This is a genomic window from Microbacterium arborescens, from assembly GCF_049707515.1.
Classification (GTDB): Bacteria; Actinomycetota; Actinomycetes; order Actinomycetales; family Microbacteriaceae; genus Microbacterium; species Microbacterium arborescens_B.
In genome coordinates this window covers 1-57671 of record NZ_JBNAFI010000005.1, presented here as the reverse complement: position 1 = coordinate 57671, position 57671 = coordinate 1, and the positions used below count along the sequence as shown (strand labels likewise).

52 protein-coding genes (1 of these 52 running past the window's edge) are annotated in these 57671 nt (G+C 70.9%); 11 read left to right on the top strand and 41 right to left on the bottom strand.

Annotation, left to right across the window (positions count from 1 at the left end):
• Window positions 1–15: the 5' portion of an ABC transporter substrate-binding protein gene (locus tag ACPYN5_RS10915; RefSeq protein ID WP_424449013.1), read on the bottom strand. The gene continues 1269 nt to the left of window position 1, outside the view; 15 of the gene's 1284 nt are visible here — the first part of the coding sequence; the start codon lies at window positions 13–15; the stop codon falls past the left edge of the window.
• On the bottom strand, window positions 12–2030 hold the full coding sequence (locus tag ACPYN5_RS10910) for a DUF2264 domain-containing protein (protein ID WP_424449012.1): 2019 nt from the start codon (window positions 2028–2030) through the stop codon (window positions 12–14). Before ACPYN5_RS10910 ends, ACPYN5_RS10915 begins: the two co-directional genes overlap by 4 nt.
• Before the next feature lie 165 nt (window positions 2031–2195).
• Between ACPYN5_RS10910 and ACPYN5_RS10905 the strand changes: the two genes are divergently transcribed.
• Genes ACPYN5_RS10905 through ACPYN5_RS10895 form a run of 3 tightly spaced genes read left to right on the top strand, consistent with a single transcriptional unit; the run spans window position 2196 to window position 6810 of the window.
• On the top strand, window positions 2196–4085 hold the full coding sequence (locus tag ACPYN5_RS10905) for a heparinase II/III domain-containing protein (RefSeq protein ID WP_424449011.1): 1890 nt from the start codon (window positions 2196–2198) through the stop codon (window positions 4083–4085).
• The gene (locus ACPYN5_RS10900; RefSeq protein WP_424449010.1) at window positions 4082–5197 is read left to right on the top strand and encodes a LacI family DNA-binding transcriptional regulator; all 1116 of its coding nucleotides are present in this window, start codon (window positions 4082–4084) and stop codon (window positions 5195–5197) included. Before ACPYN5_RS10905 ends, ACPYN5_RS10900 begins: the two co-directional genes overlap by 4 nt.
• Window positions 5194–6810 carry an acyltransferase gene (locus ACPYN5_RS10895; protein ID WP_424449009.1) on the top strand — a complete coding sequence of 539 codons (1617 nt, stop codon included), beginning with the start codon at window positions 5194–5196 and terminating at the stop codon, window positions 6808–6810. Before ACPYN5_RS10900 ends, ACPYN5_RS10895 begins: the two co-directional genes overlap by 4 nt.
• 31 nt (window positions 6811–6841) lie before the next feature.
• Here the strand turns inward: ACPYN5_RS10895 and ACPYN5_RS10890 are convergent, their stop codons facing one another.
• The 12 genes from ACPYN5_RS10890 to ACPYN5_RS10835 all read right to left on the bottom strand — a co-directional run bounded on the left by ACPYN5_RS10890 (window position 6842) and on the right by ACPYN5_RS10835 (window position 20380).
• Window positions 6842–7828, bottom strand: coding sequence for a Gfo/Idh/MocA family protein (locus ACPYN5_RS10890; protein ID WP_424449008.1), 987 nt, complete (start codon window positions 7826–7828; stop codon window positions 6842–6844).
• Entirely contained in the window at window positions 7825–8982 is a 1158-nt protein-coding gene (locus ACPYN5_RS10885) for a glycerate kinase (protein ID WP_424449007.1), read from the bottom strand. The genes ACPYN5_RS10890 and ACPYN5_RS10885 overlap by 4 nt, the downstream gene beginning before the upstream one ends.
• 1 nt (window position 8983) lies before the next feature.
• Window positions 8984–10015 (bottom strand): LacI family DNA-binding transcriptional regulator, encoded by a 1032-nt coding sequence (locus ACPYN5_RS10880; protein ID WP_424449006.1) that lies wholly within the window; start codon window positions 10013–10015, stop codon window positions 8984–8986.
• 9 nt (window positions 10016–10024) lie between these two features.
• Complete coding sequence (locus ACPYN5_RS10875) at window positions 10025–10909, bottom strand: sugar phosphate isomerase/epimerase family protein (RefSeq protein ID WP_424449005.1); 885 nt, start codon at window positions 10907–10909, stop codon at window positions 10025–10027.
• The gene (locus tag ACPYN5_RS10870; RefSeq protein ID WP_424449004.1) at window positions 10906–12132 is read right to left on the bottom strand and encodes a dihydrodipicolinate synthase family protein; all 1227 of its coding nucleotides are present in this window, start codon (window positions 12130–12132) and stop codon (window positions 10906–10908) included. The genes ACPYN5_RS10875 and ACPYN5_RS10870 overlap by 4 nt, the downstream gene beginning before the upstream one ends.
• A 10-nt stretch (window positions 12133–12142) precedes the next feature.
• Window positions 12143–13357 (bottom strand): Gfo/Idh/MocA family protein, encoded by a 1215-nt coding sequence (locus ACPYN5_RS10865; RefSeq protein WP_424449003.1) that lies wholly within the window; start codon window positions 13355–13357, stop codon window positions 12143–12145.
• Between the two features lie 104 nt (window positions 13358–13461).
• The gene (gene arfA, locus ACPYN5_RS10860; protein WP_424449002.1) at window positions 13462–14985 is read right to left on the bottom strand and encodes an arabinosylfuranosidase ArfA; all 1524 of its coding nucleotides are present in this window, start codon (window positions 14983–14985) and stop codon (window positions 13462–13464) included.
• A gap of 53 nt (window positions 14986–15038) precedes the next feature.
• Window positions 15039–16322: an ABC transporter substrate-binding protein gene (locus ACPYN5_RS10855; protein ID WP_424449001.1), complete on the bottom strand. Its 1284-nt coding sequence runs from the start codon at window positions 16320–16322 to the stop codon at window positions 15039–15041.
• A gap of 94 nt (window positions 16323–16416) precedes the next feature.
• Entirely contained in the window at window positions 16417–17085 is a 669-nt protein-coding gene (locus ACPYN5_RS10850; RefSeq protein ID WP_424449000.1) for a hypothetical protein, read from the bottom strand.
• Window positions 17086–17087: 2 nt separating this feature from the next.
• Window positions 17088–18014, bottom strand: coding sequence for a carbohydrate ABC transporter permease (locus ACPYN5_RS10845; RefSeq protein ID WP_424448999.1), 927 nt, complete (start codon window positions 18012–18014; stop codon window positions 17088–17090).
• Window positions 18011–19003: a carbohydrate ABC transporter permease gene (locus tag ACPYN5_RS10840; RefSeq protein ID WP_424448998.1), complete on the bottom strand. Its 993-nt coding sequence runs from the start codon at window positions 19001–19003 to the stop codon at window positions 18011–18013. The genes ACPYN5_RS10845 and ACPYN5_RS10840 overlap by 4 nt, the downstream gene beginning before the upstream one ends.
• 78 nt (window positions 19004–19081) lie before the next feature.
• Window positions 19082–20380, bottom strand: a complete 1299-nt coding sequence (locus ACPYN5_RS10835; protein ID WP_424448997.1) for an ABC transporter substrate-binding protein — start codon at window positions 20378–20380, stop codon at window positions 19082–19084.
• Between the two features lie 288 nt (window positions 20381–20668).
• On the opposite strand from ACPYN5_RS10835, the gene ACPYN5_RS10830 reads away from it, so the two are divergent.
• The 6 genes from ACPYN5_RS10830 to ACPYN5_RS10805 are packed head-to-tail and all read left to right on the top strand — an operon-like array spanning window position 20669 to window position 27976.
• Window positions 20669–21298 (top strand): DUF624 domain-containing protein, encoded by a 630-nt coding sequence (locus ACPYN5_RS10830; RefSeq protein ID WP_424448996.1) that lies wholly within the window; start codon window positions 20669–20671, stop codon window positions 21296–21298.
• Window positions 21295–22830: an extracellular solute-binding protein gene (locus ACPYN5_RS10825; protein WP_424448995.1), complete on the top strand. Its 1536-nt coding sequence runs from the start codon at window positions 21295–21297 to the stop codon at window positions 22828–22830. Before ACPYN5_RS10830 ends, ACPYN5_RS10825 begins: the two co-directional genes overlap by 4 nt.
• Entirely contained in the window at window positions 22820–23806 is a 987-nt protein-coding gene (locus ACPYN5_RS10820; RefSeq protein WP_424448994.1) for an ABC transporter permease, read from the top strand. The genes ACPYN5_RS10825 and ACPYN5_RS10820 overlap by 11 nt, the downstream gene beginning before the upstream one ends.
• On the top strand, window positions 23806–24687 hold the full coding sequence (locus ACPYN5_RS10815; RefSeq protein WP_424448993.1) for a carbohydrate ABC transporter permease: 882 nt from the start codon (window positions 23806–23808) through the stop codon (window positions 24685–24687). Before ACPYN5_RS10820 ends, ACPYN5_RS10815 begins: the two co-directional genes overlap by 1 nt.
• Complete coding sequence (locus ACPYN5_RS10810; RefSeq protein WP_424448992.1) at window positions 24684–25328, top strand: DUF1961 family protein; 645 nt, start codon at window positions 24684–24686, stop codon at window positions 25326–25328. Before ACPYN5_RS10815 ends, ACPYN5_RS10810 begins: the two co-directional genes overlap by 4 nt.
• Window positions 25325–27976 (top strand): exo-rhamnogalacturonan lyase family protein, encoded by a 2652-nt coding sequence (locus ACPYN5_RS10805; protein ID WP_424448991.1) that lies wholly within the window; start codon window positions 25325–25327, stop codon window positions 27974–27976. The genes ACPYN5_RS10810 and ACPYN5_RS10805 overlap by 4 nt, the downstream gene beginning before the upstream one ends.
• A gap of 21 nt (window positions 27977–27997) precedes the next feature.
• Here ACPYN5_RS10805 and ACPYN5_RS10800 read toward each other — a convergent pair whose 3' ends face one another.
• Both ACPYN5_RS10800 and ACPYN5_RS10795 read right to left on the bottom strand, forming a co-directional pair.
• Window positions 27998–28972: a glycoside hydrolase family protein gene (locus ACPYN5_RS10800; protein ID WP_424448990.1), complete on the bottom strand. Its 975-nt coding sequence runs from the start codon at window positions 28970–28972 to the stop codon at window positions 27998–28000.
• Window positions 28969–30060, bottom strand: coding sequence for a Gfo/Idh/MocA family protein (locus ACPYN5_RS10795; protein ID WP_424448989.1), 1092 nt, complete (start codon window positions 30058–30060; stop codon window positions 28969–28971). Before ACPYN5_RS10795 ends, ACPYN5_RS10800 begins: the two co-directional genes overlap by 4 nt.
• 104 nt (window positions 30061–30164) lie before the next feature.
• Here ACPYN5_RS10795 and ACPYN5_RS10790 point away from each other — a divergent pair, with 104 nt between their 5' ends.
• Window positions 30165–31463, top strand: a complete 1299-nt coding sequence (locus ACPYN5_RS10790; RefSeq protein WP_424448988.1) for a family 43 glycosylhydrolase — start codon at window positions 30165–30167, stop codon at window positions 31461–31463.
• A gap of 7 nt (window positions 31464–31470) precedes the next feature.
• Here the strand turns inward: ACPYN5_RS10790 and ACPYN5_RS10785 are convergent, their stop codons facing one another.
• The 6 genes from ACPYN5_RS10785 to ACPYN5_RS10760 form a co-directional block, all read right to left on the bottom strand.
• Window positions 31471–33249 carry an ABC transporter ATP-binding protein gene (locus ACPYN5_RS10785; protein ID WP_424448987.1) on the bottom strand — a complete coding sequence of 593 codons (1779 nt, stop codon included), beginning with the start codon at window positions 33247–33249 and terminating at the stop codon, window positions 31471–31473.
• A gap of 79 nt (window positions 33250–33328) precedes the next feature.
• Window positions 33329–34054, bottom strand: coding sequence for a cupin domain-containing protein (locus tag ACPYN5_RS10780; RefSeq protein WP_424448986.1), 726 nt, complete (start codon window positions 34052–34054; stop codon window positions 33329–33331).
• The gene (locus ACPYN5_RS10775; protein WP_424448985.1) at window positions 34051–35013 is read right to left on the bottom strand and encodes a DUF6807 domain-containing protein; all 963 of its coding nucleotides are present in this window, start codon (window positions 35011–35013) and stop codon (window positions 34051–34053) included. The genes ACPYN5_RS10780 and ACPYN5_RS10775 overlap by 4 nt, the downstream gene beginning before the upstream one ends.
• Entirely contained in the window at window positions 35010–36125 is a 1116-nt protein-coding gene (locus tag ACPYN5_RS10770; protein ID WP_424448984.1) for a Gfo/Idh/MocA family protein, read from the bottom strand. The genes ACPYN5_RS10775 and ACPYN5_RS10770 overlap by 4 nt, the downstream gene beginning before the upstream one ends.
• A gap of 101 nt (window positions 36126–36226) precedes the next feature.
• Window positions 36227–37249 (bottom strand): LacI family DNA-binding transcriptional regulator, encoded by a 1023-nt coding sequence (locus ACPYN5_RS10765; protein WP_424448983.1) that lies wholly within the window; start codon window positions 37247–37249, stop codon window positions 36227–36229.
• Window positions 37250–37338: 89 nt separating this feature from the next.
• The gene (locus ACPYN5_RS10760; protein ID WP_424448982.1) at window positions 37339–38106 is read right to left on the bottom strand and encodes a hypothetical protein; all 768 of its coding nucleotides are present in this window, start codon (window positions 38104–38106) and stop codon (window positions 37339–37341) included.
• A gap of 122 nt (window positions 38107–38228) precedes the next feature.
• Here ACPYN5_RS10760 and ACPYN5_RS10755 point away from each other — a divergent pair, with 122 nt between their 5' ends.
• Window positions 38229–39608: an HNH endonuclease signature motif containing protein gene (locus tag ACPYN5_RS10755; RefSeq protein WP_424448981.1), complete on the top strand. Its 1380-nt coding sequence runs from the start codon at window positions 38229–38231 to the stop codon at window positions 39606–39608.
• A 193-nt stretch (window positions 39609–39801) separates the two neighbouring features.
• Here the strand turns inward: ACPYN5_RS10755 and der are convergent, their stop codons facing one another.
• The 19 genes from der to ACPYN5_RS10660 form a co-directional block, all read right to left on the bottom strand.
• Window positions 39802–41328 carry a ribosome biogenesis GTPase Der gene (gene der / locus ACPYN5_RS10750; RefSeq protein WP_424448980.1) on the bottom strand — a complete coding sequence of 509 codons (1527 nt, stop codon included), beginning with the start codon at window positions 41326–41328 and terminating at the stop codon, window positions 39802–39804.
• On the bottom strand, window positions 41328–42008 hold the full coding sequence (gene cmk / locus ACPYN5_RS10745) for a (d)CMP kinase (protein WP_424448979.1): 681 nt from the start codon (window positions 42006–42008) through the stop codon (window positions 41328–41330). The genes der and cmk overlap by 1 nt, the downstream gene beginning before the upstream one ends.
• Window positions 42001–43128 carry a prephenate dehydrogenase gene (locus tag ACPYN5_RS10740; protein ID WP_424448978.1) on the bottom strand — a complete coding sequence of 376 codons (1128 nt, stop codon included), beginning with the start codon at window positions 43126–43128 and terminating at the stop codon, window positions 42001–42003. Before ACPYN5_RS10740 ends, cmk begins: the two co-directional genes overlap by 8 nt.
• A complete protein-coding gene (locus ACPYN5_RS10735) occupies window positions 43125–43901 on the bottom strand; it encodes a pseudouridine synthase (protein ID WP_424448977.1) in 777 nt (258 codons plus the stop codon). The genes ACPYN5_RS10740 and ACPYN5_RS10735 overlap by 4 nt, the downstream gene beginning before the upstream one ends.
• Window positions 43898–44491 (bottom strand): SMC-Scp complex subunit ScpB, encoded by a 594-nt coding sequence (scpB, locus tag ACPYN5_RS10730; RefSeq protein WP_424448976.1) that lies wholly within the window; start codon window positions 44489–44491, stop codon window positions 43898–43900. Before scpB ends, ACPYN5_RS10735 begins: the two co-directional genes overlap by 4 nt.
• On the bottom strand, window positions 44481–45341 hold the full coding sequence (locus ACPYN5_RS10725) for a segregation and condensation protein A (RefSeq protein WP_424448975.1): 861 nt from the start codon (window positions 45339–45341) through the stop codon (window positions 44481–44483). Before ACPYN5_RS10725 ends, scpB begins: the two co-directional genes overlap by 11 nt.
• A complete protein-coding gene (locus ACPYN5_RS10720; protein WP_424448974.1) occupies window positions 45325–46209 on the bottom strand; it encodes a ParA family protein in 885 nt (294 codons plus the stop codon). The genes ACPYN5_RS10725 and ACPYN5_RS10720 overlap by 17 nt, the downstream gene beginning before the upstream one ends.
• Before the next feature lie 158 nt (window positions 46210–46367).
• A complete protein-coding gene (locus ACPYN5_RS10715; RefSeq protein WP_424448973.1) occupies window positions 46368–46976 on the bottom strand; it encodes a vitamin K epoxide reductase family protein in 609 nt (202 codons plus the stop codon).
• Between the two features lie 87 nt (window positions 46977–47063).
• Window positions 47064–48137, bottom strand: coding sequence for a hypothetical protein (locus ACPYN5_RS10710; protein WP_424448972.1), 1074 nt, complete (start codon window positions 48135–48137; stop codon window positions 47064–47066).
• 49 nt (window positions 48138–48186) lie between these two features.
• Entirely contained in the window at window positions 48187–49110 is a 924-nt protein-coding gene (xerD, locus tag ACPYN5_RS10705) for a site-specific tyrosine recombinase XerD (protein ID WP_424448971.1), read from the bottom strand.
• Between the two features lie 5 nt (window positions 49111–49115).
• On the bottom strand, window positions 49116–49682 hold the full coding sequence (locus tag ACPYN5_RS10700; RefSeq protein ID WP_424448970.1) for an NUDIX domain-containing protein: 567 nt from the start codon (window positions 49680–49682) through the stop codon (window positions 49116–49118).
• Complete coding sequence (locus tag ACPYN5_RS10695) at window positions 49675–51369, bottom strand: CTP synthase (RefSeq protein WP_424448969.1); 1695 nt, start codon at window positions 51367–51369, stop codon at window positions 49675–49677. The genes ACPYN5_RS10700 and ACPYN5_RS10695 overlap by 8 nt, the downstream gene beginning before the upstream one ends.
• 6 nt (window positions 51370–51375) lie before the next feature.
• Complete coding sequence (gene recN, locus ACPYN5_RS10690; RefSeq protein ID WP_424448968.1) at window positions 51376–53079, bottom strand: DNA repair protein RecN; 1704 nt, start codon at window positions 53077–53079, stop codon at window positions 51376–51378.
• Window positions 53076–54011, bottom strand: coding sequence for an NAD kinase (locus tag ACPYN5_RS10685; RefSeq protein WP_424448967.1), 936 nt, complete (start codon window positions 54009–54011; stop codon window positions 53076–53078). The genes recN and ACPYN5_RS10685 overlap by 4 nt, the downstream gene beginning before the upstream one ends.
• The gene (locus ACPYN5_RS10680; RefSeq protein WP_424448966.1) at window positions 54008–54814 is read right to left on the bottom strand and encodes a TlyA family RNA methyltransferase; all 807 of its coding nucleotides are present in this window, start codon (window positions 54812–54814) and stop codon (window positions 54008–54010) included. Before ACPYN5_RS10680 ends, ACPYN5_RS10685 begins: the two co-directional genes overlap by 4 nt.
• Entirely contained in the window at window positions 54811–55020 is a 210-nt protein-coding gene (locus ACPYN5_RS10675; protein ID WP_424448965.1) for a hypothetical protein, read from the bottom strand. Before ACPYN5_RS10675 ends, ACPYN5_RS10680 begins: the two co-directional genes overlap by 4 nt.
• A 20-nt stretch (window positions 55021–55040) precedes the next feature.
• Entirely contained in the window at window positions 55041–56075 is a 1035-nt protein-coding gene (locus ACPYN5_RS10670; RefSeq protein WP_424448964.1) for an HAD-IIA family hydrolase, read from the bottom strand.
• Window positions 56075–56707, bottom strand: coding sequence for a hypothetical protein (locus ACPYN5_RS10665; protein ID WP_424448963.1), 633 nt, complete (start codon window positions 56705–56707; stop codon window positions 56075–56077). The genes ACPYN5_RS10670 and ACPYN5_RS10665 overlap by 1 nt, the downstream gene beginning before the upstream one ends.
• A 29-nt stretch (window positions 56708–56736) precedes the next feature.
• Window positions 56737–57489, bottom strand: a complete 753-nt coding sequence (locus ACPYN5_RS10660) for a hypothetical protein (protein ID WP_424448962.1) — start codon at window positions 57487–57489, stop codon at window positions 56737–56739.
• Window positions 57490–57671 lie beyond the last annotated feature (182 nt).

The window sequence follows — 57671 nt, the reverse complement described above, 5'->3', positions numbered from 1 at the left end:
GAACTTGCGCTTCATGCGTGCTGCTCCTTTGCGATTGCGTGCGAGGTCCCACGTCGGACCTCGTGGTGCCGAAGCGCCAGGGCGGGCGATTCGGAGTCGGTGAGACGGCTCACAGTGCGGGCCCCGTCGGGCCAGGTGACCGTGACCGTGGCGCCGTCGATGTCGACGGCTGCGAGCGGCGCGCTGTGCTCGCCGCCGGCGAGATCGAGCAGGGCGATGACCGGCTCGCCCGGACGCACAGGGTGCTCGAGGGTCGGCACGAGCGTGCGGACACCCAACGGGTCGGCATCCGCCCGCGACACGAGCCCGGCGACCCCGTGCGGAGTGAGGCAGCGGATGCCGCTGCTGCGACCCCGCGACGACACCCACGATCCGGTGTCGTCGCTGCCGCCGACGACTTCGTCGCCCGACAGCGGCCAACCGCCGAGGCGGAGGCGCAGCGACGCAGCATCCCGAGGGGACGCGAGCTCCCGGGTGATGACGATGCGCACTTCCGATGACCCGCGGACGATCGAGGTGGTGGTGATGGTCCCGACGGACGCGACCTCTCCGGCCAGCCCCGATCCGTGACGATGCGTCGTGGGAGCCGGGGTGACGAAATGCGCATCCCAGGTGGATGCCGCGATGCCGACGCGTCCGTCCTCGTCGTCCTGCACGCGCACGCTCAGCAGTGTCATCGCCGTGCGGTGGGTGGCGCGCCCGTCGGCGTCGACGAGGGCGACGGACTGCTCGAGGGGCTCGAGCCAGCCGCGCTCGTCGAGGATCGGCGAAGTGGCCGTCGAGTAGCCCAGGCGCGCGTAGAGCGGCGAGTCGGCGGTCCGCGCATCGGGGAAGGCGTGGTCGGTGCCGTGGTTGACGACGCGGACGACGCCGTCGGCGGCTGTTCCCGACACGATCCAGCCCGGCGAGGCGATGGCGCGGAGGACGTCGCCCTCTTCGACCGGCAGCGGTTCGGCCGGGGCGGTCCATACGGGGTGGTCGGCCGGAAGCAGCAGACCGAGGAACCCCTTCACGGCCCAGTACGGCGAACCCGGGCCCGAGTACGACTGGGCGAGGCTCCGCCACGGACCGTGCCAGCCCATGGTGAGGATGCCGTCGGCGTCGGGCGCTCCGCGGTCGGCGAAGTGCGCGACGATCCGGTCGGCGGCGTGACGCAGACGCCCCGGCGCGTGCGAGGGCACCTCGGCGATGACGCCCGCCCAGAAGGGTGCGGCGGCGGCGAAACGATAGATGAGGCTGCGTCCCTGGATGAGCGGAGAGCCGTCCCCGCCGACGAGAGCGAGCGCGTCGTGGAGGAAGGCGTCGAGTCGCGCGACATCGGTGGGCGTCCGGCCGTCTGCCAGCTCACCGGCACCGGCCATGCGCGACCACAGGATGGGATAGACGTGCAGGGCCCAGCCGACATAGTGGTCGTACGAGCGCTCCGCGCCGTCGGAAAGCCAGCCCCCCTCGCGGGCGAACGAGTCGTGGCGCGCGAGATCGGCGGAGATGTCGTCGGCCGACCACGGTCCGCCGACGGAGCGCAGGAAGGTCTGCACGACGATGCGGAACCACACCCAGTTCGTCTGCGGGTAGGTGTCGTCTCCCACGACCGGTGCGAGGTATGCGATGACGCGCTGCTGCGTGATCGCGTCGAGTCGGTCCCAGATCCACGGGCGGGTGAGATCGAGCACGAGAGCGATCGAAGCCGCCTCGACCTTCGCCTGCGCGTGCTCGTCCATGCGCACCCAGCGGTCCGTCGCGTCGGGGTCGACTCCCGCGACCACTCCTCGGGTGTAGTGCTCGATGAGGTCGTCGACCCCCTCGCCTCGGGCGCCCGCGATGCGGAACCCGGCGAGGAGGAACGTCCGTGCGAAGCCTTCCAACCCGTCGACGGCGTTGCCGTAGCCGCCCTCCGCGCCCGGGAAGTGGATGCGCCCGGCGCCCGGGGTCGCATGGCGACGAGCAGCGCCCAGGAGATCATCGGCACGCGCGATCCACTCGTCGCGGATCGTCTCGCCATGCGGCGGGTTCGGGCGTTCGGACGTCACCGGTTCTCCTTTGAAGGGCTTCGTGGTCGTCATCGTTGACAGCGACCGATTCGGAGATTAGCAACCCGTTTCGATCATTGCAAGATCTTCTTCGTTTCCTTATGATCGTTTCTGATCGATTCCTCGCTGCCCGGGCGAGACCGGCATCACTTCGAAGGAGCGGCCGTGCTGTGGAACACCGAAGGCTTCGCCGGTCCGCTCGCAGCGGTGTGCGGCGGCATCCCCGCGCGCCTGCGGCCACCGGCAGAGGCGCTCCCCGTACCGTCCGCGGAGCAGTGGGCCGACCGCGTTCCCCGCGATGCCGTGCGCTCGCTCATCGACGGCGCGCGGGCCGACCTCGGCTCACCCTGGCCGCAGCCCCGCGCGAGCGCGGCGGCGCGGGTGCACCGAGACGGCGACCGGGACGGCTACGAGCAGGAGGTCTTCGCGCGGCAGTGGCGGCTGAGCCGCGCCGTCGTCGCCGCGCTCTCCGACGACGACCCCCGCTACCTCGACGCGGTCGCCGACGGCGTCTGGCTGCTCTGCGAGCAGTCGAGCTGGTGCTGGCCCGCTCACGACGACACGTTCCGCCGGCACGGATCGGTTCTCGCGACGGTGACCGACCCGTTCCTCGATCTCGGTGCGGGCGAGGTCGTCGGGCAGCTCGCCTGGATCGACCACGTGCTCGGCAGCCGGCTCAACGACCGCTACCCGGGACTGCGACGGCGTATCCGCCATGAGGCGCGCCTGCGCGTCATCGATCCTTTCCTGCGGCGACGGGACTGGCACTGGCTGGGTCTCGATGGACACGTCCACAACTGGAACCCGTGGATCCACGGCAACGTCCTGGTGGCCGCTCTCGTCCTGTGCGACGACACCCCCGAGCGGGAGCGGATCGTCGCGCTGGCAGCTCAGGGCCTCGACCGCTACGTCGCCGCCCTGCCCGACGACGGCGCGATCGACGAGGGGTACGCGTACTGGTGGAACGGAGCGTGCCGCGCGCTCGAGGCGCTCGACCTGCTCGCCTACGCCACCGACGGAGCCTGGGATCCGGTGCCCGCCGTGCCCGCGCTGCGCGAGACCGTCGCCTTCCCGCACCGCTCGCACCTCGGCGGCCCCTGGTACGTCAACCTGGCCGACGGGCCGGCGCGCCCCCCGGCGGAACAGCCCTGGCACGCTCTGCACCGCGCCGCCCGAGCCGTGGGCGACGACGATGCCCGCCGGCACGCGGCCGCCCAGCGGCGCGACGGTGCGGCACCCGCTACCGAGGACGCCGGACTCGGCCGACTGCTGCGTGCCCTGACCGATGACGCGTGGGTCGCCGAGACGCACGGCTCCAGCCCGCTGCCGGCGGACGTGTGGCTGGCGTCGACGCAGGTGTGGCTGGCACGTGAGCGCGCGGGCAGCGATGCCGGGCTCACCGTCGTGCTCAAAGGCGGACACAACGCCGAGAACCACAACCACAACGATGTCGGCTCGGTCATCGTCGCCTCCGACGGCGTGCCCGTCATCGTCGATGCAGGCCGGCCGACCTACACCGCCCAGACGTTCGGACCCGACCGGTACGAGATCTGGACCATGCAGAGCGACTGGCACAGCGTTCCCCGCATCGCGGGTTCGGCGCAGCCGGCGGGCGCCGCGTTCGCGGCATCCGATCCCCGCGTCGCCCGAACGAATGACCTGTCTGAGCTCGATCTCGAGATCGCCGGCGCCTACCCGCCCGGAGCCGCAGGTTCCTGGCGGCGTCGGGCCACGCTGCGCCGCCGCTCACGCGACGTCATCATCGACGACCGCTGGGAGGCTGCCGGACCGGGCACGGAGGTTCGCCTGCTCCTCGCCGGTACGGTGACGACCGGAGCCGGCTGGGCACACGTGGTGCCGCTCGACGGTGCGAGGCCGGTGCGCATCACCTGGCCGGCCGACGCGCCGCACACGGTCGTGGTGCGGGAGCTCGACGATCCGATGCTTTCCGGTGTCTGGGGCACGCACCTGACCCGGCTCGCCGTCGGCGTCGACGATCGCGCCGAGCTGCGTGTCACGGTAGAACAGGAACGGAACGAGGACGAGCGATCATGACCGACCCCACACCGGCACTGCTGGCCGCCGAGCGCCGTGCGCACATCCTGGCCGCGATGGAGCGCGAAGGCGCCGTGCGCATCTCGCAGCTGACCGAGGAGCTCGGCGCGGCGACCGTGACCCTGCGACGTGACCTCGCGCAGATGGAGCAGGAGGGACTGCTGCAGCGGGTGCACGGCGGCGCCATCGCCCCGAACGGACAGCACGGGCATGCACCCGCCGGGTCCGCGGGCACCGAGACCTCTGCCGGCTCGATCGCCGTGCTCGTGCCCTCGTTGAACTTCTACTGGCCCGGCGTCGTGCGCGGGATGGAGGCCGCCGCGCGTCGGCACGGTCTCAAGGTGCAGTTGCGGGGCGCCTCGTACGAGCTGCAGGACGAGCGCCCCGTGCTCGAGCGCCTCGTCGCGAACGGCGACATCCGCGGTCTCATCGTCGCGCCGAACACCGACACCCCGCACTCGCAGGATGTCGTCCAGTGGCTCGCCGAATGCGGCACGCCGAGCGTGCTCGTGGAGCGCGACGCCGTCGTGCAGCCCGCCGGGGTGCCCGTCGAGGCCGTCACGACCGACCACGCGCTGGGCGCCGTGCTGGCGGCGCGGCACCTGGCCTCGCTCGGCCACCGCAAGGTGGGTCTCGTGCTCTCGCGCAACTCCCCCACGTCGCGCAAGATCGCGGCGGGGTGGCAGGCGGCCTGCGAAGAGCTCGGGCTCACTCCCGCCCAGCACATCGAGACGACCCTGCCCGACCGGGCGAGCCCGGAGTTCTCGGGCGCGGTCGACACGACGCTCGACCGCGCCCTGGGCAGCGGCGTCACCGCGCTGCTCGTGCACTCCGACCCCGAGGCGATGGCCTTCGTCGACCTCGCGCTGAACCGCGGCATCTCCGTGCCCGAAGACCTGTCGATCATCGCCTACGACGACGAGGTGGCCGAGCTGTTCACGCCCGCCCTCACCGCGATCGCTCCCCCGCGGGTCAGCGTCGGCGAGACGGCGGTCGAACTGCTCGTCTCGCGCATGGCCGATCCCGGTCGACCGACCCGGCGCGTGATGCTCAATCCCACGCTGGTGGTGCGCGAGTCGACCGTCGCTCCTCGCGCGGAAGACCCCGCGTGATCGATCCGCACGACTACTCGCCGTGGGACTTCTGGTCCACGGCATCGGACGAGAGCCGGCGGGCGCAGCGCGCGTGGCAGGAGCGCCTCCGCCGCGATCACCCCGCGTGGTCCTTCGGCGAGGCCTGCTTCGTCTCGGAGCTTGCCGCCGTCGACGCCGACGAGTTGACTCTCGGCGACCGTTCGTACATCGCAGCGGGGGCGTACCTGACCGGGTCGCTGAGCATCGGAGCGGACTGCTCCCTCAACCCTTCGACGGTCGTGCGCGGCGACGTCGTGCTGGGCGACGGGGTGCGCATGGGTGCGATGAGCTCGGTGCTGGGGTTCAACCACACCATGGAGCCCGGCACGCCGGTCTTCCGGCAGCCGCTCACGAGCCGCGGCATCCGGATCGGCGACGACGTCTGGATCGGATCGCACGTCGTGGTGCTCGACGGTGTCACGGTCGGCGCCTCGGCGGTGCTGGCGGCCGGCGCCGTCGTGACGAAGGACGTGCCCGCCGGCGCGATCGTCGGCGGCAACCCCGCCCGCCTGCTGCGCTGGCGGGTGCCGCCGACGGACGGCGTCGTGGCACCGAGCGACCTCCGCACCCGGGTCGCCGCCTTCGCGGACCGCGCTCGATCCGACGCGGTGGCCCTGCTCGATCGCTCCCTCGACACCGAGACGGGGCTGTACTCCGATCGGCCGGGCACCCCGGCCACCGTGCGTGCGCAAGGCGACGCGATCGAGATCGCCGACATCCTCCTGGGATCGCACCCGCCGGGGCACGACCTCGCCGAGCTCGTCGCACGCCTGCGCGGCTGGCAGGATGCCGCGACCGGCGCCGTCCCGCCCCTGAGCGCTCCTGACGCTCCCGCGTGGGATGACGGCGACACGGCGTACCACGTGCTCTCGACCGGCTACGCGCTCGACCTGCTGGGCGCCTCCTTCGCACATCCGGTGGGACTCATCACCGAAGCGACGCCGACGTCGATCATCGAGCGCCTCGATACGCTGCCCTGGGAGAGCGACCCGTGGCACGCGGGCCATCACGTCGACGCGCTCGGAACAGCGCTGCTGTGGGCTCGCCGGCGTGGCGACACGGTCGCGCCCGGTGTCGCGGAGGCCCTCATGGGGTGGCTCCTCACGCACGCGGATCCAGCCAGCGGCATGTGGGGGCGTCCCTCCGCCGGCCGAGGCCTGCTCCTGGTCGTCAACGGCTTCTACCGGGCGTCGCGAGGCACCTTCGCGCAGCACGGCATCCCGATCCCCTACCCCGAGGCGGTCGTCGACACGGTGCTCCGTCACGCTCGCGACCCGCGCTGGTTCGCGCCGGCGCACCTCGACGCGTGCAACGTCCTCGACGTCGTGCATCCGCTCTGGCTCACCCGGTCGTCGGGGTATCGCAGCGCCGAGATCGACAGCCTGGCGACGCGGTTGCTCGATGACATCCTCGGGGGATGGCGGGCCGGCGCCGGCATGAGCTTCCGACTCGCCGAGACCGAACCGGGGCTGCAGGGAACCGAGATGTGGCTCGCGATCGTCTGGTACCTCGCCGACCTGCTCGGGGTGTCGGACGCCCTGGGATACCGTCCCCGGGGCGTTCATCGCCCGGAGCCCGCGCCCCTGGGCTGACGCCACCCCCGGCACCCCACCGCGGGGGTCGTCAGTCGCGGCGCAGCGCCGCGGCCCAGTCGTCGAGCAGTCGTGCGACCGCGATGCTGTGCGACCAGGGCATCTCATCGGCCTCCAGCCGGCCGTCCGCGAGCAGCGTGGCGACGGCGTCCGCCTCGGCGGCGAAGGGATTGCACCCCGGAGCGACCCGAGTGCGCGAGTCCCCGCCGGATGCGATGAGCAGCCGCTCGGCCGAGGCGGTGCGAGAGCCCCAGGCGTCGGGCATCTCGAGCGTCGCGGACTCGCCGACGAGCGTCGCCGACCGTGGCAGCGACGCGCGGATCGACGTCTCGACGTGCGCCTCGAAGCCCCCGGCCACCAGGACGGCGGTGGCGTGCTCGTCGACGCCCGTCGGTCCGATGCGACCTCGCGCCTCCGCGATGCGCAGCTCGGCCGGATCGAGCCCCGCGGCCGCCGCGATCTGCACGACCAGTGACAGCGGGTAGCCGCCGACGTCGAGCAGCGCACCCCCGGCCAGCGCCGGGTCGAACAGCCGTCCGGCGCGCACGTCGGCCCGGAAGCCGAAGGATGCCGTCAACCGGCGCGGCCGCCCGATCGTCCCCGCCGTGATGGTCTCGTCGAGCACACGCGCGAAGGGCGAGAAGCGGTGCTTGTAGGCCTCGACGAGTGGGACCCGCCTCTGCGCGGCGGCGGCCAGCAGATGCCGCGTGTCGGCCTCGGTCGTCGTGAGCGGCTTCTCGCAGAGCACCGCGCGGCCGGCACGCAGCGCCGCCTCGACGATGTCACGGTGCGCCGGGTGGACGGTCGACACGTACACCGCGTCGACGTCGGGGTGGGCGACGATCTCGTCGTAGCCGCCCGCGTGCGCGGCTCCGTGTCGGCCGGCGAAGGCCCGCGCGCGGCCGGCGTCCGAGCTGCCGACGGCCGCGAGGACACCCGACGCCGATTCCCGGAGTCCGGCGACGAAGCTCTCGGCGATCTGCCCGGGCCCGGCGACGGCCCACCGCACCGCGGTCATGCCCGCGCCAGTGCGGCACCGGCGGCCCGCAGCCAACAGGCGGGCTCGGCGATCGACGCCTCGGGCGACCCGGCGAGGCCGGTGAGCGAGACGGATGCCGCGAACGCGGCCGTCTCGGCATCGGGGGCGATCCGACCGGCGACGAGTGCGGCGGGCACGCCCGCATCCGCGGCCAGCTCCGCGACGAACGCGGGAACCTTCCCCGCCGCCGACTGTCCGTCGAACGATCCTTCACCGGTGATGACGAGGTCGGCGCCGGCGACGGCATCCGCGAGACCGATGAGCGTCGCGACCTCGCTGGCGCCGGGGGTCAAGCGGGCACCCCAGACGAGCAGCCCGAACCCGGTTCCCCCGGCGGCTCCGGCGCCCGGTGCGACCGCGAGCGACGCCCCGTCGGGCACGAGGCCGGCGAGCCTGCCCAACGCCGCATCGGCCGCGGCGACCTGCGCACCCTCGAGCCCCTTCTGCGGCCCGAACACGGCGGCAGCGCCGGTCGCGCCCAGCAGCGGATTCGAGACGTCCGTCAGCACCACCGCGCCACCCGCGGGCAGCGATCGCAACGACGACAGATCGGCCGCCGCGATGTCGGCGACGCCACGGGCCCCCGGCGCGACCTCGCGCCCGGCTGCATCCGCGAACCGGGCGCCGAGCGCGCGCAGCATCCCGACACCGCCGTCGGTCGACGAGCTCGACCCGATGCCGAGCACGAGCCGATCGACGCCGGCGTCCAGGGCGGCGGCGATCGCCTCCCCGAAACCGGTCGTGTCGGCGTCGAGGCAGCGCCGCCGATCGCCGAGGAGCTCGATGCCCGAGGTCGATGCGAGCTCGACGACGCCGACCGTGCCGGGCGACGCGGCATCCGAGCCGGCGTCCGAGCCGTTGTCCGAGCCGCCGCCGGATGCCGCCGGGAGCAGCAGCCACGACGTTTCGACGGGCGTCCCGGCGGGGCCTGTCACCGTCACCGGCATCCGGCGCGCCGCCGGGATCGCCGCAGCGAAGGCGTCGAGCGTCCCCTCGCCGCCGTCCGCCATCGGGCGCAGGTCGACGACAGCCGCGGGGTCGTGCGAGGCCCAGCCTGCTGCGATCTCCCGAGCCGCCGCCGCTGCGGCGATCGAGCCCTTGAAGCTGTCGATCGCGATGACGACGTGCGACACGTCATTCACCTCGGGGTGGAGTGCTCTCGCGTACGAGCACGTCGAGCGGCAGGGCGGTTCCGTCCTCGTCGGCGTCGACCGCGGCACGCAGCGCGCTGTAGCCGACCTCGACCAGCGGGACCCGCACGGTCGTCAGTGGCGGGGTGACGTCGCGTCCGGTGGGGATGTCGTCGAAGCCCGCGAGCGCGATGTCGGTGCCCGGCTCGCGTCCGGCCGCACGCAGCGCCGTGAGCGCGCCGATGGCGACGACGTCGCTGATGCCGAAGACGACGGTGCCCGGCTCGACGCCGTCGGCGAGGGCCGCGGCCATGGCCTCGGCCCCCGATTCGCGGCTGAAGCCGCCGCGGTAGACACGGGGCTGCTCTCCCCCGCCCGCTGCGAAGCCCTCGGTGAAACCGGCGACGCGGTCATCGCTCGTGACGACGCCGTCCGCGGCGGCCAGCACGATCGCCGAGCGGTAGCCGCGGCCGGCCAGCGCGGCGCCGAGATCGCGGGCACCGCCGCGGTTGTCGATCGCGACGCTGCGGATGCCCGGCGCCCCTGGTCCCAGCGCGACGACGGTGCCGCCGCTCGCGGCGATGAGGTCGAGCTCGGTCTTCAGCTCCGCCGAGATCTCCCGCGAGGTGCGCGAGGCGGCGAGGATGATGCCGCGGGGCCGCTGTCCGCGCAGGGCGCGCACGAGTCGGAGCTCGCGCGCCGGATCGCGCTCGGTGATCGCGACGGTCACGACGAGGCCCGCTTCGTCGGCCCCGCGGGCGACACCCGACGCGAGCTGACCGAAGTACGGGTCGGCGATGTCGGCGACCAGCAGAGCGACGATCGCCGACGTGCCGCGCGCCGTCGCCTGGGCCGACAGGTTGGCCGTGTAGCCGAGGCGCGCCGCCGCCTGCTCGACCCGCTCACGGTAGGCGTCGGCGACCTTGCGGGTCGAGCCGTTGAGCGCGCGCGAAGCGGTCGCGAGCGACACCCCCGCCTCTCGTGCCACATCGTGCAGCGTGGCCGAACCACGCGGCGACATCCCCGTCTGTCCCACGAGCAGAGTCTAGGCCGTGAGCGTGCGCGCGCCCGCGAGGTGGGGCGTCACGGCCTCGCCGAACGCCTCCGCGGTGCGCCCGACGACGTCGGCGGGGTCGGCGGCCCAAATGTCGGCGTTGAAGATCTCGACCTCGATGTCGCGGTCGTAGCCCGTCGCCTCGACGGCGCGGGTCAGCGACGCGAAGTCGATGACGCCGTCTCCGGGGTAGTGACGGCTGAGCAGCACGTCGGCGGGCAGCGGCGTCTTCCAGTCGCACACCTGATAGGTCGCGATGCGTCCCTCACGGCCGGCGCGCTCGATCGCGGGCAGGACGTCCGGGTCCCAGAAGATGTGGAACGTGTCGACGGTCGCACCCACGACCTCGGGCTCGAAGTCGGCGGCGATGTCGAGGGCCTGCGAGAGCGTCGAGACGACGCAGCGGTCGGAGGCGAACATCGGATGCAGCGGCTCGATCGCCAGCGTCACCCCCGCGGCCTTCGCGTGCGGCGCGAGCTCGCCGATGGCGTCGCGTACGCGCTCCCGAGCACCCACGATGTCGCGTGAGCCCTCCGGGAGTCCTCCCGCGACGAGCACGAGGATCGCCGTCGAACCGGGCGCCCCCGCTGCCGCGAGCACAGCGGCCTCGTCGATCGCGACGCGGTTGTCGTCGATCGACGATCTCCGGGCCGGGCCCTCCGGCATCGTGAAGAAGCCGGCCCGGCAGTGGGTGGTGAACCGCAGTCCCGAGTCGGTCAGCATGGCGGCGGCCGTCGCCAGCCCGACCTCCTGCACGGGCTCGCGCCACAGTCCGATCGCCTCGATCCCGGCGCCGGCGGTGACCCGCAGCGCCGTCGCGAGGTCGGCGTACTTGATCGTGGCCTGGTTGATCGACAGGCGAGGATCGACGCTCACGCCTCGACTCCGTTCAGGCGCAGCATGGCGTGCCAGCGATCGGCGGCGAGCTCCGGCTGCTCGAGCGCGTGCGCCGCGTTCGCGAGCTCGACGATGCGCGAAAGGTGCGGCAGGCTCCGTGCCGAATGCAGTCCGCCGACCATCTGGAACGCGGCCTGGTGTCCGTTGAGCCACGACAGGAAGGCCACGCCGGTCTTGTAGTAGAAGGTCGGCGCCGCGAAGATCTGCCGGCTGAGCTCCTCGGTCGGGCCGAGGATCGCGAGGTACCGGTCGGCGTCGCCCGCATCGAGCGCCTGGATGGCGGCCGAGGCCACGGGCGTGAGTGCGGCGAAGGCACCGAGCAGCGCATCCGAGTGCTGCCGCGCCGAGGCGGGGTCGCGATCGGGCTGGGTCGCCCGCGGCACGTCGGCACCGCCGATGAGGCCGACGTAGTTGAAGTCGTCGCCGGTGAACATCCGCACGCCCTCCGGCAGGCGCTCGCGCACCGAGACCTCGGATGCCGCATCGAGCAGGCTCATCTTCACGCCCGCGACCTTGTCGACGTTCTCGGCGATGATCTCGACCAGCACGTCGGATGCCGCCCGCCAGTCCGCCGAGCCGCTTGTACTGAGCTTCGTCGAAGTGAAGTATCCCGCGAGGGTGGGGTCGAACGCCGTGCCGAGCCAGTGCAGCACGACCGGACCGGATGCGGCCGCGAGCACCTCGCGGTAGACCCGGCGGTAGTCGTCGGCCGACGACGCTGCCCGGGCCAGATGCCGCGACGCCATGAGCACCGGTCCTGCGCCCTGCTCCTCCGTGAAGGCGAGCTGGCTCTTGAAGGCGTCGACGACCTGGTCGAGCGAGATGTGCTCGTCCTCGACGTGGTCGGTGTTGACCCCGACGACGACCGAGCCCCCCTCCTCGCGCGCGACCTCCGCCGAGCGGGCGATGAGCTCGCGCGTGGCGGCGGCATCGAGCCCCATGTTCCGCTGCGCGGTGTCCATGGCGTCGGCGACGCCCAGGCCCCAGGAGTAGACCGACCGGCGGAAGCCGAGCGTGGCATCCCAGTCGATCTGCGCCGGCTGGCCGGGGGTGTTGTCGGCCGAGACGACGGGAACCACGTGGGCTGCCGCGTACGCGACACGGCTGCGCAACGGAGCCGTGGGGCGGGCGAACCCGGGTGCGGCGTTCAGCGGGGCGGTGGTGACGGCGCCGTCGACGCCGAGGAGGGTGAACTCGGTCATGGTGCGGCGCTCAGATGCTGAGGGTCGGCAGCTCGACCTTGCGGCCCTCGCGGCTCGACTGCAGACCCGCCTCGGCGAGCTGCACGCCGCGTGCACCGGCGAGCAGATCGAACTCGTACGGCGTCTCGGTCGCGTAGGACGTCAGGAACTCCTCCCATTGCTGACGGAATCCGTTGAGGAAGACGTCGTTGGTGGGGACGTTCTGCCAGTCGGCGTCGTAGTCGTGCGTGTCTTCGAGGTCGGGGTTCCACACGGGCTTGGGGGTGGCGTTGCGCGGCTGGATCTTCGCGCCGAACAGCCCCACGACGGCCGAGCCGTGCGTGCCGTCGACGTGGAACTCGACGAGCTCGTCGCGGTTGACGCGCACGGTCCACGACGAGTTGATCTGCGCGACGATCGGTCCGTGCTCGGCCCCGCCGTTGAGCTCGAAGACGCCGTAGGCGGCATCCTCGGCGGTCGCGGTGTAGTGCTCGCCCTTCTCGTCCCAGCGGTCGGCGATGTGCACCGCAGCCTGGGCGTAGACGGTCTTGACGTCGCCGAAGAGGTTCTCGAGCACGTAGTTCCAGTGCGGGAACATGTCGACGATGATGCCGCCGCCGTCCTCGGCGCGGTAGTTCCAGCTAGGTCGCTGGGCGGGCTGCCAGTCGCCCTCGAACACCCAGTAGCCGAACTCGCCGCGCACCGAGAGGATGCGCCCGAAGAAGCCCGAGTCGATGAGGCGCTTGAGCTTCTGCAGGCCCGGCAGGTAGAGCTTGTCGTGCACCACGCCGGTCTTGACGCCGGCCTCGGCGGCGAGCTTCGCGAGCTCGAGCGCCTCGTCGACCGACTCCGCCGTGGGCTTCTCGGTGTAGATGGTCTTGCCCGCGGCGATCGCCTTGCGGAGCGCCGTCGCGCGGGCCTTCGTGACGAGGAAGTCGGCGTAGATCTCCCAGCGCGGATCCGCGAGGGCGGCGTCGAGGTCGGTGGTGTAGTCCTCGATGCCGTGCTTGGCGGCGAGGTCGGCGAGCTTCGCCTCACTGCGGCCGACGAGGAGCGGCTTGACCGTGACCTTCGTGCCGTCGGGGAGCTCGATGCCGCCCTGGTCGCGGATCGCGAGGATCGACCGCACGAGGTGCTGCCGGTAGCCCATGCGGCCCGAGACACCGTTCATGATGATGCCGATTTCACGGACCTGCGGGGCGGTCGCCGTCGACGGCGAGGGGCTGAGGATTGTCGTCTCTGACACGGATCGTCCTTCGAATCGGTCGCTCACGGGCTGATTGGTAAGCGCTTTCCCATACTGTAGATCGGGCCGCGGCTCGAATGCAAGCCGCTCCCGGAGGCAGGTCGTCAGGTCAGCCGCACGGCGGCCCACGAGACAGGCGGCAGCGACAGGCTCAGCGAGCCGTCCTCGCAGGCGACATCGGGCACCGCACGCACACCGACGCGTTCCGGATCGGCGAGGGTGTTGGCGGCGTAGCGGTCCTCTTCGTGCAGCAGATACGACTCGGCGACGTTCAGCTCGCGACCGAGGGATGCCGCGACCGCGGCGACGTCGATGCTCAGCGCCTCGGCATCCGTCGTCGATCGGTTCACGACGAACAGCGACACTCCCTCGCCGTCGATCGTGGCGACCGCGTTGACGTTGGCGACGGTGCCGAACCGCTCGCTCTCGAACGTGCCCGAGGGCACCGGCACCGAGATGGCGCGCTCCCCCGCCAGGCGCGAGGTGATCGAGAACGGGAAGAACGTGGTCTGCCGCCATGCCGGCCCCCCGGGCTCGGTCATGATCGGCGCGATGACGTTGACCAGCTGCGCCAGCGATGCCGAACGCACGCGGTCGCTGTGCTGCAGCAGCGTGATCAGCAGGTCGCCGAACACGACCGCATCCAGCGCGTGGTACTGGTCCTCCAGCAGCCGAGGCGCCACCGGCCACCCCGGTTCGAGGGGCTTGTCGTCCTGTCCGCCCTCGTCGTTGTGGAGGTACCAGACGTTCCACTCGTCGAAGGAGATCATGATGCGCTTGTCGCTCTTCTTCGTCGCGGCGACGGCGTCGGCGATGGAGACCACCGACGAGATGAACCGCGACATGTCCACGCCCGAGGCGAGGAACTCCTGCGCGTCGCCGAAGCGCTCCTGGTAGTAGGAGTGGCACGAGATGAAGTCGACGTCATCGAAGGTGTGCTCGAGCACGGTCCGCTCCCACGAGCCGAACGTCGGCATACCGCTTCCCGACGAGCCGCACACGACGAGCTCGAGGCCGGGGTCGAGCATCCGCATCGCCTTGGCGGTGCGGGAGGCGAGTTTGCCGTAGTCGTCGGCGTTCCGGTGCCCGAGCTGCCACGGACCGTCCATCTCGTTGCCCAGACACCACATGCCCACGCCGAACGGCGACGGGCGGCCGTTCGCCGTCCGCTGCCGCGTCCACGCCGTGTCGGCGTCGGCGTTGACGTACTCGAGCAGGTCGATGGCCTCCTGCGTGCCACGCGTGCCGAGGTTGACCGCGAGCATGAGGTCGCTGCCGACGAGTTCGAGCCAGCGGGCGAACTCGTGGAGCCCCACCTCGTTCGTCTCCGTGGAGTGCCATGCGAGGTCGAGCCGGCGCGGTCGCTCCTCACGGGGGCCGATGCCGTCCTCCCAGCGGTAGCCCGACACGAAGTTGCCGCCCGGATAGCGGATCGTCGAGACCCCCAGCTCGCGCACGAGCTCGACGACGTCGGCGCGGAAGCCGTCGGCATCCGCCGTCGGGTGCCCCGGCTCGTGGATGCCGTCGTAGACGTGGCGGCCCAGGTGCTCCACGAAGCCGCCGAAGATGCGGCGATCGATGGGGGCGATCTCGAATCGGGGGTCGATGCTGGCGCGGGATGCCGTCATGAGTGCTCCTGAAAGTGAAGGGGATGCCGCACGCACGCGGCATCCCCGGGTGATCAGCCGTTGAGGACGACGTCGGCCTCGGAGAAGAACTGCTCGACAGCCTGGTCGACCGTGGTCGTGCCGAGGCCGAGCGACTTGCCCAACTCCCAGAACGTCTGCTCGAGCGTGCCGTAGCCGGCGACCGGCACGGGAGGGGCGTCGCCGATGCGATCGGCAGCCGACTCGATGTAGTCCGCGACCTGCTTGTCGGGGCCTTCGAGCTTCGCCCCGGCGAGCTTCGACGTCGACGCGGGGAACCCGAGCGTCGTACCGAAGATCTCGCCCGCGGCAGCGGAGTTGACCACGAAGTCGAGGAACAGCGCGGCAGCCTCGGGATGCTCGGTCTTCGCCGAGATGGCCACCTGGAGTCCGGCCTGGCGGTAGAGGTCCTTCGAGCCCTGCTTCGCGGTGGGCGGGGCGACGATCGAGATCGACGACGCGCCCGAGTCGGCGAGATAGCCGCCGAGGAAGTTGCTCCAGCTCATCTCACTCGCCGTGAGCCCGGCGCCGAAGCCGGACTTCGGCGAGAGCTCCTCGAGCCGCTGCTGCGGCACCGTGACGCCGTCGCGCAGCTCGGCGCCGCTCTCCCAGTAGGCGCGCAGGTCGTCTTCGGTGAAGCCGAGCTGGCCGTCGTCGGTGTAGAGGTTGCCGCCCTCGGCGCGCAGTGCCAGTTCGAAGCCCTGGATGCGCTGGGTGTAGTCGGTGCCGCCGTAGACCGCGCCGCCCGTCTTCTCGGTGACCTCCGCCATCCAGGCGTCGAAGTCGGCGACGTCGGTGCCGGGCTCGGGGGCGCTGACTCCGGCCTGCGCGACGAGGTCGTCGTTGACGAAGTTCGCCCACAGGCTGTAGCCCGTCGGAAGCGAGTACTGCGTGCCCTCGAGCGCGCCCGTTCCGAGCAGTCCCTCGTCGAAGGTCGACATGTCGATCTGGTCGGCGACCTGTGCGAGATCGAGGAGGTTGCCCGACTCGCCGTACTGGCGCAGGTAGCTGTCGGAGAACTGGAACACGTCGGGCAGTCCGCCGCCCGCGGCCTCGGTCTGACGCTTCTCCCAGTAGCTGGGGAAGTCGGTGAAGCTGACGTTGACGGTGATGTTCGGGTATTCCTCGTTGAACGCCGCGATGAGGTCGTCGTACCGCTGTGCTCGGTCGTCGTTGCCCCAGAACGCGTAGGTCAACGTGACCTTCTCGTCAGGGTCGAAGGCGTCGGCGGTCGGCGTCGAGGCGCTGCCGCATCCGCTCAGTGCCAGCGCACCGGCGGCGACGATGCCGATCGATGCGAGCAGCCGGGTGCTCTTCATGGGGGTCCTTTCATCGGGAACGGGCCCGGGGGGACGGGTCGGAGGGATGCCGCCGCCGTAGGGCGGGGCGGCGGCAGGCCGGGGCGGGGCGGGGTCAGCCGCGGCGCCGCCGGGCGGGGATCGCGACGACCGCGAGCGCCGCGCAGCCGATACCGGCGATGAACAGCGGAGGCAGCGCCCACGTGACCACCACGACGAACCCCGCCGTCGCGACGAGGTAGAGCACGCCGACGGCATCGCCGCGAGCGGCGTCGGAGACGGTTCGCAGAGCCCCGCGCCAGCCCAGCTGCGCGCTCCAGGCGCCGGCCGCCAGGAGCAGCGCGACCGCCACGACCGCGAGACCGACCCAGCCGACCGCCTCGACGACGGCCCCGCCGGGAAGGAATCCCGATCGGGCGAGGTCGATGTCGATGAGGAGGACGAGCGTCGCGATGAGCGCGACGGCCCCGACCGCCGAGCCGCCCAGAAGGCCGGAGCGCACGTCGGCCCAGAACAGCGCGAACCGCGAGTCGTCCGCGGCGACGTAACGGCGCAGGTGCCGGATGCCGGCGGCGAGCGCCGCGGGAAGGGTGATGACCGCGAGCGACACGACCGTCACGAGCAGGCCCACGAGCAGGACTTCACCCAGCAGCGCGAAGGCTCCCGCCGCGCCGGGGTGGCGCAGCTGCGGCCGGGAGTCGCGGGTCGGCCCGCTCCCGGTCCGATCGGCCCGGATCGCCGCCCGCTCCTCCCGCCGAGTGAGCGGACCCTGCTCGGTCGACACCGCTAACCCTTCAGGCCCTGGGTCGCGACGCCGTCGACCAGGAACTTCTGGAAGACGATGAAGAACAGCAGAATCGGCACGAGCGCGATGAAGGATGCCGTCACCGTCGCGCCGTAGTCGCTCGAGGACGTCTGGTCGTTGTACAGGCGCAGCGCGATCGGCAGCGGGTAGTTCTCGGGGCTCGTGAGGTAGAGCAGCGGGCCGAGGAAGTCGTTCCAGGCCCAGATGAAGCTGAAGATCGCGCACGTGATGAGCGCGGGCTTGATCAGCGGCAGGATGATCGACCAGAAGATGCGCAGATGCCCGGCACCGTCGATCTTGGCGGCCTCATCCATGTCAGGGGGCATCTGACGGATGAACTGCACCATCAGGAAGACGAAGAACGCCTCGGTCGCCAGGAACTTCGGCAGCAACAGCGGCCAGTACGTGTCGACCATCCCGAGATTGTTGAACAGGATGTACTGCGGGATGATCACGACGTGGAACGGCAGCAGCAGCGTGCCGATCATCGCGGCGAACAGGATGCCGAGACCCTTGAACTGCAGCCGGGCGAACGCGTAGGCCGCGAGCGCCGACGACATCACGGTGCCGATGACCGAGACGCCGGCGATCAGGAGCGAGTTCGCGAAGAAGCGCCACATCGGCACGCCAGCGATGCCCTCCATGACCTTCAGGTAGTTGTCGATGGTCGGGGCGTTGGGCAGCAGTCCCATGTTCTGCCCGAACTCGCTGTTCGGCTTGAAGGTCGAGAACAGCAGCCAGACCAGCGGGTAGAGCACGACCGCTGTGATGACGATGAGCACGACGAACCAGACGATCGTCTGCCAGGTCTTGCGCTTGATCCTCCTGCGCGCGGGCGGCATCGGCGTGGTCTGCTGGACGGCGAACGTCGCCTCGCTGGCGAGCGGTGAGGTGGGTGTCGTGGTCATCGGTTGTCTCCCGAGTAGTGCACCCACGACTTCTGGGTGCGGAAGAGGATGAGGGCGATGATGGCGACGACGACGAGGAGCACCCACGCGATCGCAGCGGCATAACCCATGCGTCCGTCGGAGAAGCCGGTCTTGTAGAGGTAGACCGTGATGAAGTTCGTCATGCCGGCCGGGCCGCCGCTGCCGTTGGAGATGATGTACGCCGAGGCGAAGACCTGGAACGCGCCGATGAGGCCGAGCAGCAGGTTGAAGAAGATGACCGGCGAGAGCATCGGCAGGGTCACAGCGCGGAAGCGCTGGACGGCGCCGGCGCCGTCCATCTCGGCGGCCTCGTAGAGCTCCTTCGGGATCTGCTTGAGGCCGGCCAGGAAGATGACCATCGTCGCGCCGAACTGCCAGACGGCGAGCAGGATCATCATCGGCAGGATCAGGGACGGGTTGCCGATCCAGCCGCCGAGGTTGATGCCGAGGAAGCTGAGCCCGCCGTCGACGGGACCGTCGCTGGCGAACATGGCGCGCCAGACGATCGCGACCGAGACCGAGGCCCCGATCAGCGACGGGGCGTAGAACGCCGAGCGGAAGAAGGCGGCGCCCTTGTCGCGGTAGTTCAGCAGCATCGCGATGAGCAGCGACGCGATCAGCGCGATCGGGGTGCCGACCAACACGTAGATGAGCGTGATCTGCGCCGACTGCATGAAGCTCGGGTCGTTCGTGAACAGGCGGACGTAGTTGTCGAGACCGACCCACTTGGGCGGCGAGAAGATGTTGTAGCTCGTGAACGACAGGTACAGGGAGTACACCATCGGCACGAGGGTCAGACCGAAGAAGCCCACCAGCCACGGCAGCAGGAATGCGTAGCCGGTGGCGTTCTCACGCATCGCGCGCTTGCGGGCACCGGAACGATCGAGGTGCTCGGGGCGGCTGCGGCGCACGAGTCCGCGCCGCGGGGATTGCTTGGTGACGATCACCCGTGTGGCTGTTGTGCTCACGATGCTCCCGGGGAGATTAGAGAAGAGGGTGGGATCCTCCGGGCCGGCGCGAAGCGCGGCCGGCCCGGAGGAGGTGCCTCAACCGTTCAGGACGATGTCCATCTCGGAGAAGAAGCGGTCGACGGCGTCGTCGACGGTGATCGTGCCGTAGACCAGCTCGAGGCCGATCTGACGGAACTCCTCCTCGATGGTGCCGTAGCCGACGACCGGCACCGGCGGCGCGTCGCCGAGACGATCGGCGATGCCCTCTTCGTAGTCCTTGACCTGCTGGCTCAGCGGGTCGAGGTCGGCCGCCTCGAGGGCGGTCTCAGAAGCGGGCAGACCGCGGTTGGTGCCGAAGATCTCGCCCGATTCCGGCGAGTTCACCAGGAAGTTCACCAGCGTGGCGGCAGCCTCGGGGTGCTCGGTGCTCTCGGAGATCGTGTGCAGCATCGACGGCTTGAGGTACAGGTCCTTCGCTCCCTCGACGGTGACGGGAGGCTCGACCAGGCCGAGCTCGGTGTATCCCTCCCCGAGACCACCGAGGTAGCCGCCGCCGAAGTTGTCCCACGTGAGCTCGGATGCCGTCAGCGCCGAGTCGAACCCGCCCTTGGGTGCGAGCTCCTCGACGCGAGCCTGCGGGATGACGGTGCCGTTCTCGCGGATCTCGGAGCCCTGCTCCCAGAAGTCCTTCAGCTGCTCCTCGTCGAAGCCGGGCTCGCCGTCTTCGGTGAAGAGGTTGCCGCCTTCGGCGCGGAGCTGCAGCTCGAAGTTCTGGATGCGGCCGGTCCAGTCGCCGCCTCCCCAGAACGCGCCGCCCGATCCCTCGGTGACCGACTGCATCCAGGCGTCGTAGTCCTCCCACGACCCGCCGGCGAACTCCTCGACGCCGGCCTGCTCGAGCAGGACCGGGTTGGTGAACAGGCCCCACGCGTTGGTCGAGGTCGCGATGCCGTAGGTCTTGTCGCCCACGACGCCGATGTCGAGGATGTTCTGCGGCAGCGCGTCGGTCTCGATGATGCCGCCCAGGTAGGGCTCCAGGTCGAGCAGGAGGTTGTTCTCGGAGTACTGACGCAGGTACGAGTAGTCGAACTGCATCACGTCGGGCAGGCCACCGCCCGCCGCCTCGGTCTGACGCTTCTCCCAGAACTCGGGGAAGGTCAGGAAGGTCGGGTTGACCGTGATGTTGGGGTACTCCTCGTTGAACGCTGCGATCGCCTCGTTGTACAGCTCCGCGCGGACATCGTTGCCCCAGAAGGCGAGGTCGAGCGTGACCTTCTCGTTGGGATCGAACGTCGCGTCCGCAGCCGGGGTGTCGCCGCCGGCGCAACCCGCCAGGGCCAGAGCCGCGCCGGTCGCGATAGCGACTCCAGCCAGTGCTCGCTTTCTGCTGAACATCATTGTCCTCTCTGCCGAACGTCGTCGTCTCGGTGCGCGCGAACGTCCATTGTCCGTGTGTGCAGGTGCGCGCCTCGCCCGTTCGGGAAAGCGCTTGCCGGCAACCGTACTACGCGGTGAAACGTTTCGCAAGCATCCTCGGGACCTTCGGTCCCGAGGATGCGGGGCCCGGTCTGTGACCGCTTCCAGTCCAGTCTGCCATAATTGCCATTTGACAATGTCCGGCCGAATCGGTCAGGGTTGGGAAAGCGCATTCCGTGTAAGTCAACGATGATCAGGGGGACGGCGATGGGCTCACGTTGGGCGCTGCGGGTGCACGCGGTGTGCGAGTGGTTCGTGTGGGTCGCATGCATGAACGCCCTCTGGCTCGTGGGAGTCCTGGCGGGCGCGGTGGTCCTCGGCCTCGGGCCCGCCTCTGCTGCCGTGGCGGTCCTCACCCGCCAGCGTCTCCGCGGCGAGAGCGTCCGGCTCGTTCGGGACTACGCGAGCGCCTGGGCGCGGGGCTTCCTCGCTTCTCAGCTCGCGGGAGGAATGCCTCTCGTGGGCGCCGCGCTCATCGCCCTTCAGGCGGCGGGCCATCTGGATGACGACCGCGACCCGTGGGCTGCCCTCCTGAGCATCGCCGCCGCTTTCGCCTTCGCCGTGTCCGCCGTCTCGCTCACGATGCACGCGCACTACGAGCTGCGCGCCCTCTCGCATGTCGTCACCGCATCGCGTTGGCTGCTGCACAACCCGGGCCCCGCCCTTCTGTTGATGGCCACCGCCGTCGCGGTCGCCGCAGCGACGGCGACTCTTCCCGCGTTCGCCCTCGTCTTCAGCAGCGGCGCGTGGTTCACGATCTCGACCGCGCTCTGCCTCGGGTTCTTCGCGGCAAACGATGCGGCACTCACCGCCACGAACGAAGGAGTTCACTCATGAAAGCCCGCTCCCCCCACGCCCGCCGCGTCGCTGCCGGGGCGCTCGCCTGCCTCACGGCGCTCGCTCTCGCCGGCTGCGCACCCGTGGCGTCCGACGAGGCCGACGGCGACACGGTCACGATGATGGTCCCGTATCTCGCCACCAGCGCCCCGTCCGACGACAACCCGATCCACACCGCCCTCGAAGAGGTGGTCGGTGCCGAGCTCGACATCACCTGGGTGCCCAATTCGTCCTACGGAGACCGGACGAACATCACCCTCGCGGGCGATGACATCCCCGAGGTGATGGTCATCCAAGGCAAGGATCCCGGGTTCGTCCAGAACGCTCGGGCGGGCGCGTTCTGGGACCTCACCGAGCACCTGGACGACTACCCGAACCTGAAGACGACGTTCCCCGAGGTGCAGCAGGCGGCGAGCATCAACGGCCGCGTCTTCGGAGTCTTCCGCGGCCGCGACCGTATGCGAACAGCTGTGATCCTCCGAAAGGACTGGCTGAAGAAGGTCGGGATGCCGCTCCCCCGCACGACCGACGATCTCAAGGCCGTGGCCCGGGCGTTCTCCGAGAGCGACCCGGACGGAAACGGCATCGACGACACGTACGGCCTGATCATCCCGAAGTGGCCCGGAGCGATCGGTACGAACAGCCCGTACGACGTGATCGAGACCTGGTACGGCGCCGGCAACCGCTGGACGGAGCGCACCGGGAAGCTCGTCCCGAACTTCACGACCGACGAGTGGCTCGACGCGGTCGACTACGAGAAGAGTCTGATCGACGAGGGACTCGTGAACCCCGACTACGCAACCTTCGACTCCGCCAACTGGAACGAGCCGTTCCTCAACGGCAAGGGCGGCATCATCGTCGACGTGCACTCCCGCGCCGGGGTGATCATGAACCTGTTCAAGGAGTCCGATCCCGACAACTTCGCCGACTACGTCGACATCACCGGCAACCTCGTCGGCCCCGACGGCGAGTTGCACGCCCATCCCACGACGGGCTACTACGGCTTCCTGGCCATCCCGAAGGCTGCGGTGCGCACCGAGGATGATCTACGTCGCGTCCTCGGCGTCCTGGACGAGCTCAACACGCCCGAAGCAGGAGCGATCCTCAACAACGGGATCGAGGGCGTCACCTACACGCTCGAGGGAGACCGGGCTGCGCCCGTTCCGGACGCGCCGCAGTCGCTGACGGACGACGTCGCGAGCTACTCGCAGATCGGGATGAACGTCTCGGGGTACCGAGGCCACCCGCCCCTGCTGCCGACGCAGCAGGAGCAGGAGCTGGACGACCGGCGCCGCGCGATCGAGGCATCCGATCTCGAGTCCGCCGTCTACGACCCGGCCGCCGCCTTCGTCTCCGAGACCTACACCGCCCAGGGCGCGCAGCTGGACACGATCATCTCCGACGCCCGCCTCCAGTACATCGCCGGACAGATCGATCGCGACGGTCTGATCGCCGCCATCGAGCGTTGGCGGTCCAGCGGGGGCGACCAGGTCATCGCCGAGATCAACGAGCTCGCCGCCGATGCCCGCTGAGGTGCCGGTCGCCGCGCCGCCGGCGCCGATCGCCGCGACGGAAGCGCTCGTCGTGCCACCGCGGCGGCGGCGTCCGGGCATCCGGGTGCACGTGACTCAGTTCAAGTGGCTGTATCTGCTGCTGCTCCCCGGCGTGATCTACTTCGCCCTCTTCCGGTACGGACCGATGTACGGGGCGGTCATCGCGTTCCAGGACTACGTCCCGTTCCTCGGGATTTCGGGGAGCACGTGGGTGGGGTTCGATCATTTCGAGCGCTTCTTCGGGAGCCCGGACTTCCCGCGCCTGCTCGGCAACACCCTGATCCTGGCGCTGCTGAGTCTGCTGATCGCGTTCCCCATCACGATCGTCGTCGCACTCCTGCTGAACGAGCTGCGGATCAGCATCCTCAAGCGATCCGTTCAGACCTTGATCTACATTCCGCACTTCCTGTCGTGGACCGTCGTCGCGTCGCTGACGTACCTGCTGTTCGCGTTCGACGCGGGCCCCCTCTTCCATGCCGTCGGCGGGATCTTCGGCACCGACATCGACGTGCTCACCGACCCGGCGTGGTTCCGGCCGATCATCGTGCTGCAGGACATCTGGAAGAACACCGGCTGGGGGACGATCATCTTCCTCGCCGCACTCGCGAGCGTCGACCAGGAGCAGTACGAGGCCGCGATCCTCGACGGCGCGGGGCGTTTCCAGCGCGTGTGGCACATCACGCTGCCGTCGATCATGCCGACCGTCGTGGTCATGCTCGTGCTGCAGATGGGGCAGATCCTCAATACGGGGTTCGAGCAGATCTACCTGATGACCAACTCGCTGAACCGTCAGGTGGCCGACGTCTTCGACACGTACGTCTACTTCATGGGAGTGACGCAGGGCAGCTACAGCTACTCGACGGCGGTCGGCCTCTTCAAGGCGCTCGTGGGAGTCGCGCTCATCTTCGGGGCCAACGCACTGGCCCGCCGATACAACCAGACGGGGATCTTCTGATGGCGCGGGAGAAGTATCGCTTCAACACCCCCGCGGGACGCGTGTTCGACGTCGTCAACATCGTCCTGCTCATGGGCCTGGGCCTGCTCGCCCTACTGCCCTTCGTCTATGTCACAGCCGGGTCGTTCGCGTCCGAGTCCGAGCTCGCCACGCGGTCGTTCTTCCTGTGGCCCGAGAGCTTCAGCCTGCGCGCCTACGAGTCGATCCTGACGAGCCCCACCTTTCTCCGGGCGATGGTCACGACGATCGCGGTCACCGCCGTCGGCACGGTCGTGCAGCTCCTGCTGACAGCTGCCATGGCATATCCCCTGTCGAAATCGAATCTGCCGGGGAGTCGCCTCCTGGTCTCGCTCGTCGTGTTCACCATGGTGTTCTCGGGCGGCATGATCCCGACCTTCCTCATGGTGAAGGACCTCGGGCTGCTGAACACGTACTGGGCGCTGATCCTGCCGCTGGCGATCAACCCGTTCAGCCTGATCATCATCAAGAACTTCTTCCAACAGCTCCCGGCCGAGCTCGAGGAGTCGGCGAAGATGGATGGCGCGAACGAGCTCCAGACACTCTGGAGCGTCATCCTCCCGCTCTCCAAACCCGTCCTGGCGACGTTCGCGCTCTTCTACGCCGTGGGCATCTGGAACGACTTCATGTCGCCGCTGCTCTACCTCAGCGACAACTCGATGTGGACGCTGCAGATGTTCCTGCGCCAGGTGACGGTGGCCACCGACCTGTCCATGGTCGAGGCCGACCCCACCCAGCTGCCGCCGGCCCGAGGGATCAAGTTCGCCGTCATCGTCGTGGCGACCCTTCCGATCCTGCTGTTCTACCCCTTCCTCCAGAAGCACTTCGCGAAGGGCATGCTGATCGGATCGGTGAAGGGATGAGCCGACCGGTGTACTGCAACCCGCTCGCCGGTCCAGGCGACATCGCCGACTGGATCGCCGAGGGCCCGGTCGCCGCGTCGGGTGACCGCAGCCTCGAGCTGGCGTCGGGAGGCGGTGAGGATGACCACTGGACGTTGTGGTGCCCGCAGGTCTTCGGCGACCGCATCCGGATCTCGTGGGAGTTCTCGCCGCGTCGCGAGCCGGGGCTGGCGATGCTCTTCTTCGGCGCCGCCACAGTCTCCGGAGGCGGCATCTTCGACGACGGCACAGCCCCCCGCAACGGGTCGTACCCGCAGTACCACTCGGGCGACCTGCGGGCGCTGCACGTTTCGTACTTCCGAAGGCGATGGGAGGACGAGCGGGCATTCCACACCTGCAACCTGCGCAAGGCGCCCGGCTTCCATCTGGTCGCACAGGGCGCGGACCCGCTCCCCTCAGCCGCAGACGCGCGCGACGCGTTCTACCGGATCGAGGTGACGAAGGATGCCGCGCACGTGAGCGTGCGGATCGACGACCTGCCCCTCTTCGACTGGGTCGACGACGAGGCCACCGGCCCTCGCGTCGGTGCGGGCCGCATCGGATTCCGGCAGATGGCTCCGCTCGTCGCCCGCTACCGCAACCTGGAGGTGCATGACCTATGACTCCGCCCACCACGACCCTCCCGCTGCGCTGGCTCGACGGCGCTGCCCCGCCTCGACTGCGCGGGGGCACGACCTGGGGGTTCCCACTGAGACGCGGCGTGACCCATACCGTCGATGCGCTGCGGCTGCGCGCAGCGAGCGCCCGCGGCGGGGACGAGTGCGAAAGCGCGGGCTACGTTCCCGCACAGTTCTGGCCGCTCGCCACGTGGCCGGACGGCTCGGTGAAATGGGTGGGTGCGGCGCTCGGTGCGACCACCCGGCCCGGTGACTACGAGGTCGCTGTCGAACCGGCGACGGCCGACGCGCCCGAACCGATGCGTCCCGTGCGCGTGAACCAGACGTCCACCGGGATCGAGGTCGACAACGGCGTCGTCCGTCTCGACATCGGGTCGCCGGGCGGTGAGGCGCTCGTGCGGCGCCTTCGTCGCGACGGGGTCACGGTGGCGGAGGACATCCACCTGGTGAGCCTTGTGCAGCACGAGGTCTCGGACGACGGCGGACACGCACGCGAGCGGTTCCGGTCGCACGTCGACAGTGTCGCGGTGGAGCAGACGGGACCGGTGCGTGCCGTCGTCCGGGTCGAGGGCAGGCACCGCGCCGAGACCGGCGAGCGCTCGTGGCTTCCGTTCACGGTGCGCTTCGTCGTGCTCGCGGCGTCGGAACGGGTGAGCGTGGTGCACACATTCGTGTGGGACGGCGATCCCGCCACCGACTTCATCGCGGGGCTGGGACTGCGCGCCATGGTGCCGCTTCGAGCCGAGCCGCACGACCGCCATGTGCGCATAGCGGGCGCAGACGGCGGGTTCTTCGCCGAAGCCGTGCGCGGACTCACCGGGCTCCGCCGCGATCCGGGCGAGGCGGTGCGCGCCGCGCAGATCGCCGGCCGAGCGACCCCCGGTCCGGAGCACTGGAACCGCGACGTGGTCGAGCGCCTGTCGCTCATCCCGGCCTGGGCCGACGTGACGTTGACGCAGCTCACCTCCGACGGCTTCGGCATCCGCAAGCGCACCCGCGCCGGGCACGGCTGGATCGACGCCGGAGCGGGCACCCGCGCCGAGGGCTTCATCTCGGTGAGCGACCCCGGCGGCGGTCTCGGGGTGGGCGTGCGCGGATTCTGGCAGTCGGACCCCGCGCAGCTCGATGCGCGGGACCTGACCGGTGATCGCGCGAGCGTGACTGCATGGCTGTACTCCCCCGAGGCGCCGCCGATGGATCTGAGGTTCTATCACGGCGGCCTCGGCCAAGACGACTACGAGGCGCAGCTCGAAGGACTGGAGATCACATACGAGGACTACGAGCCGGGCTTCGGCGAGGCCACGGGCATCGCCCGGACCCACGAGCTGACGCTGTTCGCATACGAGTCCACGCCCGCGCCGAGGGACCTGACTCTCGACGTCGCTCAGCTCCAGAACCCGCCGCTGCTGCAACCCACACCGCAGCACGTGCACGAGACGGGGGTCTTCGGGGATTGGGCGCCGGTCGATCGCTCGACACCTGCGCGAGCCGAGATCGAAGACAGCCTCGACGCCTTGCTGGAGTTCTACCTCGGTCAGGTGGACCAGCGCCGGTGGTACGGCTTCTGGCACTACGGCGACGTGATGCACTCGTACGACCTCGACCGGCACACCTGGCGGTACGACGTGGGCGGCTATGCGTGGGACAACAGTGAGCTCTCGCCCGATCTCTGGCTCTGGTACTCCTACCTTCGCAGCGGGCGGGCCGACGTGTTCCGCTTCGCGGAGGCGATGACGCGGCACACCGGCGAGGTGGACGTCTACCACCTCGGACGGTGGGCCGGGCTCGGCTCGCGCCACAACGTCCAGCACTGGGGTTGCAGCGCGAAGCAGCTTCGCATCAGCACCCCGGCCTACCGGCGGTTCTTCCACTACCTCACGGCGGACGAGCGGGTCGGCGACCTGATGAGTGAGCTGCGCGACAGCGACGCGCGCTTCCTCGACACCGACCCCAACCGCAAGGTCCGACCGGATGCCGCGACCTACCGCCTCGACCGCGGCTCGCTGGCTGTAGGGCTCGGCACCGACTGGAGTGCGCTCGCAGCCACGTGGTTGGCCGATTGGGAACGCACAGGCGATGCGCGCTCGCGCGACCGACTGCTGGGAACCATGGCCGACATCGCTGCGCTCCCGCAGGGGTTCTTCACCGGCGAAGCGCTCTACGACCTCGACGCCGGGCGCTTCGACACCAGCCGCGATCGCATCGCGGTGTCGCACCTGAGCGCCGTCTTCGGCCTGGTCGAGATCTGCAGCGAGCTCATCTCGCTCGTCGACGTGCCCGGGTTCGCGGCGGCGTGGGAACGGTACTGCCGCCTGTACCTCGCGTCCCCGTTGGAGCAGGAGGAGCAGCTCGGGCGCGCCCTCACCGGCATCCATCTCGAACAGGCGCATAGCCGCCTCGCCGCCTACGCCGCCGCACGGACGGGCGACGCGGACCTCGCCCGGCTCGCCTGGCGGGCATTCGAGAGCGGGGGCGAATGGCTGCTTCATCGACGAGAGCTCGTGCGCCGGCGCGTCCAGCCGCCCCTCGTACTGAACGCCGTCGACGAGCTGCCGAGCGTCTCGACCAACGACGCCGCGCAGTACGGGCTGGCTGCGATTCAGAACCTCGCTCTCATCGGGCACCTGCTGTAACGAGTCACGGATCGCCCGGGTCTACGCCGGTAGAACGATCAATCTGCCGTCGCGCACCACCAGGGCCGCACGATAGATCGCGCAGCGCCGGTCGTCGAGATCTGCGGGGTCGGCGGGATCGTTCTCCTTGCCGGGCGCTGCCGTTCGCGCGGGATGCCCGAAGAAGTAGAACCAGACGTCGTCGCCGTGTCGGACGGGGGCGCCGTGGTGCCCGTAGCCGGCCCCGGGCACAGAGCCCGAGCCGAGCACGATGTCGTCGGGGCCGCCCTGGCGGCGCCAACGGCGCGCATCGTCGGAGACGAACACGCCCATCCCCCGCCACTCGTCGACGATCATCCACCAGCGACCGCCGAGTTCGAAAGCGCTGGGGCCCTCGTGCGGCCGACCGCCGATCGCGGCACCCTCATCGGTCCACACCTCCAGGTCGTCCGAGACGGCGGCCATCGTGACCGAGTCGGCCGCCTCGTCCTTGTACCAGAGGCGCCACCGGCCGTCGGGCGTGCGCGCCACGGCCGCGTCGATGACCCGGTCGCTGGAGAGACTGAGCGGGCCGAGGCGCCGCCACGCGGCGAGGTCGTCCGAGACGTACGCCACGATCGTCCGCACGTGCCCGGGCCAGCGGTCGGGAACTCCGTCGATCTCGGTGAGGTACATGCGCCACGCGGCGCCGTCGTGGACCACCTCCGGAGCCCAGTGCGTGCTGCTGACACGGCTCGGCGGTGCGCCCGGCTCGAGGTGCAGGCCCGCGGCATCCGGTTCGAGCGTCCCGGCGTAGCGCCATGCGACGCCGTCGTCGGAGCGGGCCACTCCGATGCGCGAGCCGTGCACCCAGGCGACACCGGGGCCGGGGTCGGGATGCGTCGCGCGCCGCTGCGTGTAGAACATCCACCAGCCGCCGTCGGGCGCGATGACCACCACGGGGTCGGTCGCCCCGTCGTAGACCGGGTCGCGGTACAGCTCCTGCGGCAGCGCCCGAGCGGTGTCGGGAGAGGTCATCGGTCGGCGCGCAGGTCGACCACGGGGCTGGCGAAGCTGCGCCGGTGCGTGGGATGGGCTGCGAGGTCGGCCGGCGTCACGACGGCGCCGTCGGCCGCGGCCGACGCGTACATCGCCGCGACGAGCTCGAGCGAGCGTGCCGGCTCGGCTGCCGTGTCCGGCAGCGGCGTGCCGTCGAGGATGGCGTCGAACACGTCTCGCAGAAGCGGCGCGTGGTCGCTGCGCTCCTCGACATCCGGCATCGTCCACTCCCGTGCCTCGTCCTCGGAGCCGGGCGCCGGGGTGATGCGCCAGTTCTCGTGGCCGTGACCGTACAGGTGGTCGACGGTGACGGTGGCCTTCTGCGTGTCGATTCGGATCGAGCTCGTCTCACGTGGCGAGACGGCACTGGTGACGACCTGGGCCACGACGCCGCCGTCGAACAGCACGGTCGCGGTCGAGACGTCCTCGGTCTCGGTCTCGCGGTCGAGGCGCCAGAGTCGGGCCTGCACCGATGCCCAGTCGCCCAGGAGGTAAGCGAGCAGATCGAGCTGGTGGATGCCGTGACCGAGCGTCGTCCCGCCGCCCTCGGTCTCCCACTTGCCGCGCCAGGGCACGGCGAAGTAGTCGGCGCCGCGGTACCAGAGCGTCTGGCAGGTCGCGACGAGCGGGCGCCCGAGCGCGCCGGAGCCGAGCAGCGACCGTACGTGTGCTGCGGCCGTGCCGGTTCGCTGCTGGAACACGACGGCGAGGTGCCGACCGGCCGCCGACGCGGCGGCGCGCATCTCGTCGAGCTCTTCGAGCGACGGTGCGGGCGGCTTCTCGACGACGACGTGAGCACCGGCGGCGAGGGCCGCGAGCGTCTGCTCGCGGTGGACACCCGGCGGCGTGCAGATGAGCACGACGTCCGGTCGCTCGGCCTCCAGCAGGGCGGCGAGATCGTCGTACACGTGCGGATCGCCGTAGCGACCGGCGAACGCCTCGGCCGCGTCGCGGACGACGTCGGTGACGGCGACGAGCTCGGCCCGCGGGTGGGCGGCGACGGCGCGGGCGTGGAGATTGGCCACGGAACCGGTGCCGACGAGAGCGCAGCGAAGTGGTGCGGACAAGACGGATCCCCCTTCGGATCGATAAGATCAACCCTAGGATGAGACCCGGGAAAGCGCTATCCCGGCGAGCCGACCCCGTGCGACGCACCGACGAAGGAGTCCCCATGCTGCATCCTCCTGCTCCCGTGGTGAGCGGCGTCGCCTGGTTCGATGATCGCGGTATCCCGGTGAACGCCCACGGCGGGTGCATCGTCATCGAGGACGGTCGCTATTACCTGTTCGGCGAGTACAAGACCGACGACCGCAATGTGTTCGCCGGATTCTCCTGCTACTCCTCGCCCGACCTGGCGACGTGGCGGTTCGAAGGTCTCGCGCTGGCCCCCCAGCCGGACGGTCTCCTCGGGCCGGACCGGATCGGCGAGCGCCCCGCCGTCCTCCGCTGCCCGGCCACCGGACGATACGTGATGTTCCTGCACGCCGACGACCTCGGCTACACCGACCCGCACATCGCCTACGCCGTATCCGATACCGTCCGCGGCCCATACGTGTTCGGCGGTGCGGTGCTGTTCGACGGCGAGCCCGTGCGCCGATGGGATGTCGGCGCGTTCCAGGACGACGACGGCACCGGATATCTCCTGGTGCATGAGGGCGATGTCTACCGCCTCGCCGACGACTACACCAGCGCCGCCGCGAAGGTCACCTCGGGCGTCGCCCCCGGCGGTGAGTCACCGGGCATGGTGCGCGCCGGCGGCCGGTATCACCTGCTGTTCTCGAACAAGACGAGCTGGGAACGCAACGACAACTACGTCATGAGCGCACCGACTCCGGCCGGTCCGTGGCAGGCGTCGGGTCTGCTCGCGCCGGCCGGCTCGCGCACCCACGACTCCCAGTGCGGCTTCGTGCTCACGGGCGTCGCGCCCGATGCCCCGCCGATGTACCTCGGCGACCGCTGGCCCTTCCCCCGACAGGCGTCAGCCGCGACCTACGTGTGGCAGCCGCTGCAGGTCGATGAAGCGGGAGTGCCGCGCCTGGGGCCGTTCCTCCCCGCCTGGATGCCCGCATCGGGCGAACCGGTCGATCTGCTGGCCGGTGCGATCGAGGTCGACGCGGGCGCCGACCTGCACCCCGGACAGGCGCGCGCCACGGAGCCCTTCCCCGTGCCCCCGCAGGGCCGGGTCGCGCTTTTCGGCATGACCGGCCCCGACAGCGGGTACGCCCGCATCACCCTCGCGCCCGCGGCGGACGGGGCCAGCGACACCTGTGCCGTGGTCGCCGACTTCTACAGCGGCGTCGTGGCGGACGGCATCCGCTTCCTCACCCCGCCGCTGGCGGGCGGGCGGTACCGCCTGACCGTCGAGGCGACCGGCGACCGGCCGATGTGGAGCACGAAGGACGGCACGCGCTACGGCGCCGCCGATGCCCGCGTCCGCGCGACAGCCGTTCGGGTGCTGCCCCCGCGCTGAGGCGGCGTCAGGACGGCAAGCCCGCCTGCGTGGCGTGGAGGTGCGCGTAGCGCCCGGCTGCGACGAGAAGTTCGTCGTGGGTTCCCTGCTCGACGATGCGGCCGCGTTCGAGGACCACGATGCGATCGGCCTGACGGATGGTCGAGAGCCGATGGGCGACGACGAGGGTCGTCCGTCCCCGCATGAGGCGGCCGAGCGCTTCCTTGACGAGTTCCTCCGACTCCGGATCGAGCGCCGAGGTGGCCTCGTCGAGCAGCAGGATGCGAGGATCGCGCACGAGGGCGCGAGCGATCGCAAGGCGCTGGCGTTGCCCGCCCGACAGACGCGCGCCCCGCTCGCCGACGACGGTGTCCCATCCCCGCGGCTGCTCCTGCACGAACTGCCACGCATTCGCGTCGCGCAGCGCCCTTTCGATGCGCTCATCGGTCACGTCGGGGAGCCCGTAGGCGACGTTCTCGCGGATGGTCCCCTCGAACAGCACCGACTCCTGCGGCACGACCGACACCGCCCGGCGTACGGAGCGCAGGTCGAGCTCCTGCACGTCGGCGCCGTCGATCGTCAGGCGTCCGGCGGTGGGACGCACGAAACCGAGCACGAGGTTCAGCAGCGTCGACTTGCCCGAGCCCGACGACCCGACGAAGGCGTAGGTACGCCCGGTGGGGATATGCAGGTCGATCTCATGCAGCGCGTCGTCATCGGCCCCGGCGTAGCGGTGGCTGGCCCCCTCGAGCCGGATGTCGCCGGTCACGGCATCCACGCGCCGCTTGCCCTCGTTCTGCTCGAGGTCGGGCTCCTGGAGCACCTCGGCGATGGAGCGCACCGACTCGAGCCCGCGGGCGCCGACCGGGATCAGCATGAGCAGCTGCGTGAGCCCCTGGGTGAGGAGAGTGAAGTAGGTCGACAGCAGCACCACCTCGCCCGGCGAGATGGGAAGGATGCCGGTGAGTGAGAAGACCGCGGCGAGCACGAGGCATCCCACTCCCAGAAGCTGCATCGCGACCCACGAGATGGACGCGACGTGGCCGTTGAGCATGTCGAGGTGCAGCCCCGCGCGCCGGACCCCCTCCGCGCCGGTGCTGACGCGGGTGACCGCGGTCTCCTCCAGTCCGTGAGCGCGGGTGACGGGGATGAGCGAAGCCATCTCGCCCACACGCGCCGAGAACACCTCGACCTCGCGGCGGAACACCTCGTTGCGCTCCCGCGAGCGGTTGCGCATGCCGTACCGGATGCCGATGGCGATCGGCACCGCGAGGGCGTAGACCGGGAGGAACTGCGGCACCGCGACCGCCGTCATCGACAGCGCCCCGATCATGACCATCGTCGCCGACAGCAGTGGGTGGGTGACCTGCTGGAGCATGAGCTCGACGTTCTCGACGTCGCGGACGACCTTGGTCTGCACGATCGACGAGCTCACCCGGGAGTGGTAGCCGATCGAGAGGCTCTGCAGCCGTGCGGCGAGGGCGTTGCGCAGGTCCGCGCCGGTATCGCGGACGACGGTCATGAAGTTGCGCGTGTAGAGGATGTGGTTCGGGTAGTTCTGCAACAGGAGCACCGTCGCGAGCGCGAACCAGCCGAGCACGGCGGTCACCTCCCCGCCGCCGGCGACGATGTCGATGATCGCCGCCGTGATCACGGGCAGGAACCACAGCGGGATCTCCTTGAGCGTGAACGCGAGGACGGCCAGCGACATCCGTCCGGGACGGCGCGCCAGCAGCCGCAGGACGGATCGAGTCGGATGAGCGCCGTCGATCAGGTCCGCGGGTCGGGAAAGCGGTTTCCTTGCCACCCTCCCATGCTAGGCCCGCGCGGCCGCGGCACAAGGCCCGAGCGGGAATCGGATGCCGCTCGCCGCGGATCCGGACCGGTCAGTCCGAGACGTCGTACGGCCGGAGGCGCCCGCACATCCCGAACCCGCGCGGCCCCTCCGCCGCGGCCGCAACGTGAACCCCGGCGTCGGCGAGGTGCGCCCCGTCGCCCCGGGCGACGGCTGCAGCACCGGCCACGGCCTGCTCGGCCAGGCGCAGCGGGCGGGCACGGACGATCTCCTCCCAGCCCGCGGCCCGCGGCGCCGCGATGCGCACGGCTGCAGCGTGGAACTCGGCAAGAGCCGCACGGTCACCGGCTTCGACCCGCTCGCGCAGCAGCTCGAACCCGCGCACCGCCGCGTCGCGCCGGGCGGCGGCGGCCGCGGCCCGATCGCGCTCGTGGGCGTCGGCGGGGATGCGGGCAGCACGGGCGTAGCGCTCGGGGTCGGCGAGCACGTCGGCGGGGAACGTCATCACGGCGTCACCGGCTTCGGGCAATCCCGCGTTGCTCATCAGCACGACGACGGAGAGGTCTCCCGTGTCGACCGCGCGATGGACGGTTCCCGGCGTGAACCAGACGACCACTCCAGCCGACAGCGGAGTCCTCTGGAAACCGCGCGCATCGATGGTCTGCAGCTCACCCGTCCCGCCGGTGACGATGTAGGCCTCCGTCGACGCCAGGTGCATGTGCGGAGTACCGCCGCAGACGCCGTCGGGGCCGGCGTCGGTGTAGACCGCGAGGTCCGTCAGCGACGTCCCACCCGGAAAGGTCGAGGGCGTGATCACGCTGAACCGCCGATCGTCGCATCCGCACGGTCGGCGCCGTCGTGCGCGTCGAGCACGACCCGCACCGCGGTCGCGACCCCGCCCGCGGCATCCGCGTCGGCGTCGGCCACACCCACCCCGTAACGGAATGCGACCGTCTCGCCGGGCGCGACGACGACCTCCTCGCTGAAGAACGGGGCCGGGTTCAGGCACGCGAACTCCTCCGACCGCGCGAACCACTGCGGGGGGTGGTGCGGGTTCTCGGCGGCGTCGACCATCACGATGAGCGACGCGGCGTCCACGTCGTCGTGACGCCCGGCGAACCCCATCCATTCGTGTCGCTGGCCGCGGACGTCGTCACCCGATCCGGTGCCGTCCGCGGTCACCAGCACGCCCCCGGTGAACGAGCGGGGCCCGCGCCAGAACAGTCCCCCGTAGCCCGCGTTCTCGCGGCCCTTGGTGGTGGGCGAGCCGATCGCGATCGCGTCGGCCGTGACATTGGTCATCTCGGTCTCGAAGGTCAACGCCCAGGTACGGTCGTCGACGACGCGCGCGGTCAGGGTGCGCCGCTCAGAGAACAGGCGCACACCGCGCTGGGTGATCCACTCCAGGTCGTGCGCCACCCGCACGATCGGATCCGAGGAGTCCGCATCCACCGTCAGGCGGGTGAGGGCGGCGTGCCGCTGCGTTCCGTCGTTGTCGAGCTGCACGTAGAACTGCCCATGGACGTAGGTCGGGCCGCCCCAGAAGTTCTCCTCGCCCACGACCGGCAGCGACCACGCGATGCCCTTGTGCCACACGTGGTCCCACGGACGGAACAGACTCACCGTGTGTCCGGCCCGCGTGCGGATGGGATGGAGGAACGGCTTGGGCGATTCGAGCTGGGGCGAATCGGGCACGTAGGTGTACCGGAACAGCTCGACGTCGCCGTCGCGGACGGCCAGGGCGGTTCCCACCTCGTGGACGATGGTCAAAGTCATACGGAGGTCTCCTTCAACGGGGGCCACGGAACGGCGCCGCCGTCCATCGCCCGGTAGAACGGGTCGTCGGGGGTGATGTCGCCGGCGCGCACGGGCACGCCGCGGAAGGCGGACGCGTAGGTCGCCGCTGCGAACTCGAGCGTGCGACGCGCCTCGTCGGCCGCGACCCCGGGCTCGCGCCCCGCCGCGAGTGCGTCGAGGACGGCAGCGAGCTGAGAGGTGTGGCTGCTGCGCTCATCGGGGTCGGCCGCTGCGGCCTCGGCTGCCCAGCGCTCGGCGAGCGCGTCGTGGCCCGGAGCGGGGGTGAAGGTCCAGTTGCTCTCGGTGTATCCGTACAGGTGCTCGACCTCGACGGTGGCGTGCTCGAAGTCGAACCGCAGCCGCGAGACCTCACGAGGCGACACGATCGAGTTCGTGACGTTCGCCAGCGCGCCGTTGTCGAACTCGACCACGGCGAGCGAGACGTCCTCGGTGTCGGTGGGCAGCGACCGCCGCGCGGCGAACGCGGTGAGTCGGCGCCAGGGCCCGAGGACGGCGAGGAGCAGGTCGAACTGGTGAATGCCGTGCCCCATGGTCGGGCCGCCGCCCTCGACGTCCCAGCGCCCCCGCCACGGGAGGTCGAAGTAGTCGGGCGTGCGGTACCACAGCGTCTCGCACGCGGCCAGGAGCGGTCGGCCGAGGGCGCCCTCGTGGAGCAGGTCGATGAGACGCTGAGCCGGCGCGCCGAAGCGGTGCTGGAAGACGGTGAGCGCGGGCACGCCCGTCTCACGGGACACGGCGACGAGCTCGTCCATCTCGGCCAGGCTCAGGGCGGTCGGCTTCTCGATGAGGGCGGGAACGCCCGCTCGCAGCGCCAGCACCGCGAGCGGCACGTGGGTCTTCGGCGGGGTGCAGATGTGGACGAGGTCGAGGCTCTCGTCGCGCAACAGCGTCGCGATGTCGGGGTGTACGGCGGTGGCGCCGAAGCGGTCGGCGAACGCGCGGGCCCGGTCGGCGTCGAGATCGACGACGGCGACGAGGTCGGCGCGCGAGCCGAGCGCGCGCAGCGCCTCGGCGTGCGCATGGGCGATGGCGCCGGTGCCGACGATGGCGGCACGCAGGGGGGTGGTCACGATTGTCCCTCTCGAGGGCTGGGCGAGCATTCGATCAACAGTGAACGATCACTATTCTCTCGCGACGGTAGTCAACCGCCCCGGTCCGCGTCAACCAACGGTCATACCCGGCTCGCCGATTCATCGGCGACAGCCCCGGTCGATTCCCGCCAGATCACGCGCTGCATACCCTGCGGCGGGCTCTCGTCGAGCGGTGCGCCCGACATCGCCGCGACCAGGCGGCGAGCCTCGTGCGCGCCGAGAACGTCGAAATCGCTCTCGACGGTCGTCAGCGAGGGAAAGAGGAGCCCGGCCAGGGGCAGATCGTCCCAGCCGGTGACAGCCACCCGTTCGGGCACCGGGATACCGCGCCGCACGAGCGCGCGAACCGTTGCGGCCGCGACGACGTCGTTCGCCGCCAGCACCGCGATCGGCTCCCCCTCGGCGACGAGCCCGGCGGCCGCTTCGCCCGAAGCCGCCGACCAGTCTCCGATGTGCACGAAGTCGGGCTGGATGCCGTGCGCGTCGACCGCCGCCTCGAATGCCGCACGGCGGGCACGTGCCGAGGCGTAGGCGAGGTCTCCGGTGATGTGGGCGAAGCGGCGGAAGCCGCGATCCACGAGCCCGTCGACGATCTCGACCATGGGCGAGCTGTCGGCGAGCGCACCGATCACGCGTCCCGCGTCGTCGTAGTCGGACGAGGCCAGCACGGTGACGCCGCGATGGCTGCCGACCAGATCGCTCGGCAGCGGCGCGAAGCTCAGCACGCCCTCGACCGCTCCGGAGCCCACCAACTCGCGCACCCGTTCGGCGCGCACCTCGCCCTCCCCGTCGACGGTGAGGATCTCCACCGCGTATCCGGCATCCTGCACGACCTGAGAAGCGCCCGCCAGCAGGCGCCCCGGGTTGTGCACGCCGCTGCCCGCCAGGACGAGCGCCACCCGTCCCGACCGGCGCGTGCGCATCGAGCGGGCGACGAGGTTCGGCCGGTAGTCGAGCTCTTCGATCGCCGCGGCGATGCGCTCGCTGGTGGCCGGCTTCAGCCCGCCGTTGTACCGCAGGTATCTCGACACCGTCTGGTGCGACACCGCCGCACGGGTGGCGACGTCGTGGATCGTCGCCGGTCGTCCGTTCTCGCCGCTCATCCCGCGTCCTCCCGCGACCCGAGGAGGTCGCGGCATCAATCTAGTGCTCGACGCGCCGCGCGCCGAGCGGAGCAGTCGAGGGCAGTCGGTCAGCCGGCGGCGGGCAGCCCGTCGATGAAGAGCTGGGTGGCCTGCGGCACGTAGTCGGTGTTGGTGGCGGGATCCCAGCCCACGAGGGCGATCGCGTTCTGCCCCACGCGGACGGTGGCGCCCACGAGCGCGAACGGCGTGCCGCCGACGTCGCCGGTCACCCGCCAGCCGCGCGACTCGTCGGCCCCCGAGAGCGAGAGGTCGAACGGCTGGACGCTCGTGGTGACCGGCGTGCCCTGCATCGCGAAGAGCTCCTGCCCGTCGGCGCACCGGGCGATCGCGTCCTCCGCCTGCGTGAAGAGGTAGGTGGCGGCGGCGGCGTCTGCCGTGGACGCGACCACGGCCGTCATCGATCGGTCGTTGCTGGTGCCGAACTCGACGGCCCCCGTGGCGGCCGACTCCCACCCGGCACCGAAGGGAGCGAGGCAGCTCGCGTCCGAGACGGTGAGTCCCGGATAGATCGACTCGAGCATCGCGGCCGTGGTGTCGTACTGCCCCGGCTGGAACTGGATGCCGGTGAAGAGGGCCTCGAGATCGGCTTCGCTCAGCGCCGCCGAACCGGTCGCGGCTTCGTCCGCCGCGCCGGACGGCGTTGCCGCGCTCGTCTCAGGGGCCGCGGAGGCGCTCGTCGAGACCGCGGAATCGGGAGCGTCCGCCGGGGCGCAGCCTGCGAGGGCGACCAGCCCGATCGCGGCGGCGACCACGCCGACGTGCGTGCGGGCGATCGCGCGCTTCGAGAGGGCGGGGATCTTGATCACAAGCGGCATCGCGTCACGTACTCCTGAGGTCGAGGTGGTTCGACGCTATCCGCTGACAGCGCGGCCGGTCCATGGGGAGTGCTCCCCATCGCCGCCGGTTCGATGTCGGAGGCCCATGACAGAATTCGAACATGCATTCGAATGCGGGGCGCGGCAGCGACGCGGACGTCGCCGCCCTGGCCGCGCTCGTCGGAGACGCCGAGGCCGCGAAGGATGCCGTGCGCTTCGGGCAGATCCGCGAGGTCCGGGTGCTCGCCGCGGCCGGGCAGCTCGCGGAGAAGCAGGCGGCGGGTGCGTCGGAGCGGGTGAAAGCGCACGAGATGGCGCTCCGGTCGATCGCGGCGGAGCTCGCCGGGGTGTTCGTCGCCACCGACCGCACGCTGCAGCGGCGGATCGACGAGGCGCGGGATCTGGTGGAGAACTATCCGGCGACAGTGTCGGCGTGGGAGGACGGCCGGCTCGTCCGCGGGCATGTGCTCGTCATCCAGGATGCGGGGGCGATCGTCCCCGGTCGGATGCGTGCGGAGTTCGAGCGGGAGGCCATCGAAGCGTGCCAGGGTGAGACGCCGAACCGGGTGCGGGAGCGGCTGCGGATGCTCGCCGAGAGACTTCACCCGCGCCCCTTCACCGAACGCCATCAGGAAGCCGCCACCGAACGCTGCGTGTTCGTGCAGCCACGGCCGAACGGGATGTCGGACCTGATCGCGACCGTCCCGACCGTGATCGCGGAAGGGATCGTCGACCGCCTGACGCAGCAGGCGCGCGAGATCATCCGTGCGAGAGACCGCGCTGACGTGGATGCGGGCGCCGAGCACATCGAACTGGCAGGCTCGTCGTTCGCCGGCGACACACGCACGATCGACCAGGTCCGCGCGGACGTGTTCTCCGACCTCCTCCTCGCCGCGACGCCATCCCTCGACCCGACCGACACCGGAGACGGGAACGGGACCCTCGGCGCGATCCGCGCGAAAGTCCAGGTCGTCGTCTCGGCCCTCACCCTCGCCGGGGAGGACGAGCAGCCCGCGGATCTGGTGGGTCGCTCCCCCATCGACGCCGCCACCGCCCGCACCCTCGCCGGTGACAACACGTCCTGGGATCGGCTGCTGACGCACCCGGTGACCGGAACGGTCCTGGAGTGCGACAGCTACACGCCCACCGCGGCGATGAAGCGACTCCTGCGGGCGCGGGACCGGCACTGCCGGTTCCCCGGATGCCGACAACCCGCCATTCGCTGCGAGAACGACCACACCATCGCCGCAGCCGACGGCGGCCCCACCCGCATCTGCAACCTCGCCAACCTCTGCGAACGACACCACGACGTCAAGCACCACTCCCGCTGGCATGTGAGACAGCTCCCCGGCGGAACACTCGTGTGGACCTCCCCCACCGGACGGGTCTACCGCGACAACGCCCCACCGCCCCTCGTCGCGTTCGCCCCACCAGGCCTCGCCCCGCCAAGGCAGCAACCACCGGGGGAACCGCCGGGCCAGCTCGAACCGCCCCCGTTCTGAATCCGATGCGAACGCCGACGGGGCCGCGAACGCCGACGGGGCCGCCAACGCCGACGGGGCCGCCAACGCCGACGGGGCCGCCAACGCCGACGGGGCCGCGAACGCCGACGGCCGCGGCATCCGATCTCCGGAGCCGCGGCCGTCATACGAGCGTGCGCGTCGGTGCGGCGACGTCGTTCGCCGCCATCCCTCGTCAGCGCTGGCGCTTCTCGCGCACGCGCATGTTCGTCACGATCGGCGTGCCCTCGAAACCGAAGATCTCGCGCAGTCTGCGCTGGATGAATCGGCGGTAGCCCGGGTCGAGGAATCCGGTCGTGAACAGCACGAATGTCGGCGGCCGCGTCGATGCCTGGGTGCCGAACAGGATGCGGGGCTGCTTGCCGCCGCGCAGCGGATGCGGGTGCTCCGCGACGAGCTCGGCCAGGAAGGCGTTGAACTTGCCGGTCGGGATGCGCTGATCCCACGACTGCAGCGCGGTCTCCAGAGCGGGCACCAGCTTGTCGAGGTGGCGTCCCGTGCGCGCGGACAGATTGACGCGCGGCGCCCACGTGACGTGCGCCAGATCCTGCTCGATCTCGCGCTCGAGGTACCGGCGCCGGTCGGCGTTGTCCATGTCGCGGTCGTTGAGGCGGTCCCACTTGTTGAACGCGAGCACGAGTGCTCGGCCCGACTCCAGCACGAGATCGATGATGTTGAGGTCCTGCACGCTGATCGACTCGGTCACATCGAGGACGACGACGGCGACCTCGGCCTTCTCGAGGGCAGCCGACGTGCGGAGCGACGCGTAGAAGTCCGCTCCCTGCTGCAGGTGCACGCGGCGACGGATGCCGGCGGTGTCGACGAGTCGCCACAGTTTGCCGCCGAGCTCGACGACCTCGTCGACGGGGTCGCGCGTCGTGCCCGCGAGGTCGTTCACGACCACGCGCTCCTCACCGGCCGCCTTGTTCAGCAGCGATGACTTGCCGACGTTCGGGCGCCCGAGGATCGCGACTCGACGCGGCCCGCCGAGCTCGTTCTTCGCGACGGCCGAGACCTCGGGCAGCACGTCCATGAGCTCGTCGAGGAGGTCTGCGACCCCCCGGCCGTGAATCGCCGAGACGGGATGCGGCTCGCCGAGACCGAGGTTCCACAGCGCTGCCGCCTCGGGCTCCTGACGCGCATCGTCGATCTTGTTCGCGATGAGCAGCACGGGCTTGTCGCTCTTGCGCAGCAGGCGCACGACGGCCTCGTCGGTGGCCGTGGCCCCCACCATCGCGTCGACGACGAACAGCACGACATCCGCCAGGTCGATCGCGACCTCGGCCTGAGCCGCGACCGAGCGGTCGATGCCCCGTGCGTCGGGCTCCCAGCCGCCCGTGTCGACGAGGGTGAAGCGGCGATCGAGCCACTCGGCCTTGTAGCTCACCCGGTCGCGTGTGACGCCCGGGGTGTCCTCGACGACCGCCTCGCGGCGGCCCAGGATGCGGTTCACGAGCGCGGACTTGCCCACGTTCGGACGGCCCACGATGGCGACCACCGGCAGCGCCGGCAGCACCTCGACGACCTCTCCACCTGCGGTGAAGCCGGCGAGAAGCTCGGAATCCTCGTCGTCGAGCTCGTAGTCGGCGAGCGAGGCGCGCAGCGCCGCTGCCCGCTGGTCGGCGAGATGCTCGTCGAGGTTCGCGAGCTTCTCCTCGAGCTGGTCGGGACCGCCCTCGTACTCGTCGTCGGTCGTAGCCATCAGTTCTCTCCTGTCGCGGTGCGTACGACGTCGATGACGGCGTCCACGGTCCGATCGAAGTCCAAATCGGTCGAGTCGACCACCACCACGCCGGGCGCGGCGGTGAGGAAGTCGACGACCTGTGAGTCCGAGGCGTCACGGCGGTGCAGCGCCGCGGCGACCGCGGCGGCATCCTCCTCCGCGAGCTCGGCGCTGCGGCGCGCGGCGCGCACCTCGGGGCTGGCGGTCAGCAGGATGCGCACGGGCGCATCCGGGAAGACAACCGTCGTGATGTCGCGCCCCTCGACGATGACGCCGGCCGAACCGGATGCCGCCACGAGGGCCCGGAACAGCACGTTGACCCGCTCGCGGACAGCCGGCACGCGCGCGACGCCGCTGACGGCGGCCGAGACGCGGGGCTCGCGGATCTCGGCCGTGACGAACACCTCGCCCACCCGCACCCAGTGGTCGTCGGGATCGAGCGAGATGGCGTAGTCGAAGTCGTCGAGGGCCCGGGCGACCGCGTCGGCGTCGGCGGTGTCGTCACCGCGCTCGAGCACGCGCCAGGCGAGGGCACGGTAAGCGGCGCCGGTGTCGAGGAAGCCGTAGCCGAGCACGCGGGCGACCTGCTTCGAGACGCTCGACTTGCCACTGCCGGCAGGGCCGTCGATCGCGACGGTGACGGGAGAGGACTCAGGCATGGGGAACGCTCGCGATCTTCCAGCCGCGCTCTTCGAGCCCGGCGACGGCTTCGTGGACCGCGCTCGGCACGACACTCAGCTCGGCCAGTCCGAACTGGGCTCCCGGAGAGTGCTCGAGACGCAGGTCCTCGACGTTGACCGCGAGCTCGCCGAGGTCGCCGAACAGACGGCCGAGCTGACCCGCGGTGTCGTCGACGCGCACGACGATCTGCTCGAAGCGACGGTTCTGCCCGTGCTTTCCGGGCAGGCGTTCGACGCCCTCGTTGCCGCGGCGGATGGTGTCGGCGATCGCACGGCGAGCGCCGGGGGCGGCGGGATCGCGCAGGGCGTCGGCGACCGCCCGCAGATCCGTCGCCAGCTCGTCGAGCACGGAGACGACCGGTGCCGCGTTCGCGCCGAGGATCTGCACCCACAGCTCCGGCGCGGATGCCGCGATGCGCGTCGTGTCGCGCGCCCCCTGACCGGTCAGACGCAGCGATCCCTCGGGTGCCACGACGAAGCGACCGGCCAGCAGACTCGCGACGAGCTGCGGCACGTGCGAGGTGAGCGCCACCGCCTCGTCGTGCTCCTGCGGGGTCATCTCGAGCGGCATGGCGCCGAGGTCGAGGGCGAGCCCTTCGACCACGGCGAGATCGGATGCCCGGGTCTCTTCATCGCGGCAGACCACCCAGGGGCGCCCGACGAAGATGTCGGCGCGTGCCGAGATCGCGCCGCCGCGCTCACGACCCGCGAGCGGGTGCGAGCCGATGTAGTGGGTGAGATCGACGCCGCGCGCCCGCAGCTCGAGGTACGGCTCCAGCTTGACGCTCGCGACATCCGTCACGACGACGCCCGGGTGGGCGCGCAGCTCGCGCTCGACGACATCCGCCGTCACGTCGGGAGGCACGGCGACCACGACGAGCACGGGACGATCGCCTTCGGCCGCGAGGCGTCCGGCGCCGTAGTCGACGGCGAGCCGCAGCTGGGCGGGTGACGCGTCGTCGAGGACGACGTCGACGCCGAGCAGACGCAGCGCGTGTCCGATGCTCGAACCGAGCAGACCGGCACCGACGATGCGCACGGTGCCGGCCGTGCGCGCGGCACGGCCGGGGCGCACGGGATCGGGCGAGGAATCGGTCACGGGTTCTCCGGAGAAGTCGGGTGCTCGGGGGCACCGTCGGCGCTGCGCGAGAGCGTCAGCAGCGCACCGCGTTCCACTGTAGTCAACTCGCGGGCGCGTCCCGCCGGGAGGGTTCCCAGGTGGAGCGGGCCGAACTGGCGTCGGACCAGCTCGATCACCGGATGCCCGACCTCGGCCATCATGCGACGGACGATGCGGTTGCGACCGGAGTGCAGCGTCAGTTCGACCAGGCTCGTCTCACCCGAGGTGTCGAGCAGGCGGGCCTTGTCGGCGGCGATCGGGCCGTCATCGAGATCGACGCCGCGTGTCAGCCGGGCGATCGTCTGCGGCAGCACGCGACCGCGGACCTTGGCGATGTAGACCTTCGTGACCCCGAACGACGGATGAGCGAGCACGTGGGCGAGCTCGCCGTCATTGGTCAGCACCAGCAGCCCGCTCGTCTCGGCATCCAGGCGACCGACGTTGTAGAGGCGCTCGTCCCAGTCCTTCGTGAACCGGCGCAGGTCGGCGCGACCCTTCTCGTCCTTCATCGAGCTGACGACGCCCGTCGGCTTGTTGAGCATGACGTAGCGCTTGGTCGTGTCGAGCTGCACCGCCGTGCCGTCGACGTCGACGCGGTCGACGTCGGGGTCGATCCGGCTCCCGAGCTCCGTGACCGTGGCGCCGTTGACCCGCACCCGGCCCTCGACGATGAGCTGCTCGCACACGCGGCGCGAGGCCACGCCCGCGTTCGCGAGCACCTTCTGCAGGCGTACACCTTCGGCATCCGTCATCGCGTCGCCTCTCCTTCGAAACCGTCGGCGCCGTCGTCGAGGAGCGGCGAGATGGGGGGCAGCTCGTCGAGCGAATTGATGCCGAGGTTGACCAGCAGGGCGTCGGTCGTCCCGTACAGGATCGCTCCCGTCTCGGCGTCGTGCCCGACCTCCGTCACGAGACCCCGCGAAAGCAGGGTGCGCACCACCGAGTCGACGTTGACCGCGCGGATCGACGCCACCTGGCCACGCGACACCGGCTGCTTGTACGCGATCACCGCGAGAGTCTCGAGGGCGGCCTGCGAGAGCCGCGACGGGGCCTGAGTGTTGACGAACTCGCTCACGAGCGCGTCGTGCTCGCCGCGGACGTACATCCGCCAGCCGCCGCCGACCTCGCGCAGTTCGAAGCCGCGGCGGGGTCCGCCCGTCTCGCCGTCGTAGTCGGCGACGAGCCCGGCCACCGCCTGCCGGACGGCGGCGACGGGTGCGCTCACCGCGGCGGCGAGGGCGACGAGGCTCTGCGGCTCGTCGACGATGAGCAGGATCGCCTCGAGCCGCCGCGCGACGTCGGTGATCGGGGTGGCCGCGGTCGGCGTCGGGTCATCGGTCATAGTCGGCTCCCAGGGTGGCGAGGTTCTCCTCGGACCAGCGATCGGCGGTCCACCGCAGCGTCAGCTCGCCGAGCGGCTCGAGCTGCTCGAACGACAGCGCCGCGTGACGGTAGAGCTCGAGCACGGCGAGGAAACGGGCCACGACGATGCCGGGCTGCGCCACGCCCGCGACGAGCTCGCGGAAGTTCAGGGTACCGGCGCCGCGGAGCAGGGTCACGACGACGGCGGCCTGCTCGCGGATCGACACCAGCGGCGCGTGCAGGTGGTCGAGCCCCACGACGGGGATCTCCTTCGGCGCGAAGGCGAGCATCGCCAGCGCGGCGAAGTCGTCGGGGGTGAGGGTCCAGACGAGCTCGGGCGCGGCGGCGCGGTACTTCTCGTCGAGACGGACCGAGCGGGTGTGCCGGCGGTCCTCCGCCACCACGCGCTCGGCGAACCATCCCGCGACCTGCTTGAACGCGCGGTACTGCAGCAGCCGCGCGAACAGCAGGTCGCGCGCTTCGAGTAGCGCGACCGACTCGGCGTCGATGAGCTCGCCCTGGGGAAGCAGGCCGGCGACCTTCATGTCGAGCAGCGTCGCGGCGACGACGAGGAACTCGGAAGCGGCGTCGAGCTCCTCGGGCTCGAGGCCCCGCAGGTAGCCGATGAACTCGTCGGTGACCTTGCTCAGCGAGACCTCGGTGATGTCGAGCTCATGCTTGCCGATGAGGTTCAGCAGCAGGTCGAAAGGCCCGTCGAAGTTCGCCAGCGAGACGCGGAAGCCGGGGCCGGGGGCGTCGCCGGCATCCGCCGCCGTCTCGGGCTCGGCCGACGGTGTCGCGTCGACGGTTCCGTCAGGCGACGGCGCCACGGGCGACGAGCTCCCGCGCGAGGCGCAGATAGGCCTGCGCGGCCTGATGCTCCGGCGCGAACGTGATGATCGGGACGCCCGCGACCGACGCGTCGGGGAACTTGACGGTGCGACCGATGACCGTCTCGAGGACGTCGTCGCCGAAAGCCTCGACGACGCGCTCGAGCACCTCGCGCGAATGCAGTGTGCGCGGGTCGTACATGGTGGCGAGAACGCCGTCGAGCTCGATCGAAGGATTGAGGCGGTCGCGGACCTTGTCGATGGTCTCGATGAGCAGCGCCACGCCGCGCAGCGCGAAGAACTCGCACTCGAGCGGGATGAGCACGCCGTGGCTCGCCGTCAGCGCGTTGACCGTGAGCAGGCCGAGCGAGGGCTGGCAGTCGACGAGGATGACGTCGTACTCGGACGAGACCCCGCGCAGGACCCTCGAGAGGATCGTCTCTCGCGCGACCTCGTTGACGAGGTGCACTTCGGCGGCGGAGAGGTCGATGTTGGCGGGGAGGACGTCGAGACCGGGCACCGAGGTCGAGACGATGACCTCGTGCGGGTCGCGCTTCGTGTCGAGCAGCAGGTCGTAGATCGTCGGGACGTCGTGCGTGGCGATGCCGAGGCCCGCAGACAGCGCGCCCTGCGGGTCGAAGTCGACCGCGAGCACCTTGCGACCGTACTCGGCCAGCGAGGCGGCGAGGTTGATGGTCGTCGTCGTCTTGCCGACGCCGCCCTTCTGATTGCACAGGGCGATGATCCGCGCGGGCCCGTGCCCATCGAGTTTCGGCGGGGTCGGGAAACCTCGGTATGGCCGACCGGTGGGTCCGATCGGGGTGTCCTCCGTGGGGGCCTTCCCGGCCTTCCGCGACTTGTCCGTCACCGAGACTCCTGCTTTCCGTAGCGTGCGATCGATTCTCGCACAGGCGCCCGGCGCGAGCCGATACGTTCGTCGGACGCGCGGGGCGGAAGTGGCCTCGACCGGCGACGCAGGCGACACCAGCCTCCTGGATCCGACGAACGTATCCCCGGGCCGTGGACTCAGAGGCTTCCGAGGACGTCGAGCCGGACCTGGGCGGCCACCGCGATGACGAGGTAGTCGATCACGACGACGAGCGGGGTCCCTGACAGCAGCACCGCCCCGATGCGCTGCAGCGCGCGGCCCCACACCCCCTCCCGCAGCGTCCAGCCGAGAGTCGACCAGAACAAGGGAATCGTCACGAGCCACACGACCATGCACCAGGGGCACAGCGAGCCGTACTCGAAGACGCTGCGGTAGGCGAAGACGTGGACGAGGACGAACGCCGCCGCGACGACAGCGGCGTACACCCGCCAGTACCAGGCGCGCAGACCGTTCGGCGCGGCGAGCGCGGACACCCCCGCGAAGACCGCCCCGGGAAAGAGCACCATGCCGATGACGGAGTTGCTGAACCCGAGGAGGTTGCCGCCGGGGCTGAGCAGATTCGGACCGCACGTGACGACGGGGCTGACGTCGCACGAGATGATCGCCTGGCCACCCGTCAGCTGACCGATGTACTCGTGGTAGAGCAGGAACGACACCGTCCAGCCGGCGACACCCGCGACGATCCAGGCGATGGCGAGTCCCCGCCCGGGGCGGAAGGCCCGCGCGGAGTCGGTCGAGGCGGCCATGGTGCCATCCTGCGCCGGCCGTCGCGCACGGGCGGGCGGCGTGCGCCGGGAAAAAGCGACGGCGGATGCCGCTGCGGATCGAGGCCGTCAGCGCCAGGACCCGGTCAGCACGCCGGCGACGACCCCGAAGACGAGGGGAAGCAGACACCCGATGACGGCGGGACCAGCGATTCGCGGCGTGGTGAACAGCTCCGCGCGACGCGCGGCGCGCTCGCCGTCGGTGCCGCGCAGCACGCCGGCCGGTGACGGATCCGGTCGGCCGGCGGCGGCATCCTCGATGCGCTGCGCGACGGCGAACAGGTCCTCGATCCATCGCCAGTACGCGGCGGTGTGCCGGGGCAATCCCATCCGCGAGAGGAAGTACACGTGCCGCCCGGCGGTCTCGATGTCCACATCCGAGGCCACCGCGGTGAGGCCGTCGCGCACGGGGGGCGTGAGCATCCGCTGCACGTCAGGGGCGTCGCCGGCCGCGCACCACACGGCGAAGCGTTCGTCGAAACCACCACCGGCGTCGATGCGTTCCTGTCCGAGCGGAGGGCGCCAGGACGCTGCTCCCGGCGCGCGGACCGCGATCACGCTCGTTCTCGGCAGGTCGACGGAGAGATCGACTCGGAGGTACGTCAGCGAGTGCGGCATCCGCGCGCGCGCCACCCACGTGTCGAACGAGTAGTCCCCCGACGCGAAGCGGCGCGCCCTCTCCCCGGTGATGACGGCGGTCGCGACCCGGCGCCGGCCGAGCGCGAAGACGGTCGCGGTCTCATCCGGGCCGTTCTCGCGGTGACGGATGCCGAGCCGATTCGTTGCCGCGAATCTCTCGAGGCGGTACAGCGCCTCTTCCGCACCTCGGCGCAGGCCCCGCATCGCACCGAAACGACTCGTCGCAAGAGGCAGCACCATGATCGCGGCGATCACGACACTCGTCCACGACAGCCCGGTGCCGCCTGTCGCCGCCTGTGCGACGGTGACGAGCAGCAGCGCGAGCGCGCCCGCCCCGACCACCAGCACGGAGGTGTGCAGCACCGCAACCACTGCGGCCATGTGCGATGCACGACGTCCCGCCGCGTCGACGAAGCCGCCGTCGGCTGGGGTCGGAAGCGGCGCCGTCAGCGCACGAGTGTCGAAGGTCGACGTCCCCGCACCGCCCGATGCTTCACCGCCCATTCCCCCATCCTGCCCGGACTCGCCGTCGAGGCCGAACGCCGACGGGCGATCAGCGGGCGCGCGGGTGGGAGGTGGCGTAGATCTCCCGCAGCGCGTCGACGGTGACGTGCGTGTAGATCTGGGTGGTCGCGACCGACGCATGACCGAGCAGCTCCTGCACGACCCGGACGTCGGCACCGCCCTGCAGCAGATGGGTCGCGAACGAATGACGCAGCGTGTGAGGCGAGACGTGCGCGGTGAGCTTCGCGCGCTCGGCGGCCCCCTGGATGATGAGCCACGCGCTCTGCCGCGACAGCGGCGCACCGCGCACTCCGAGGAAGAGCCGCGGCGTCGCCCGCCCGCGCCGCGAGAGCTCCGGTCGGGCCCGCGACAGGTACGCCTCCACCGCGGCCCGCGCGTACGACCCGACGGGGACGATCCGCTCCTTCGCGCCCTTCCCCCGCACGCGCAGCACGTCGCCGAGCGCGAGGTCGTCGACGTCGAGCTGCACGATCTCCGACACGCGCGCTCCCGTGGCGTACAGCAGCTCGAGCAGCGCACGGTCGCGCAGCGCGGCGAGGTCGGTCGGGGCGGCGTCACCCGGTGCGGGGCCGGAAGCGTCGAGCAGGCTCTCGACCTGATCGATCGTCAACGCCTTCGGCAGCCGCCGCGGCGTCTTGGGCGGCCGCAGTCGCTGCGTCGGATCGGCGTCGACGATCCCCTCGCGTGCGAGGAACCGGTGCAGGCCGCGCAGCGACGACTGCAGGCGGGCGAGCGAGGTGGCCGCGGGCGGCGGATCGGCGGATGCGGCATCCTCCGCGAACCGCGTCACGACTTCCGCCGTGACCGCCGAGGCCTCCTCGATGCCCTGCTCGCCGAGCCACGCCGTGTACGCGTCGAGGTCGCGCCGGTAGGCCGCGACGGTGTGCGCCGACAATCCCCGCTCGACGGAGATGTGGCGCAGGTACGCCGCGACGGCGCGGTCGAGCCGCACGTTCGTCAGCCTCGGCGCAGCCGTTCGGCCGCAGCGAGCACGCCCGTCGCGAGGATGCCGTTGCGGAAGCGCCCCGCGAGCACTCCGTCGACGACCTCCGGCAGCGGCACGCGCTCGACGCGCATATCGGCCTCCTCGTCCTCGCGCTCGAAGGCGCTCGGCGCCGGGCTGAGCCCGCGCGCGAGGAAGATGTGGATGATCTCGTCGTTCCCGCCGGGGGTCGTGAAGATGCTCACGAGCGGCTCGATCGACGCGGCGACCAGGTCGACCTCCTCGGCCAGCTCGCGCCGCGCCGTCTCGATCGGGGGCTCGCCGGCGACGTCGAGCAGCCCGGCGGGGATCTCCCAGTCACGGTGACGGATCGGATGCCGGTACTGCTGGATCAGGACGACGCGTTCCTCGTCGTCGATCGCGACGACCGCGGCCGCACCGGGATGATCGACGAACTGACGCGTGATCTCCGCGTCACCGAAGCGCACGGTCTCGCTGCGCACATCCCAGACGCGCCCCGAGTACACCAGCTCGCTCGAGACGACCTCCGGCTCGAGCGGCTCGTCGCGCAGCTCAGGCATCCTCGACCTCGAACAGCTCGCTCGCGCGGTGCCGGTCGAGAGCGGCGGCGACCAGCCCGCGGAAGAGCGGGTTCGCCTCGGTCGGACGCGACCGCAGCTCGGGGTGGGCCTGCGTCGCGATGTAGTACGGGTGCACCTCGCGCGGGAGCTCGACGTACTCGACGAGGTTGCGGTCGGGCGACAGGCCCGAGAACACGAGGCCGGCCCCGGCGATCTGGTCGCGGTAGCGGTTGTTCACCTCGTAGCGGTGGCGGTGGCGCTCCGACGCCGTCGTGGCCCCGTAGACCTCGGCCGCGAGCGACCCCTCGGCGAGATCCGCCTCGTAGAGCCCCAGACGCATCGTGCCGCCGAGGTCTCCGCCGGCGATGATGTCGACCTGCTCGGCCATCGTCGCGATGACGGGGAACTCGGTCTCGGGGTCGAACTCGCTCGACGACGCACCGGCCAGGCCCGCCATGTTGCGCGCGTACTCGATGACCATGCACTGCAGGCCGAGGCAGATCCCCAGGGTCGGGATGCCCTGCTCGCGCGCGAACTTCAGCGCACCGAGCTTGCCCTCGATGCCGCGGATGCCGAAACCGCCGGGCACCACGATGCCATCGACGCTCGCGAGCGCCTTCTCCGCGCCCTCCGGGGTCTCGCACAGGTCTGAGGGGATCCACGTGACGTTGACCTTGGTCTCCTGCGCGAAGCCGCCCGCCTTGAGAGCCTCCGTGACCGAGAGGTAGGCGTCGGGCAGGTCGATGTACTTGCCGACGAGTCCGATCGTGACCTCGTGCTTGGGGTTGTGCACGGCGTCGAGCACCTTGCTCCAGCGCGTCCAGTCGACCTCCTCGGCCTTTTCGGCCAGACCCAGGCGGCGCGCGATGTACGCGTCGAGGCCCTGATCGTTCAGCGTGGAGGGGATGTCGTAGATGCTCGGCAGATCGACGGTGTTGACCACGCCCTCGACGTCGACGTCGCACATGAGGGCGATCTTGTTGCGGTTGCTCTCGCTGACGGGACGGTCGCTGCGCAGCACCAGCGCGTCGGGCTGGATGCCGACCTGGCGGAGGGCCGCGACCGAGTGCTGCGTCGGCTTGGTCTTCTGCTCGCCCGATGCGCCCATGAACGGCACGAGCGAGACGTGCACGAAGAACACGCTGTCGCGGCCGAGCTCGTGGCGCAGCTGACGGGCGGCTTCGAGGAAGGGCTGCGACTCGATGTCGCCGACGGTGCCGCCGACCTCGGTGATGATGACATCGGGACGGGGCTCCTCGGTGGCCTGCAGGCGCATCCGTCGCTTGATCTCGTCGGTGATGTGCGGGATGACCTGCACGGTGTCGCCGAGGTATTCGCCGCGGCGCTCCTTGGCGATGACCTGCGAGTAGATCTGACCGGTCGTGACGTTCGCCGCCTGGGTCAGCTCGATGTCGAGGAAGCGCTCGTAGTGTCCGATGTCGAGATCGGTCTCGGCGCCGTCGTCTGTGACGAAGACCTCGCCGTGCTGGAACGGGTTCATCGTGCCCGGATCGACGTTGAGGTACGGGTCGAGCTTCTGCATCACGACGCGAAGACCCCGCGCGGTGAGGAGATTGCCGAGACTCGCGGCGGTCAGTCCCTTGCCGAGAGAAGAGACCACACCACCGGTCACGAAGATCTGCTTGGTGGTGTTCTGGGAAGAGGCCGCGCGATGAGTGTCCGTCACGGGCTTCTATTCTATCAGTCGGGAGCGGGACAGGTTCAGCAGTTCACGGGCGTGCTCGATCGCGGCGCCCGAATCGGGCAGTCCCGACAGCAACCGGGCCATCTCCGCCTCGCGATCGCCACCCTCCAGACGCCGCACGCTCGACGCCGTCACCGAGCCGTCGTTCGACTTGACCACCGTCAGATGGTTCGTCGCGAACGCGGCGACCTGCGCGAGGTGGGTGACCACGATGACCTGGCTCGTCTCGGCGAGCCGGGCGAGCCGGCGGCCGACCTCGATCGCCGCGGCCCCGCCGATGCCGGCGTCCACTTCGTCGAAGACGAAGGTCGGCACGGGGTCGGTGCCGGCGATGACGACTTCGATCGCGAGCATGACGCGGCTGAGCTCACCGCCCGAAGCCCCCTTGGCCACGGGACGCGGATCCGCGCCGGGGTGCGGGGCGAGAAGGATCGTCACATCGTCACGACCGAACGCCGACGGGCTGCCCGGATCCACGCTCACGACCAGCCGGGCATCGGGCAGGGCGAGCTCGCGGAGCTCGGCGGTGACCGCCGCTCCCAGTCGCTCGGCCGCGGCGGTACGGGCCGCGGTCAGCTCGGCCGCGGCGGCATCCAGGCTCTCGCCCAGCTCGTCCCGCTGCGCGCGCAGCCGTTCGATACGGTCGCCGTCGTCATCGAGTTCGACGAGCCGCGCCGAGCCGCTCTCGAGCAGGGCCAGTGCCTCGTCGAGGGTGCCGTGCACGCGGAGCAGGGCGCCCAGCGCCGCGCGTCGCTCTTCGACGGCCGCGAGCTCCTGCGGCCCGCTCTCGTCGAGATCCGCGAGGTAGGCGCTCAGCCCGGTCACGAGGTCGGCGGCCCGGTATCCGAGGTCGGCGAGCGGTTCGACGAAGGCCGCGAGGGCCGCATCGCTCGCCGACGAGCGTTCGACGGCGCGGCGGGCCTCGGCGAGCAGCGACACCGCGTCGGGGAGGTCGTCGTCGTTCGAGAGCGCATCGTGGGCGGTTGCCGCCGCGGCGCGCAGCTCCTCGACGTTCGCGAGCTTCTCGGCGCGCTCGGCGAGGACGGTGTCTTCACCCGGCTGGGGAGCGACCGCCTCGATGTCGGCAATGCGCGCCCGCAGGTCGTCGGCCTCGCGCCTGCGCGCGTCGCGGTCGGCGTCGAGCTGCGTCAGCTCGGCATCGACGGCGCGCCACGCTTCGAAGGCGGCGCGATATCGATCGCGGACGGCGACGAGCTCCGCGCCCCCGAACCGGTCGAGAGCGTCACGCTGGGCGGTGGCCGACTTCAGCCGCAGCTGGTCTGACTGCCCGTGCACGACGATCAGCTGCTCGGCGAGGTCGGCGAGGACAGCTGCCGGCGCGGGGCGTCCACCGACGCTCGCGCGGCTGCGTCCCTCGCTCGAGAGCACCCGCCCGAGGTACAGCTCGGAACGTCCGCCGCCGATCGGCTCGACGTCGCCGCCGGCTTCGCGTACGCGCTCGGCCACAGGACCGCCCTCATCGACGATCCATACGCCGTCGACCGAGGCCTGCGGCGACCCGGCCCGCACGGCGCCAGAGTCGGCGCGCTGGCCGAGCAGCAGCCCGAGGCCCGTGACGACCATCGTCTTGCCGGCGCCGGTCTCGCCGGTGATGGCGGTGAACCCGGGCCCCATCGGCAGCGTCGCCTCGGCGATGACCCCGAGGCCGCGCAGTCGCATCTCCTCGATCACGAAGCGACCTCGCGCTGCTCGATCGACGGACCGCGCCAGCCCACCACCGGCAGACGGAACTTCTGCACCAGCCGGTCGGTGAAGGCGGCGGGATGCAGCCGGGCGAGGCGAACGGGAGTCTTCGAACGGCGGACGACGACGCGGGCGCCGGGCGGGAGCTCGTGCGAGCGGCGTCCGTCGGCCCACAGGATGCCGGTGCCGTTCGTGCCGGCGCCGACCTCGATCGCGACGGATGCCTCGGGGCTGACGACCAGGGGTCGCGCGAACAGCGCGTGCGCCGACAACGGCACGACCGCGACCGCGGCGACGTCCGGCCATATGACGGGCCCACCTGCCGAGAAGTTGTAGGCCGTCGAGCCGGTCGGAGTGGCGATGACGACGCCGTCGCAGCCGAAAGCGGAGAGCGGACGGCGATCGACCTCGAGCACCACCTCGAGCATCCGCTCGCGGCTCGCCTTCTCCACCGTCGCCTCGTTGAGGGCCCAGGTCTCGTAGACGACGGCGCCGGAGCCGTCCTTGACGCGGACAGACAGCGCCATGCGCTCCTCCACGTCGTAGTCGCGGGCGATGACCCGGCGGACGGCGTCGTCCATGTCGTCGGCCTCGATCTCGGCGAGGAAGCCGACGTGTCCCATGTTGATGCCGAGCACCGGGGCAGTGCCCCCGCGCACCAGGTCGACGGCTCGGAGGATCGTGCCGTCGCCGCCCAGGACGATCGCGAGGTCCACGTCGGCGACATCCACGTCGTGTTCGAGCGTGCGCACCCCCGGCAGCTCGCCGAGCTCGGCGACCAGCTCGGCGCGGTCGTCGGCGGCGAGCACGGGCTGCGCGCCGGCGCCGGACAGTGCGTTCAGGACGCGTTGAGCCGCGGCGACGGTGTCGGGGCGGCGCGCGTGCGCGACGACGAGGATGTTGCGCATCGCGTCGGTCATCGGGCTCCCGCCAGTTCGTCCACCGTGTGTATCCATTGTGTCGGATTGCCCGCTTCGCCAGCGCGGATGCACAGGTGAACGACGTATTCCTGGTTGCCGTGCGTACCGACCAGCGGAGACGCGATCACGCCGTGCGTTCCGAGCCCCGCATCCCATGCCGACCACAGCACACCCGTCACGGCATCCGCTCGGAGGCCCGGGTCGGTGACGAGTCCGCCCTTGACCGCGGTGCGGCCGACTTCGAACTGCGGTTTGACCAGCAGCACGACGTCCGTTCCCGGCGAGCACACCGACACGACCGCCGGCAGCACGTGCTCGAGCGAGATGAACGAAAGGTCGCCCGTGATGATCTGCGGCGCGAACGGATGCCCGGCCGCCGCAGTCAGCGCCTCCGGCGAGAGTTCGCGGACGTTGAACCCCTCGACGGAGATCACGTCCGGGTCGGCCGCGATCGTCGGCGCGAGCTGACCGTGGCCGACGTCGACGGCGACAACGGGCTGCGCGCCGCGTTCGCGGAGCACCTGGGTGAAGCCGCCCGTCGACGCTCCCATGTCGAGCGCCTTCCGCCCCGCGACCGCGATGCCGAACGCGTCCAGCCCGGCGATCAGCTTGTGGGCCCCGCGGCTGACATAGTGGTCGGCGCCCGCGACATCGATGGTCGCCGTCTCGGCGACCGGGTGGGATGCCTTCACGACCGTTCGGCCGTCGACGGAGACGAGACTGTCTGCGATGAGGGTGGCGGCGTGGCTACGAGACCGTGCGAGGCCGCGTGCTGCCAGAGCCGAGTCGAGCCGGGTGCTCACGCGGCTCCGGTCGGACCGGAGTCGAGGCGGCGTGCGAGCTCGTCGTGCAGACCCGCGTACGACGCGGCCCGTTCGCTCAGGGGCTGGTCCTCGATGACGTCGAGCGACGACAGGAGGTCGTCACGCCACTGCTCGGCGATGCCGTCGGCCCCACTCTCAGCAGCGTGGTGCTCGCGCTCGGCCGGGTTGCCACCATCCATCGACATGGCTCCCACGATACGCGGGGTCAGGGACGGTGGAAGGGATCGGCGTAGAGCCGCTCCGGAACGCGGAATCCGTAGATCGCACGACCCGTCGCCCAGATGGCCGCGGCTCCCGCGCGCACGAGGTCGATCGGGCGGTCGCCTTCGGCGACGATGACGATGTCGGCGCCGTCGATGCGGACGGTCGCGCCGCCGACGGTCGTCACGTCGCCCTTCGTCCGCACCTCCGGATAGGGCTCGTGCAGCTCGCGCAGATCACCGACGATGTAGGTGGGGCGCGCGTTCGACGCAGCCGCGAGCACGTGCTTCGGCCGGTCGATGCCGGTCAGCACGAGCACCGAGCGGATGCCGGCGGCCTGCGCGCCGGCGATGTCGGTGTCGAGACGATCACCGATGAACAGCGGCTGCGCAGCGCCGAAGCGCGCGACGGCCTCGTCGAAGATCGGGCGCTCCGGCTTCCCGGCGACGGTCGCGAGCCGGCCGACGGCGGTGTGGACGGCCGACACCAGGGTGCCGTTGCCCGGCGCGATGCCGCGTGCCTGGGGGATGGTCCAGTCGGTGTTGGTGGCGATCCACGGGATGCCGCCCTCGTCCTCGGGCGTCGCAAGGGCGTAAGCCGCTTCTGCGAGCTGCGCCCAGCCGACCTCGGGGGCGAAGCCCTGCACGACAGCGGCCGGCGCGTCCTCGGCCGAGCGAGTCGGGACGTAGCCCGCCTTCTCGAGCTCGTGGACCAGGCCGTCGCCCCCGACGACGAGGACCGTCGCACCGGCAGGCACGCGCTCGCGCAGCAGACGCATCGCCGCCTGCGGGCTCGTGATGACGTCTTCGGGACGGGTGGCGGTCAGGCCGAGCTCGCGCAGGTGTTCGGCGACGACGGAGTCCCGCCGGGAGGCGTTGTTGGTGATGTAGCCGAGGCGGCGGGTCGCACCCGCGCGGTTCAGGCTCTCGATCGCGTGCGGCAGTGCCCCGGGTCCCGCGTAGACGACGCCGTCGAGGTCGGCGAGGACAGCGTCGACACCATCGAGCGGCGTCGACGCCGCGCGCGAGAACAAGCCCATCAGTTGCGCTCCCCCGCGCTGTCGGCTTCCGGCTCCTCGCCCTCGGCGGCGGCGGTCTCGTCGATGTCGTCGACGACGATGAGCTCGCGGTCGGCGTCGCTCACGCCGAGTGCCTCTTCGGCGATGACCGCACGTCGCTGCCAGAGGGCAGCCTCGTCGGAGCGACCGAGGTCTTCGAGGACGGCCGCGCGGGCCGCGAACAGCGCCGGGCTCCACGAGAACGCGCGATCGGGGTCGAGCTCCGGGATGTCGAGCTCCTGCAGGGCACGTTCGGTCTCACCGAGGTCGAGACGCGCGCCCGACATGGCGATCGCCAGCTCGACGCGCACCTCGACGGGAAGCGTCGTGCGGTCGACGGCACGCCCGACCTCGAGGGCACGGTCGGGCCGCCCGACACCGCGCTCGCTGTCGACCATCATCGCGATCTGGTCGTCGTTGCCCGAAATGCGCCGGTAGGTGCGCAGCTCCCGGAGCGCGAGCGCGTAATCACCGGTCGCGTAAGCCGTGATCGCCACGGTCTCGCGGACCACACCGACGCGCCCGGCTCGGCGCGATGCCGCAAGAGCGTGCTCGTGGGCGAGCTCGGGATCGTCGTCGATCAGCTGGGCGACCATCGCCAGGTGGCGCGCCACCTGTTCGGCGTTCTCCTTGCTCAGGGTCTTCAGCTCGTTGCGAGCGGCACCCGGCAGGTCGCGAGCGGTGACGGACTCGGGGATGTCCGGGCCGCGCGGGATCTCGCGCCGCTCCGACCCCTGCGGCGGACGCGAGGCACGCGCCCCACCGTCTCGCTCGTCGCGCCGCGGGTACGACGGCCGGTCGCCATCCCGGCGCGGGCGAGCATCGCCATCACGACGCGGGTACGACGGCCGGTCACCGTCACGGCGCGGACGGGCATCGCCATCACGACGCGGGTACGACGGCCGGTCACCGTCACTGCGCGGGCGGGCATCGCCATCACGACGCGGATACGACGGTCGGTCACCATCGCGACGCGGACGCGAGTCGCCGTATCCCGGGCGGTCGCCATCCCGGCGCGGACGGGAGTCCCCATCACGACGCGGGCGGGCATCGCCGTCCCGGCGGGGATACGACGGACGGTCGCCTTCCTGACGCGGACGGGCATCGCCATCACGACGCGGATACGACGGCCGGTCACCATCACGACGCGGACGCGAGTCGCCGTATCCCGGGCGGTCGCCGTCCCGGCGCGGACGGGAGTCCCCATCACGACGCGGGCGGGAGTCACCGTCGCGGCGAGGGCGTGCGTCGCCATCACGACGCGGATACGACGGTCGGTCGCCATCCCGCCGAGGCCGATCGTCGCGCTGCGGGCGTGCGTCGCCGTCGCGGCGGGGACGATCGTCGCGCTCCGGGCGCGAGTCGTTGGATCGCGCCGGACGGGCGTCATCGTCACGGCGCGGACGCCGTGCTCCAGAGTCCGCAGCGGAGTAACGGGGCTTGCGCTCCGATCGCGGGCGGTCTTCTTCAGTCACGACGTTCCTTTCGTCCCGGAAACGAGAAAGGGCCACCCAGCGTTGGGTGGCCCTTTCACGAAAGAAGTCCGGCGGTGTCCTACTCTCCCACAGGGTCCCCCCT

Excerpts from the sequence above, each read along its gene's own strand:
- ACPYN5_RS10825 (WP_424448995.1), top strand. The coding sequence starts at position 21,295 with ATGAAAGCCCGCTCCCCCCACGCCCGCCGCGTCGCTGCCGGGGCGCTC.
- ACPYN5_RS10835 (WP_424448997.1), bottom strand. The coding sequence starts at position 20,380 with ATGTTCAGCAGAAAGCGAGCACTGGCTGGAGTCGCTATCGCGACCGGC.
- ACPYN5_RS10870 (WP_424449004.1), bottom strand. The coding sequence starts at position 12,132 with ATGACCGAGTTCACCCTCCTCGGCGTCGACGGCGCCGTCACCACCGCC.
- scpB (WP_424448976.1), bottom strand. The coding sequence starts at position 44,491 with ATGACCGATGACCCGACGCCGACCGCGGCCACCCCGATCACCGACGTC.
- ACPYN5_RS10755 (WP_424448981.1), top strand. The coding sequence starts at position 38,229 with ATGCATTCGAATGCGGGGCGCGGCAGCGACGCGGACGTCGCCGCCCTG.
- ACPYN5_RS10775 (WP_424448985.1), bottom strand. The coding sequence starts at position 35,013 with ATGACTTTGACCATCGTCCACGAGGTGGGAACCGCCCTGGCCGTCCGC.
- ACPYN5_RS10760 (WP_424448982.1), bottom strand. The coding sequence starts at position 38,106 with ATGCCGCTTGTGATCAAGATCCCCGCCCTCTCGAAGCGCGCGATCGCC.
- ACPYN5_RS10685 (WP_424448967.1), bottom strand. The coding sequence starts at position 54,011 with ATGACCGACGCGATGCGCAACATCCTCGTCGTCGCGCACGCGCGCCGC.
- ACPYN5_RS10855 (WP_424449001.1), bottom strand. The coding sequence starts at position 16,322 with ATGAAGAGCACCCGGCTGCTCGCATCGATCGGCATCGTCGCCGCCGGT.
- ACPYN5_RS10675 (WP_424448965.1), bottom strand. The coding sequence starts at position 55,020 with ATGTCGATGGATGGTGGCAACCCGGCCGAGCGCGAGCACCACGCTGCT.
- ACPYN5_RS10670 (WP_424448964.1), bottom strand. The coding sequence starts at position 56,075 with ATGGGCTTGTTCTCGCGCGCGGCGTCGACGCCGCTCGATGGTGTCGAC.
- arfA (WP_424449002.1), bottom strand. The coding sequence starts at position 14,985 with ATGACGGCATCCCGCGCCAGCATCGACCCCCGATTCGAGATCGCCCCC.
- ACPYN5_RS10715 (WP_424448973.1), bottom strand. The coding sequence starts at position 46,976 with ATGGCCGCCTCGACCGACTCCGCGCGGGCCTTCCGCCCCGGGCGGGGA.
- ACPYN5_RS10735 (WP_424448977.1), bottom strand. The coding sequence starts at position 43,901 with ATGACGGATGCCGAAGGTGTACGCCTGCAGAAGGTGCTCGCGAACGCG.
- ACPYN5_RS10800 (WP_424448990.1), bottom strand. The coding sequence starts at position 28,972 with ATGACCTCTCCCGACACCGCTCGGGCGCTGCCGCAGGAGCTGTACCGC.
- ACPYN5_RS10815 (WP_424448993.1), top strand. The coding sequence starts at position 23,806 with ATGGCGCGGGAGAAGTATCGCTTCAACACCCCCGCGGGACGCGTGTTC.
- ACPYN5_RS10810 (WP_424448992.1), top strand. The coding sequence starts at position 24,684 with ATGAGCCGACCGGTGTACTGCAACCCGCTCGCCGGTCCAGGCGACATC.
- ACPYN5_RS10845 (WP_424448999.1), bottom strand. The coding sequence starts at position 18,014 with ATGACCACGACACCCACCTCACCGCTCGCCAGCGAGGCGACGTTCGCC.
- ACPYN5_RS10710 (WP_424448972.1), bottom strand. The coding sequence starts at position 48,137 with ATGGGCGGTGAAGCATCGGGCGGTGCGGGGACGTCGACCTTCGACACT.
- ACPYN5_RS10820 (WP_424448994.1), top strand. The coding sequence starts at position 22,820 with ATGCCCGCTGAGGTGCCGGTCGCCGCGCCGCCGGCGCCGATCGCCGCG.
- ACPYN5_RS10830 (WP_424448996.1), top strand. The coding sequence starts at position 20,669 with ATGGGCTCACGTTGGGCGCTGCGGGTGCACGCGGTGTGCGAGTGGTTC.
- ACPYN5_RS10790 (WP_424448988.1), top strand. The coding sequence starts at position 30,165 with ATGCTGCATCCTCCTGCTCCCGTGGTGAGCGGCGTCGCCTGGTTCGAT.
- ACPYN5_RS10900 (WP_424449010.1), top strand. The coding sequence starts at position 4,082 with ATGACCGACCCCACACCGGCACTGCTGGCCGCCGAGCGCCGTGCGCAC.
- ACPYN5_RS10805 (WP_424448991.1), top strand. The coding sequence starts at position 25,325 with ATGACTCCGCCCACCACGACCCTCCCGCTGCGCTGGCTCGACGGCGCT.
- ACPYN5_RS10890 (WP_424449008.1), bottom strand. The coding sequence starts at position 7,828 with ATGACCGCGGTGCGGTGGGCCGTCGCCGGGCCCGGGCAGATCGCCGAG.
- ACPYN5_RS10700 (WP_424448970.1), bottom strand. The coding sequence starts at position 49,682 with ATGCCTGAGCTGCGCGACGAGCCGCTCGAGCCGGAGGTCGTCTCGAGC.
- ACPYN5_RS10765 (WP_424448983.1), bottom strand. The coding sequence starts at position 37,249 with ATGAGCGGCGAGAACGGACGACCGGCGACGATCCACGACGTCGCCACC.
- cmk (WP_424448979.1), bottom strand. The coding sequence starts at position 42,008 with ATGCCTGAGTCCTCTCCCGTCACCGTCGCGATCGACGGCCCTGCCGGC.
- der (WP_424448980.1), bottom strand. The coding sequence starts at position 41,328 with ATGGCTACGACCGACGACGAGTACGAGGGCGGTCCCGACCAGCTCGAG.